The sequence below is a fragment of the Agrobacterium sp. genome, from assembly GCF_059499945.1.
Genome location: NZ_JCABZP010000015.1, coordinates 342141 through 399811 on the forward strand (window position 1 = coordinate 342141; position 57671 = coordinate 399811).

The 57671-nt window shown below is 59.0% G+C and carries 51 protein-coding genes and 1 tRNA gene (2 of these 52 cut by a window edge); 15 read left to right on the plus strand and 37 right to left on the minus strand.

The genetic code is table 11. From position 1 onward, the window contains the following. The 3 genes from AC5I5B_RS19110 to cpdR all read right to left on the minus strand — a co-directional run. Nucleotides 1-63: the beginning of a substrate-binding domain-containing protein gene (locus tag AC5I5B_RS19110; protein WP_111834787.1), read on the minus strand. Its footprint begins 951 nt before the window's first position; only the first 63 of its 1014 coding nucleotides appear in the window; the start codon lies at nucleotides 61-63; its stop codon lies off the left edge, out of view. A 315-nt stretch (nucleotides 64-378) separates the two neighbouring features. Further along, a tRNA-Val gene (locus tag AC5I5B_RS19115) sits at nucleotides 379-453 on the minus strand. Between the two features lie 81 nt (nucleotides 454-534). Then, a complete protein-coding gene (cpdR, locus tag AC5I5B_RS19120) occupies nucleotides 535-897 on the minus strand; it encodes a cell cycle two-component system response regulator CpdR (RefSeq protein ID WP_003497910.1) in 363 nt (120 codons plus the stop codon). A 181-nt stretch (nucleotides 898-1078) separates the two neighbouring features. Here cpdR and AC5I5B_RS19125 point away from each other — a divergent pair, with 181 nt between their 5' ends. Together AC5I5B_RS19125 and hisN are read left to right on the plus strand one after the other, a co-directional pair. After that, entirely contained in the window at nucleotides 1079-1963 is an 885-nt protein-coding gene (locus AC5I5B_RS19125) for an N-formylglutamate amidohydrolase (protein ID WP_003505913.1), read from the plus strand. A gap of 318 nt (nucleotides 1964-2281) precedes the next feature. Next, on the plus strand, nucleotides 2282-3058 hold the full coding sequence (gene hisN, locus AC5I5B_RS19130; RefSeq protein WP_003505911.1) for a histidinol-phosphatase: 777 nt from the start codon (nucleotides 2282-2284) through the stop codon (nucleotides 3056-3058). 20 nt (nucleotides 3059-3078) lie between these two features. Here hisN and AC5I5B_RS19135 read toward each other — a convergent pair whose 3' ends face one another. Both AC5I5B_RS19135 and AC5I5B_RS19140 read right to left on the minus strand, forming a co-directional pair. After that, complete coding sequence (locus tag AC5I5B_RS19135) at nucleotides 3079-4020, minus strand: alpha/beta fold hydrolase (RefSeq protein WP_087746187.1); 942 nt, start codon at nucleotides 4018-4020, stop codon at nucleotides 3079-3081. Then, nucleotides 3992-4237, minus strand: coding sequence for a hypothetical protein (locus AC5I5B_RS19140; RefSeq protein WP_020810333.1), 246 nt, complete (start codon nucleotides 4235-4237; stop codon nucleotides 3992-3994). The genes AC5I5B_RS19135 and AC5I5B_RS19140 overlap by 29 nt, the downstream gene beginning before the upstream one ends. A 161-nt stretch (nucleotides 4238-4398) precedes the next feature. On the opposite strand from AC5I5B_RS19140, the gene hspL reads away from it, so the two are divergent. After that, the gene (hspL, locus tag AC5I5B_RS19145; protein ID WP_003505905.1) at nucleotides 4399-4881 is read left to right on the plus strand and encodes a heat shock protein HspL; all 483 of its coding nucleotides are present in this window, start codon (nucleotides 4399-4401) and stop codon (nucleotides 4879-4881) included. A 63-nt stretch (nucleotides 4882-4944) separates the two neighbouring features. Here the strand turns inward: hspL and AC5I5B_RS19150 are convergent, their stop codons facing one another. Continuing rightward, nucleotides 4945-5964, minus strand: coding sequence for a bile acid:sodium symporter family protein (locus AC5I5B_RS19150; RefSeq protein ID WP_107676700.1), 1020 nt, complete (start codon nucleotides 5962-5964; stop codon nucleotides 4945-4947). A 97-nt stretch (nucleotides 5965-6061) separates the two neighbouring features. Between AC5I5B_RS19150 and AC5I5B_RS19155 the strand changes: the two genes are divergently transcribed. Continuing rightward, the gene (locus tag AC5I5B_RS19155) at nucleotides 6062-6922 is read left to right on the plus strand and encodes a LysR family transcriptional regulator (RefSeq protein WP_003505897.1); all 861 of its coding nucleotides are present in this window, start codon (nucleotides 6062-6064) and stop codon (nucleotides 6920-6922) included. A 55-nt stretch (nucleotides 6923-6977) separates the two neighbouring features. Here the strand turns inward: AC5I5B_RS19155 and glpK are convergent, their stop codons facing one another. From glpK to AC5I5B_RS19250, 19 genes are all read right to left on the minus strand, one after another. Further along, the gene (gene glpK, locus AC5I5B_RS19160; RefSeq protein WP_020810335.1) at nucleotides 6978-8477 is read right to left on the minus strand and encodes a glycerol kinase GlpK; all 1500 of its coding nucleotides are present in this window, start codon (nucleotides 8475-8477) and stop codon (nucleotides 6978-6980) included. A 69-nt stretch (nucleotides 8478-8546) separates the two neighbouring features. After that, nucleotides 8547-10268: an ABC transporter substrate-binding protein gene (locus AC5I5B_RS19165; protein WP_003505894.1), complete on the minus strand. Its 1722-nt coding sequence runs from the start codon at nucleotides 10266-10268 to the stop codon at nucleotides 8547-8549. Nucleotides 10269-10343: 75 nt separating this feature from the next. Continuing rightward, nucleotides 10344-10637, minus strand: a complete 294-nt coding sequence (locus AC5I5B_RS19170; protein ID WP_003505892.1) for a DUF2160 domain-containing protein — start codon at nucleotides 10635-10637, stop codon at nucleotides 10344-10346. A 2-nt stretch (nucleotides 10638-10639) separates the two neighbouring features. Next, nucleotides 10640-11563 (minus strand): carbohydrate ABC transporter permease, encoded by a 924-nt coding sequence (locus AC5I5B_RS19175; protein WP_003505890.1) that lies wholly within the window; start codon nucleotides 11561-11563, stop codon nucleotides 10640-10642. Nucleotides 11564-11566: 3 nt separating this feature from the next. Continuing rightward, the gene (locus AC5I5B_RS19180; protein ID WP_003505888.1) at nucleotides 11567-12433 is read right to left on the minus strand and encodes a carbohydrate ABC transporter permease; all 867 of its coding nucleotides are present in this window, start codon (nucleotides 12431-12433) and stop codon (nucleotides 11567-11569) included. Between the two features lie 2 nt (nucleotides 12434-12435). Beyond that, nucleotides 12436-13506: an ABC transporter ATP-binding protein gene (locus tag AC5I5B_RS19185; RefSeq protein WP_003505886.1), complete on the minus strand. Its 1071-nt coding sequence runs from the start codon at nucleotides 13504-13506 to the stop codon at nucleotides 12436-12438. Between the two features lie 12 nt (nucleotides 13507-13518). After that, on the minus strand, nucleotides 13519-14589 hold the full coding sequence (locus AC5I5B_RS19190) for an ABC transporter ATP-binding protein (RefSeq protein WP_060723061.1): 1071 nt from the start codon (nucleotides 14587-14589) through the stop codon (nucleotides 13519-13521). 37 nt (nucleotides 14590-14626) lie between these two features. Then, the gene (locus AC5I5B_RS19195) at nucleotides 14627-16150 is read right to left on the minus strand and encodes a glycerol-3-phosphate dehydrogenase (RefSeq protein WP_003505883.1); all 1524 of its coding nucleotides are present in this window, start codon (nucleotides 16148-16150) and stop codon (nucleotides 14627-14629) included. 108 nt (nucleotides 16151-16258) lie between these two features. Further along, complete coding sequence (locus AC5I5B_RS19200; protein ID WP_003505873.1) at nucleotides 16259-17032, minus strand: DeoR/GlpR family DNA-binding transcription regulator; 774 nt, start codon at nucleotides 17030-17032, stop codon at nucleotides 16259-16261. 119 nt (nucleotides 17033-17151) lie between these two features. Beyond that, complete coding sequence (cysG, locus tag AC5I5B_RS19205) at nucleotides 17152-18630, minus strand: siroheme synthase CysG (protein ID WP_020812586.1); 1479 nt, start codon at nucleotides 18628-18630, stop codon at nucleotides 17152-17154. After that, nucleotides 18602-21250, minus strand: a complete 2649-nt coding sequence (locus tag AC5I5B_RS19210) for a nitrate reductase (RefSeq protein WP_111834788.1) — start codon at nucleotides 21248-21250, stop codon at nucleotides 18602-18604. The genes cysG and AC5I5B_RS19210 overlap by 29 nt, the downstream gene beginning before the upstream one ends. Before the next feature lie 214 nt (nucleotides 21251-21464). Beyond that, nucleotides 21465-21800, minus strand: coding sequence for a nitrite reductase small subunit NirD (gene nirD, locus AC5I5B_RS19215; protein WP_003505867.1), 336 nt, complete (start codon nucleotides 21798-21800; stop codon nucleotides 21465-21467). 5 nt (nucleotides 21801-21805) lie between these two features. Then, complete coding sequence (gene nirB, locus AC5I5B_RS19220; protein ID WP_111834789.1) at nucleotides 21806-24253, minus strand: nitrite reductase large subunit NirB; 2448 nt, start codon at nucleotides 24251-24253, stop codon at nucleotides 21806-21808. Between the two features lie 5 nt (nucleotides 24254-24258). Then, on the minus strand, nucleotides 24259-25056 hold the full coding sequence (locus tag AC5I5B_RS19225; protein ID WP_035225183.1) for an ABC transporter ATP-binding protein: 798 nt from the start codon (nucleotides 25054-25056) through the stop codon (nucleotides 24259-24261). A gap of 13 nt (nucleotides 25057-25069) precedes the next feature. Further along, nucleotides 25070-25963 (minus strand): nitrate ABC transporter permease, encoded by an 894-nt coding sequence (gene ntrB / locus AC5I5B_RS19230; protein WP_003505862.1) that lies wholly within the window; start codon nucleotides 25961-25963, stop codon nucleotides 25070-25072. 113 nt (nucleotides 25964-26076) lie between these two features. Next, on the minus strand, nucleotides 26077-27369 hold the full coding sequence (locus AC5I5B_RS19235; protein ID WP_003505860.1) for a CmpA/NrtA family ABC transporter substrate-binding protein: 1293 nt from the start codon (nucleotides 27367-27369) through the stop codon (nucleotides 26077-26079). 378 nt (nucleotides 27370-27747) lie between these two features. Beyond that, nucleotides 27748-29043: a CmpA/NrtA family ABC transporter substrate-binding protein gene (locus AC5I5B_RS19240; protein WP_111834790.1), complete on the minus strand. Its 1296-nt coding sequence runs from the start codon at nucleotides 29041-29043 to the stop codon at nucleotides 27748-27750. A gap of 35 nt (nucleotides 29044-29078) precedes the next feature. Further along, entirely contained in the window at nucleotides 29079-29666 is a 588-nt protein-coding gene (locus tag AC5I5B_RS19245; protein WP_034500932.1) for an ANTAR domain-containing response regulator, read from the minus strand. 101 nt (nucleotides 29667-29767) lie between these two features. Next, a complete protein-coding gene (locus AC5I5B_RS19250; RefSeq protein WP_099086293.1) occupies nucleotides 29768-30433 on the minus strand; it encodes a GntR family transcriptional regulator in 666 nt (221 codons plus the stop codon). A gap of 266 nt (nucleotides 30434-30699) precedes the next feature. Here AC5I5B_RS19250 and AC5I5B_RS19255 point away from each other — a divergent pair, with 266 nt between their 5' ends. From AC5I5B_RS19255 to amyA, 6 genes are all read left to right on the plus strand, one after another. Continuing rightward, a complete protein-coding gene (locus tag AC5I5B_RS19255) occupies nucleotides 30700-31956 on the plus strand; it encodes an NRAMP family divalent metal transporter (RefSeq protein ID WP_003505852.1) in 1257 nt (418 codons plus the stop codon). A 20-nt stretch (nucleotides 31957-31976) separates the two neighbouring features. Continuing rightward, entirely contained in the window at nucleotides 31977-32744 is a 768-nt protein-coding gene (locus AC5I5B_RS19260) for a LamB/YcsF family protein (RefSeq protein WP_111834791.1), read from the plus strand. 11 nt (nucleotides 32745-32755) lie between these two features. After that, a complete protein-coding gene (locus AC5I5B_RS19265) occupies nucleotides 32756-33565 on the plus strand; it encodes a putative hydro-lyase (protein ID WP_003505842.1) in 810 nt (269 codons plus the stop codon). A 7-nt stretch (nucleotides 33566-33572) separates the two neighbouring features. Then, on the plus strand, nucleotides 33573-35189 hold the full coding sequence (locus AC5I5B_RS19270) for a 5-oxoprolinase subunit B/C family protein (RefSeq protein ID WP_111834798.1): 1617 nt from the start codon (nucleotides 33573-33575) through the stop codon (nucleotides 35187-35189). Then, nucleotides 35186-36919, plus strand: coding sequence for an ATP-binding protein (locus AC5I5B_RS19275; RefSeq protein WP_111834792.1), 1734 nt, complete (start codon nucleotides 35186-35188; stop codon nucleotides 36917-36919). Before AC5I5B_RS19270 ends, AC5I5B_RS19275 begins: the two co-directional genes overlap by 4 nt. Nucleotides 36920-37031: 112 nt before the next feature. After that, nucleotides 37032-38519, plus strand: a complete 1488-nt coding sequence (gene amyA, locus AC5I5B_RS19280; protein WP_111834793.1) for an alpha-amylase — start codon at nucleotides 37032-37034, stop codon at nucleotides 38517-38519. A 30-nt stretch (nucleotides 38520-38549) separates the two neighbouring features. Here amyA and soxR read toward each other — a convergent pair whose 3' ends face one another. Beyond that, the gene (gene soxR / locus AC5I5B_RS19285; protein ID WP_003505833.1) at nucleotides 38550-39005 is read right to left on the minus strand and encodes a redox-sensitive transcriptional activator SoxR; all 456 of its coding nucleotides are present in this window, start codon (nucleotides 39003-39005) and stop codon (nucleotides 38550-38552) included. Nucleotides 39006-39161: 156 nt separating this feature from the next. Further along, on the minus strand, nucleotides 39162-41270 hold the full coding sequence (locus AC5I5B_RS19290) for a TonB-dependent receptor plug domain-containing protein (RefSeq protein ID WP_035212943.1): 2109 nt from the start codon (nucleotides 41268-41270) through the stop codon (nucleotides 39162-39164). Between the two features lie 147 nt (nucleotides 41271-41417). Here AC5I5B_RS19290 and AC5I5B_RS19295 point away from each other — a divergent pair, with 147 nt between their 5' ends. Further along, nucleotides 41418-42887, plus strand: a complete 1470-nt coding sequence (locus AC5I5B_RS19295) for a glycosyl transferase family protein (protein WP_495752781.1) — start codon at nucleotides 41418-41420, stop codon at nucleotides 42885-42887. Between the two features lie 7 nt (nucleotides 42888-42894). Here AC5I5B_RS19295 and AC5I5B_RS19300 read toward each other — a convergent pair whose 3' ends face one another. The 6 genes from AC5I5B_RS19300 to repA form a co-directional block, all read right to left on the minus strand. Further along, the gene (locus AC5I5B_RS19300) at nucleotides 42895-44094 is read right to left on the minus strand and encodes a low temperature requirement protein A (protein ID WP_129565468.1); all 1200 of its coding nucleotides are present in this window, start codon (nucleotides 44092-44094) and stop codon (nucleotides 42895-42897) included. A gap of 53 nt (nucleotides 44095-44147) precedes the next feature. Next, complete coding sequence (locus tag AC5I5B_RS19305) at nucleotides 44148-44432, minus strand: hypothetical protein (RefSeq protein WP_107676730.1); 285 nt, start codon at nucleotides 44430-44432, stop codon at nucleotides 44148-44150. 65 nt (nucleotides 44433-44497) lie between these two features. Further along, a complete protein-coding gene (locus AC5I5B_RS19310) occupies nucleotides 44498-44710 on the minus strand; it encodes a hypothetical protein (RefSeq protein WP_003505824.1) in 213 nt (70 codons plus the stop codon). A gap of 457 nt (nucleotides 44711-45167) precedes the next feature. Next, nucleotides 45168-46445: a plasmid replication protein RepC gene (gene repC, locus AC5I5B_RS19315; protein WP_112295344.1), complete on the minus strand. Its 1278-nt coding sequence runs from the start codon at nucleotides 46443-46445 to the stop codon at nucleotides 45168-45170. Between the two features lie 185 nt (nucleotides 46446-46630). Beyond that, nucleotides 46631-47644 carry a plasmid partitioning protein RepB gene (gene repB, locus AC5I5B_RS19320; protein ID WP_003505821.1) on the minus strand — a complete coding sequence of 338 codons (1014 nt, stop codon included), beginning with the start codon at nucleotides 47642-47644 and terminating at the stop codon, nucleotides 46631-46633. After that, nucleotides 47641-48855: a plasmid partitioning protein RepA gene (repA, locus tag AC5I5B_RS19325; protein ID WP_026363408.1), complete on the minus strand. Its 1215-nt coding sequence runs from the start codon at nucleotides 48853-48855 to the stop codon at nucleotides 47641-47643. Before repA ends, repB begins: the two co-directional genes overlap by 4 nt. Before the next feature lie 434 nt (nucleotides 48856-49289). On the opposite strand from repA, the gene AC5I5B_RS19330 reads away from it, so the two are divergent. The 4 genes from AC5I5B_RS19330 (at nucleotide 49290) to AC5I5B_RS19345 (ending at nucleotide 54126) form a co-directional block, all read left to right on the plus strand. Next, on the plus strand, nucleotides 49290-50675 hold the full coding sequence (locus tag AC5I5B_RS19330) for an FAD/NAD(P)-binding protein (RefSeq protein ID WP_035212939.1): 1386 nt from the start codon (nucleotides 49290-49292) through the stop codon (nucleotides 50673-50675). 385 nt (nucleotides 50676-51060) lie between these two features. Beyond that, nucleotides 51061-51456 (plus strand): RidA family protein, encoded by a 396-nt coding sequence (locus tag AC5I5B_RS19335; RefSeq protein WP_003505815.1) that lies wholly within the window; start codon nucleotides 51061-51063, stop codon nucleotides 51454-51456. A 31-nt stretch (nucleotides 51457-51487) separates the two neighbouring features. Beyond that, a complete protein-coding gene (locus AC5I5B_RS19340; protein ID WP_003505813.1) occupies nucleotides 51488-52576 on the plus strand; it encodes a D-TA family PLP-dependent enzyme in 1089 nt (362 codons plus the stop codon). A gap of 71 nt (nucleotides 52577-52647) precedes the next feature. Beyond that, nucleotides 52648-54126 carry a M81 family metallopeptidase gene (locus tag AC5I5B_RS19345; protein WP_003505812.1) on the plus strand — a complete coding sequence of 493 codons (1479 nt, stop codon included), beginning with the start codon at nucleotides 52648-52650 and terminating at the stop codon, nucleotides 54124-54126. 58 nt (nucleotides 54127-54184) lie between these two features. On the opposite strand, the gene AC5I5B_RS19350 is transcribed toward AC5I5B_RS19345, so the two are convergent. The 4 genes from AC5I5B_RS19350 to hutH all read right to left on the minus strand — a co-directional run. After that, on the minus strand, nucleotides 54185-54754 hold the full coding sequence (locus AC5I5B_RS19350; RefSeq protein ID WP_003505810.1) for a HutD/Ves family protein: 570 nt from the start codon (nucleotides 54752-54754) through the stop codon (nucleotides 54185-54187). A 61-nt stretch (nucleotides 54755-54815) separates the two neighbouring features. Further along, nucleotides 54816-56489, minus strand: a complete 1674-nt coding sequence (gene hutU, locus AC5I5B_RS19355; protein ID WP_003505808.1) for a urocanate hydratase — start codon at nucleotides 56487-56489, stop codon at nucleotides 54816-54818. An 11-nt stretch (nucleotides 56490-56500) separates the two neighbouring features. Further along, nucleotides 56501-57301 carry an N-formylglutamate deformylase gene (gene hutG, locus AC5I5B_RS19360; RefSeq protein ID WP_003505805.1) on the minus strand — a complete coding sequence of 267 codons (801 nt, stop codon included), beginning with the start codon at nucleotides 57299-57301 and terminating at the stop codon, nucleotides 56501-56503. A gap of 1 nt (nucleotide 57302) precedes the next feature. Continuing rightward, nucleotides 57303-57671: the final stretch of a histidine ammonia-lyase gene (gene hutH / locus AC5I5B_RS19365; RefSeq protein WP_003505803.1), read on the minus strand. Its footprint extends 1176 nt past the window's final position; the window shows 369 of its 1545 coding nt (coding positions 1177-1545); its start codon lies off the right edge, out of view; the stop codon is at nucleotides 57303-57305.

The following is a 57671-nucleotide window of genomic DNA, read 5'->3' on the forward strand; positions in this document are numbered from 1 at the left end:
ACCAGCGGAAATCGCCACGGCTACAACACCCGCGGCAGCGGTCGATTTCAGAAAAGCCAACATATTCCCCTCCCAAGGACAATGACTTAGTCCGCAATAAATTTTATATGATGTAATTTATTGCATGTCACTTGAGATATCCGGAAACCGAGGTCACGTCAACGTGGTTTGAATTTTATTTTGTATCGTGAAATTTATTGCGAGACACGATTGCGGCCAAGATTGAAACCAGCGCAAACGATTCCCGCCTTGTCGATTTCCTGATGTCGACCAGGTCCCGAAGAATTCTTAAGCTTGAGAAAGGAGGTTGCGGTAAGCGCAGGCCAGAAACGAAAAAAGGGTTTCTGATTGCTCAGAAACCCTTTTCATGAATTCGGATGGTGGGCGTGACAGGGATTGAACCTGTGACCCCTACGATGTCAACGTAGTGCTCTCCCGCTGAGCTACACGCCCTCCGTGGCGGCGGATAGACCACAAAACCGGTTGATGCGTCAACTGCTTTTTTTCGGTTTTGTGAAGGTTTTTTGAGAGGCCTTACGCCACAAGGAGTTTGTTGACCTCATCCACCAGATCGCGCAGATGGAACGGCTTGGAAAGCACCTTGGCGTCCTTCGGAGCCTTCGAATCGGCGTTCAGTGCAACGGCTGCAAAGCCGGTGATGAACATGACTTTGAGGTCCGGGTCGAGTTCGGTCGCGCGCCGCGCAAGCTCGATGCCGTCCATTTCGGGCATGACGATATCGGTCAGCAGGAGCGAAAAGGGCTCTTCGCGAAGCCGGTCATAGGCGCTGGCGCCGTTGTCGAAGGAAGAAACCTTGTAACCGGCTTTTTCCAGCGCCTTGACGAGAAAGCGGCGCATATCGTTGTCGTCTTCAGCGAGAAGAATTTTCTGATTCATCATAAGTGACCGTAACTACTCAATGTTTGAAATACCCTAGCCCGATTATAGGATTTTCACGGTAAATATCCTGTGAACACGTGAATCGGTATAGCGCTGCTTAGGCGATAGTATGGACTTGCCGCACCGTAACTGGCAACATGAACATCCCGATTGTTTGCGACATGGTAAATGGCACTGAATGGACTGGGTAACGGGTGAATATGAGCTTTTTGAGGTAACGGAACCTGCCGTTCAAACCCTGCCATTTGTCTATAATTCCCCCCATAGCGGCCGCTGCTACCCCATTTCCTTCCTGGAATCGGCACGGCTCGATTCGCACGAGATCCGCCGCTCCGAAGATCACTTCGTCGACGAGCTGTTCGCGGCGGCACCGGAGATCGGCGCACCGCTTCTGAAGGCGAATTTCCCGCGCGCCTACCTGGACGTCAATCGCGAACCCTACGAACTCGATCCTCGCATGTTCGAAGGCACGTTGCCGCCTTATGCCAATATCGGCTCCATGCGGGTCGCCGGCGGTCTGGGAACGGTGCCGCGCATCGTCGCCGAGAATATGGATATCTACGCCCACCGCCTGCCGGTCGACGAGGCGCTTTCGCGGATCGAGACGATCTACAAGCCCTACCATGCCTGCCTGCGCCGCCTGCTGTCACGCACCCACGCCAATTTCGGAATGGCGGTGCTGATCGATTGCCATTCCATGCCGGGCAATATCCGTGTCGCCGGTTCAAATCTCAGGCCGGATGTGATCATCGGCGATCGCTACGGCACCAGCGCATCCCAGGAAGTCTCCCGCGCCGCCCTGCATTTTCTCGAGGAACTGGGTTTTGTCGCGGTCTGTAACAAACCCTATGCCGGCGGCTTCATCACCGAACATTATGGCCGGCCGATCCGCTCGCTGCATGCGCTGCAGATAGAGGTCAATCGCGCACTTTATGTCGATGAAAAGACGCTTCTTAAAAAAGCCGATTTTCCGGCCATTCAGGCATCGCTTGAAATCTTCATGCGCCAGCTCGGCGTCTTCGTTTCCGAATACGCGATAGAAACGTCGCTCGCTGCCGAGTAGCAGCTCGAATCACCCACAAATTCAATCTTTATCCCGGATCACCTGGCGGCTTGCGGGGCAAAAAAAACCGCGCCTTGGCGCGGTCAAGTCTAGGGAGGAAACACCCAAGGAGGGTATTTACAGTCAAAGACTGCAGGGTCACGCTACGCAGTATCTGCACAATTGTCAATCATTTTATTCTATGCATATTTTTTAGGCTTATGCTGAAAATATGGAAACACCGGCACCGTCATCCGTATGAGTGGACGGCGGATGTGATTCCGGTCTATGCATTGCGCCACAGAATTCAGACCCAATATTCAGGCGATGAGGTTTCGCATGCTGCCCGACCGGGATTTCTTCTTCAAACTTGCCGATGCCGCCAGCGCCGAGACGCTTCCCCGCTTCCGCACGGGCATTGCCGTCACCAATAAGCAGGATGGTGGCTACGACCCGGTGACGGAAGGCGATCAGGCAGCAGAAACCGCCATTCGCACCCTGATTGAAGCACATTTTCCGCAGCATGGTATTCTCGGCGAAGAACACGGCAATGTCGGCCTCGACCGCGAGCATATCTGGGTCATCGACCCGATCGACGGCACCCGCGCCTTCATTTCCGGCGTGCCCGTGTGGGGCACGCTGATCGGCTTCCAGTCGGCCGGCCGCGCCACGATGGGCATCATGGACCAGCCCTTCACCAAAGAGCGTTATTTCGCCGATGGCGAAGCGGCGTGGTATTTCGGGCCGGATGGCGAGCGGAAGATCCGCACGCGCAATTGCGCTTCGCTATCGGACGCCGTTTTGTTCACCACGACTCCCCACATCTTCACTGCGGAAGAAAAGCCCCTTTACGAAGAAGTGCAGGATCAGGTCCGCCTTTTCCGCTACGGCGTGGATTGTTACGCCTATTGCCTGCTGGCGGCCGGCCATGTCGATCTGGTGATCGAATCCGGGCTGAAGCCCTATGATGTCGGCGCTTTGATCCCTGTGATCGAACAGGCCGGCGGCATCATGACCACCTGGGATGGCGGGCGCCCGGAAAATGGTGGTCGCATTCTCGCAGCCGGCTCAAAAGCGGTGCACGAACAGGCGCTCGCCATTCTGTCCAAACTCTAGGCAACCCGCTTGAGCGGCCATCACTCCGGCGCGAAAAACGCGTCGACGGCCGCCAGCGCCTGTTTGCGGAAAACATCGCGCTCATGCAGCAATTCGTGGCGCGCGCCGGTTATCGGGAGAAGCTGCGCCGCCCGGAAATTGCGTGAGAGTTCTTCCTGCGCCTTATAGGGCGTGATCGTATCCAGCATCGGCGCCAGAATAAGCGTCGGTACGGCAATATTCGTCAGGTGATCCTGGCGTTTCACCCGGCCCATGGTCTTCAGCGCTTCATAGACCCAGCGCGCCGTCGGCGCGCCGATGAACAATTCCGAAAACTGCCGGTGCAGGGTCAGATTTCTGGCAAAACGCCTGGCGTCCGAGGTCAGCGGATTGCCGTCGAAATCCCGCTCGCGCTGGTCTCTTCCGAGCTGAACCCTGCCGAGACCGACAAGACTCAAGACCGTAGCAACAATCCGGATCACGGGTGAGGGAACCGATTGCTGGCTATCCAGCTCGATGAAGGGCGAACAAAGGGCCAGACGGTCAATGCGGTTCGACAGGCCGGGAGCAGCTGCAAGTGCTGCAAGCGCGCCGGTGGAATGCGCGATCATGAAGAATGGCAGCCGCGTATCCGGCAGCACCACCTGCTCAAGAAAAAGGCTGATGTCATGCTGGTAGTCGGAGAACCGCCGCACATGCCCGGCACCCGGCTTCTTGAGCAACCTCTCGGAACCGCCCTGCCCGCGTGTATCGAAGGTCGCAACCCAGAAACCCATGGCGGTAAGATCGCCAACCGTTTCGAAATATTTCTCGATACATTCGTTCCTGCCATGCAGCAGAACCACGGTTCCGCGGGCAATATGGCGGCTGGTGCGGAAGATCGCATATCGAAGCTGTTTGCCGCCATGGCCGGTAAAATATCCGACGGTATGGTTGCCGGGAACCGGGTTGTCTTCACTGGCGCGCAATGTGGCTTCGATCATCGGTCTTTTCCGGCTTTTGTGCCTTTTCGGGATAGGTCGGCGGCGCGGGAAGGTCAAAGAAAAAATTGCCGGAACCGTCGGTTAAAGCAGTCGCGGTTCCGGCGAATAAGACAGAAGAAGAAGGGACGTTATTGCTTCTGTCCACGGAGAATGTCTCCGATGACCGATGTTTTATGGCTCTCAAACTGAACGATGCCGGAACCTGACGTTCAGCCATGGTTCATATTGCTTTCACCTTTTCACGCCCCTTGACGCGGCGGCAAGCCATTCCCATCTCATTCATGCGGTCGCCAGAACGGGACCGCGCCATATGTCCGGCCGTAGCCAGAACGGGACGCCGGACTTAACCGCAAACAGTCGCTTCTTAAGGAGGACACCATGCGTCACGTTGATTTTTCCCCCCTCTATCGTTCCACCGTCGGCTTCGACCGTCTTTTTTCGATGCTTGACGGCCTCGGCCAGCCCGAACAGGCCCAGTCCTATCCGCCCTACAATATCGAGCGGACCGGCGAAAACACCTATCGCATCACCATGGCCGTTGCCGGTTTCGATGAGAACGAACTCAGCATCGAATCCCGCGCCAATGCGCTGACGGTGAAGGCCGAGAAGGCCACGGATGAAAAAACCACCGAGGGAGAATTCCTGTATCGCGGCATCGCCACGCGCGCTTTCGAACGCCGCTTCCAGCTTGCCGACCACGTCGAAGTCCAGACCGCTTCCTTGAAGAACGGCCTGCTTCATATCGACCTTGTCCGCAATATTCCGGAAGCGATGAAGCCGCGCCGCATCGCGATCTCGTCCGACAGCGCCGATGCGCCGAAGACGATCGAAGCCCAGATTTCCCCGGCTCAGGTCAACTAAGCTTTTCTGACATGCAAAACGAACGGCCCCTTTACGGGGCCGTTTTTGTTTGCGGAAATCCTGTCAGCGAGCGGATGCCGCCGCACCCTCTGCGGCAGCCGTTTCCGCGATCGCTGCCTTTTCATGCGCCTTGCGGGCATAACGCTGGGCGAGAACCGCGCAGACCATCAGCTGTATCTGATGGAAGAGCATGATCGGCAGAACGATCGCGCCAATGCTCTGGCCGGCGAAAATCGCGCCCGCCATGGGAACACCGCTTGCGAGGCTCTTCTTCGATCCGCAGAAGGTGATGGTGATTTCATCGGCCTTTTTGAAACCGAGCAGACGACTGCCGAACATGGTTACGCACAGAACAAGCGCCAGAAGCACGATGTTGATGAGGATGACAACGCCGATATCCCTGAGCGAAAACGTGTGCCAGATGCCCTCGATGACAGCGTCGGAGAATGCGAGATAGACCACCATCAGGATCGAACCGCGATCGACCGGGGACAGCAGCTTCTTGCGCGCCCGGATCCAGTCGCCGATCCAGGGCTGCAGAGCCTGCCCGACGATGAACGGCAACAGAAGCTGCAGGAAGATTTGCAGGAACGCGTCCAGCGAAAAGCCGCCGCCATGGCCGCCCACCGTAAACAGCAGGCCAACCAGCAATGGCGTGAGGAACATGCCGAAGATATTCGAGGCCGAGGCCGAACAGATCGCCGCTGGCACGTTTCCGCCCGCCATGGAGGTGAAGGCGATGGAAGACTGTACGGTGGATGGCAGCACGCAGAGAAACAGCACACCCATATAAAGCGGCGCCGGCAGGATGCTTTCGGGAATGAAACCGATCGCCACGCCGAGAAGCGGGAAAAGGCCGAAGGTGACGAGCAGGATCGCCAGATGCAGGCGCCAGTGCAGGATGCCCGCAATCACCACATCCCGCGAAAGCCGCGCACCATGCAGAAAGAAGAGAAGCGCGATCGCCAGTTTCGTCGCAAGGCCGAAATACTCCGCCGGCTCGCCGCTAATCGGCAAGATGGAGGCCAAAATCACGGTGGCCACCAGCATCATGGTGAAACGATCGGGCAGGAAGCGGGTCATGGGAGTCTTTCCGGCATCGGTTTTGCTTGAAACGGGCGTCACTATCGCTCATCATGATTTCGGATGCAAAGATTAACAGTTATCACGATTTGAGATAATGCTGAACCTTCAACATCTTGCCAGCTTCGTCATGCTTCAGCAAACCGGCAGTTTCACGCTTGCTGCCGATCGGCTGGGTATTGGCCAATCCACCGTCAGCCAGCATATTCAAAGGCTTGAGGCAGCCCTTGGCCGCCGGCTGATCGCCCGTAGCACCCATCAGGTGAAACTGACTGGCGAGGGCGAGGCGCTGCTTGGTTATGCCCGCAACATGCTGGAGATCGACAGCAAGGTCTCATCGCTCTTCAGCGAAAACCGTCTGCGCGGGCGGCTGCGGCTCGGCGTCTCGGAGGATTTCGTCGCCAGCCGGCTGACGGCCATTCTGGAGGAATTCATCCGCCTTTATCCGTTGGTGGATCTCGAATTGACGGTCTCGCTGAGCGGCGTGCTTTACCAGATGCAGGATAATGGTGAGCTGGATGTGGTGCTCGCCAAACGCCGCCTCGGCGACAAGCTGGGTCACTTCCTTTACCGCGAACCGCTGGTCTGGCTGGCGCGCGACCCGGAACGCATGCTGAACCAGCCGGACGCCCTGCCGCTGATCGCCTTTCCGCCGCCCAGCATCACCCGAAAGGCGGCGCAGGAAGCATTGGACCGGGCCGGCCTCTCCTGGCGGATCGTCTGCACCTGCGGCAGCCTCAGCGGACTTACCGCTGCCGCAAGAGCGGGCATGGGCATTCTGGTGCAGCCACGCAGCATGGCGCCGGCAGGCCTCAAGGAGATTGCGGCGGGTGTGCTGCCGGCTCTGGAGGATGTGGAATTCGTGCTTCAGCCCAGCAAGGGCGCGGATACGAAGCTGGTGCGCGCCCTTTCCGATCTCGTGTCGAGCAAGAGCATCGCACCTGGCAGCTTCGTATAGATTTCCTGGCGCATTTCCGAAAGCAAAACCGCTTCACACTTTTGCTGGAAATACTCTAGTTTTCCCGTTTCGAGAGGCAGCGGCCGACGCTGTCGCGCCAGCCGGCAATAGCGTTTTTCCGCTCGCCCTCTTCCATATCCGGGCTGAAACGGCGATCACGCCGCCAATGGTCGGCAAAGGCCTTGCGGTCCGGCCAGATACCAGCGCGCGATGCTGCGAGCCATGCGGCACCGAGAATGGTCGTCTCGAGAAAGACAGGACGATCGACGGGTGCTGCAAGAATATCCGCCAGCCGCTGCATGGTCCAATCGGAAGCGACCATGCCGCCATCGACCCTCAGCACCGTCTTGCCATTATCACCCGCCCAGTCCTTGCGCATGGCGTCCAGCAGATCGAAGGTCTGGTAGGCCACGCTTTCCAGCGCCGCGCGCGCAAATTCCGCCGGGCCGGTGCCGCGTGTCAGGCCAAAGATCGCACCCCGCGCCTCGGCGTCCCAGTAAGGCGCGCCAAGACCGGTAAAGGCCGGTACGAGATAAACACGCTGCCTTGGATCGGCCTTTTCGGCAAGCGCACTGACTTCTGATGCAACCGAGATGAAGCCAAGCTCGTCACGCAGCCATTGCACGGCGGCACCTGCGATGAAGATCGAGCCTTCGAGCGCATAGGTCGTGACGCCATCGAGGCGGTAAGCGATCGTCGTCAGCAGGCGATTGGTGGAGGCGACGCGATCAGTGCCGGTGTTGAGAAGCGCAAAGCAGCCGGTGCCATAGGTGGATTTCATCATGCCCGGCTCGAAGCAGGCGTTGCCGATCACGGCCGCCTGCTGATCGCCGGCGACGCCAAGGATCGGGATTTCCGCACCCAGCAGCGACCTGTCCGTCACGCCGAAATCGGCGGCGCAATCCAGCACTTCCGGCAGCATGGCGCGCGGAATATCGAGGATCGACAGGAGTTCATCATCCCAGGCGTTGTCTTCGATATTGTAGATCAGCGTTCGCGAGGCATTGGTGGCGTCGGTCACATGGCGGCGGCCACCGGTGAGACGGTAGATCAGGAAACTGTCGACCGTGCCGAAGCAGATTTCCCCCTTCACGGCTTTTTCGCGAAGGCCGCTGACGCTGTCGAGAAGCCATTTCAACTTCGTGCCGGAAAAATAGGGATCGAGCAGCAGCCCGGTCTTTTTCGAAAAAAGCGGCTCGAGTCCCCGGCGTTTCAGATCCTCGCAGACAGGCGCGGCGCGCCGATCCTGCCAGACGACGGCGCGATGCACGGCCTCACCGGTATTACGGTCCCAAAGCACGGTCGTTTCGCGCTGGTTGGTGATGCCGATCGCCGCGATATCGGATGCGGCGATGCCGGCATCGGCAAGCGCCAACCGGATGGTTTCCAGCACACTTTTCCAGATATCCTCTGCATCGTGTTCGACCCAGCCGGAGGCCGGGAAATGTTGCGGAAATTCTCGCTGCCCGACACCGATGACCCGCATGTCGCGATCAAAGACCATCGACCTTGTCGATGTCGTTCCCTGATCGATCGCCAGAATATAACCGCCCATTATGCTACTCCCTTTCAGACGCAATGACGGGGCGGCAAAGCCGCCCCGGTTTAAGATTTCATGCAGAAATTACTTCTGCCAGCTTTTGACCAGTTCGTCGTAATTGACGGTGACCGGCTTTTCCTTTTCGTTGGCGATCTTCAACTGCGGCGCCAGATTGCCCTTCGAAACGGCATCCTTGTTCCAGTATTCGATATCGTGCTCTTCCGCCAGTTTCGGACCGATATCGCCCTGCACGCCGGCACGTTCCAGACGGCTCATGACTTTTTCTTGCTCGGCGCAGAGAGAGTCCATTGCCGCCTGAGCCGTCTTTGCGCCCGAAGACGCATCGCCGATCGCCTGCCACCACAGCTGTGCCAGCTTCGGATAGTCAGGAACGTTGGTGCCGGTTGGCGACCACTGCACGCGGGCCGGTGAACGATAGAACTCGATGAGACCACCGAGCTTGGTGGCCCGGTCCGTGAAGCTCTTGTGGTGGATGGTGGTGTCGCGAATGAAGGTCAGACCCACATGGCTCTTTTTCACATCCACGGTCTTGGAGGTCACGAACTGCGCGTAAAGCCAGGCGGCCTTGGCGCGGTCGTCGGGGGTGGATTTCATCAGCGTCCACGAACCCACATCCTGATAACCGAGTTTCATGCCGTCCTTCCAGTAGACGCCATGCGGCGAAGGTGCGACGCGCCATTTCGGCGAACCGTCCTCGTTCACCACAGGCAGGCCGGGCTTGGCCATATCTGCCGTGAAGGCCGTGTACCAGAAGATCTGCTGGGCGATGTTGCCCTGCGCCGGCACCGGGCCGGATTCGGAGAAGGTCATGCCCTGCGCTTCGGGCGGCGCATATTTCTTCAGCCATTCGAGATATTTCTCGATGGAATAGACGGAAGCCGGACCATTGGTATCGCCGCCGCGCGCCACGCAGGAACCGACCGGCTGCGACTTGTCGTTGACCTTGATGCCCCATTCATCGACCGGCAGACCGTTTGGCAGGCCCTTGTCGCCGTTACCGGCCATGGAAAGCCAGGCATCGGTGAAGCGCCAGCCGAGCGACGGGTCCTTCTTGCCATAGTCCATATGGCCAAAGACCTTCTTGCCATCGACATCGCGGCCGGTGAAGAATTCGGCGATGTCCTCATAGGCCGACCAGTTGACGGGCACGCCGAGGTCATAACCATATTTGGCCTTGAAATCGGCCTTGTTCTTTTCGTTGTTGAACCAGTCATAACGGAACCAGTAGAGGTTCGCGAATTGCTGGTCGGGAAGCTGGTAGAGCTTCTTGTCCGGCGCCGTCGTAAAGGCGCTGCCGATGAAATCCTTGAGGTCGAGACCGGGATTGGTGACGTCCTTGCCTTCATTGGCCATGAAGTCCGTCAGGTTGCGCACCTGCTGGTAACGCCAATGGGTGCCGATGAGGTCACTGTCATTGACCCAACCGTCATAGAGGTTCTGGCCGGTCTGCATCTGGGTCTGGATCTTTTCGACCACATCGCCTTCCTGGATCAGGTCGTGCGTGACCTTGATACCGGTAATGGCAGTGAAGGCCGGAGCCAGAACCTTGGATTCATATTCATGGGTCGTGAGCGATTCGGAAACGACCTTGATCTCCATGCCCGCGAAAGGTTTCGCGGCATCGACAAACCATTGCAGCTCCTTTTCCTGATCGCCACGCGAAAGCGACGAGAGATCGCCGATTTCCTTGTCCAGAAACTGCTTTGCTTCCTCCATTCCGGCGAAAGCGGAACCCGTCATTGCCAGCAGCATGGCCGCCGTCGTCGTCATCAGATGCCGTCGCATATCAGTCCTCCCAAGGGTTTGCGATTGCATGAAGTCTGCTGGTGCGGTTTTCCTTCGCCGCACCTTTTTCCTGCTCTAGACAAAACGGAAAACGCCGATGGCGTAGACCGCAGACAGAGCGAGAGCCCACCACAGGTTCGGGCCGACCAGCCCGAGCCATGCGAGATGAATGAAGGCGCTGCCGAGCAGCGAGATGAACAACCGGTCGCCGCGCGTGGTCTCGAAGCGCAAGATGCCGAAGCGGGGATTGCCGCCGGGCGAGAGATATTCCCAGAACCACATGCCGACGAGCAGCACGGCAATGGCGCCGAAAAACGCAGCCGTCTGCCAGGTCCAGGCCATCCAGGTAAAATCGGGCATCTTCGTCATGGTCAAACCCTCCCCAGCGCAAAGCCCTTGGCGATGTAATTACGCACGAACCAGATCACCAGCGCGCCGGGGATCAGTGTCAACACGCCGGCGGCGGCAAGCAGGCCCCAGTCCATGCCGGCGGCGGAAACGGTTCGCGTCATGGTCGCGGCAATCGGCTTGGCGTCCGTCGTCGTCAGCGTGCGGGCGATCAGAAGCTCGACCCACGAGAACATGAAGCTGAAGAAGCAGGCGACACCGATGCCGGAAGCGATGAGCGGCATGAAGATCTTCACGAAGAATTTCGGGAAGGAATAGCCGTCAATATAGGCGGTCTCGTCGATTTCCTTCGGCACACCGGACATGAAACCTTCGAGAATCCACACCGCCAGCGGCACGTTGAACAGGCAGTGCGCCAGCGCCACCGCGATATGTGTGTCGATCAGACCGAATGCCGAATAAAGCTGGAAGAAAGGCAGCGCGAAGACGGCGGGCGGCGCCATACGGTTTGTCAGCAGCCAGAAGAACAGGTGCTTGTCGCCCAGAAAACGGTAACGTGAGAAGGCATAAGCCGCTGGAAGCGCCGCCGCGACCGAAATCACCATATTCATCACGACGTAAGTAATCGAATTGATGTAACCCGAATACCAGGATGAATCCGTGAAGATCGTCCTGTAGTTCTGCAACGTTGGCTGGTGCGGATAAAGCGTCATGGACGACACGATTTCCGAATTCGTCTTGAAGCTCATATTGATGAGCCAGTAGATTGGCACGAGCAACAGCACGATATAGATCGTCGGCACCAGCCAGGAAAACCTGGACGGCCCATGGTGACGGCGTGACCTTGCCGTTGCGGCAAAACCAGGCCGTACCGAGGCAGCAACTGCCGCAGAACCAGTACCCATGCCATTACGTTCCACACCGGTCGTGACGTTCGAAGCACTCATGTCTCAAGTCTCCGCGTCGTGGCTGGTCATGACGGTGTAGAACACCCAGGACAGCAGCAGGATGATGAGGAAGTAGATCAGCGACATGGCTGCCGCAGGCCCGAGGTCAAACTGGCCGAGCGCGACCTTCACGAGATCGATGGACAGGAAGGTCGTGGAATTGCCGGGGCCGCCGCCGGTGACGACGAAAGGCTCGGTATAGATCATGAAACTGTCCATGAAGCGTAGCAGGAAGGCGATCAGCAGCACCCGCTTCATCTTCGGCAGCTGGATGTACCGGAACACCGCAAAACGTGACGCGCCATCGATCCTTGCCGCCTGATAATAGGCGTCCGGAATGGAGACAAGGCTGGCGTAGCACAACAGCACGACAAGGCTTGTCCAGTGCCACACATCCATGATGATGACCGTAATCCATGCGTCAACCGGATCGTTGACGTAGTTATAGTCAAGACCAAGCTGATTGGCGTAATAACCGAGCAGTCCGATATCGCTGCGGCCGAACACCTGCCAGATCGTGCCGACAACATTCCAAGGCACCAGCAGCGGCAGCGCCATCGTCACGAGGCAGACCGGCACGCCGATGCCGGATTTGGGCATCTTGAGCGCGATGAATATGCCGAGCGGAATTTCGATCGCCAATATGATGCCGGAAAACACCAGGTTGCGTCCGAGAGCGTTCCAGAAGCGATCGGAACTGAGGATTTCCTCGAACCATTGCGTTCCCGCCCAGAAGAACTGGTTATTGCCGAACGTATCCTGCACCGAATAGTTCACGACTGTCATCAGCGGAATGACGGCAGAAAAGGCGACCAGCACCAGCACCGGCAGCACCATGAACCACGCCTTGTTGTTCCAGCTCTTTTCCATGGTCAGGCTCCCATCTTCACGCGCCAGGAATCGGCAAAGACACCGATCGCGGCCGGATCGAAGCGAACACCCGCTTCCGCCGGAATTTCCTCGTCTTCCGCAACGACGATCGCGAGCTTCTGGCCGGCAAACCGGGCGCGCACGATCTTCTGCCGGCCGATATCCTCGACCTTGTCAACAGTGATGGGCATACCGCCCCGTTCCAGCCGGACGAATTCCGGGCGGATGCCGATCTCGATCCGCTGCTTTCCATCAACCTTCGGCGCACCTGCCAGCGGCACGCCGAGGCCGCCGACAACCGCCGTCGCCCCTTCGATGCTGGCGGGCAGCACGTTCATGCCCGGTGAGCCGATGAAATAACCGACGAAAGTGTGTCCCGGCCGTTCGAAAAGCTCGGCGGGCGTGCCGATCTGGACGATCTGCCCGTCATACATGACGACCACCTTGTCCGCGAAGGTCAAAGCCTCGGTCTGGTCATGGGTCACATAGACCATGGTGAAACCGGACTGGCGATGCAGGCGCTTCAGCTGCGAGCGCAGCACCCACTTCATATGCGGATCGATCACCGTCAGCGGTTCGTCGAAAAGAATGGCATTGACGTCGGAACGTACCAGGCCGCGCGCCAGCGAAATCTTCTGCTTCTGGTCTGCCGTCAATCCGCGCGCATGGCGTTTGGCCATGCCGGAAAGATCGGTCATTTCGAGAATTTCCCGCACCCGGCGGTCCACCTCGGCCTCCGGCACATGCCGGTTGCGCAGCGGAAAGGCGAGATTGTCGTAGACCGTCATCGTGTCGTAGACGACCGGGAACTGGAACACCTGCGCAATATTGCGGTCTTCGGTGGCAAAATCGGTCACGTCAGTTCCGTCAAAGGCGATGCGGCCTTCCGACGGACGCAGCAGGCCGGAAATGATGTTGAGCAGCGTGGTCTTGCCGCAGCCGGAAGGCCCAAGCAGCGCATAGGCGCCGCCGTCCTCCCATTCGTGATGAACTTCCTTCAGGGCATATTCGCCGGCAGCCTGCGCCTTGGCATTATAGGCGTGGCGGATATGATCGAGCGTGATGCGTGCCATGACCGATCTCCCTTACGCCGCTTCGCCGATGGCGCGGCCATTCGCGTCAAAGGCCATCAGGTGTTTTGTATCGAGAAAGAGCTCGATATCTCTGTCCGGTTCGATGTCGTGGATGCCATGCGCCAGCATGACCCAGCGCCTGCCGGAAAATTCCACATGCACGAAGCTCTCCGATCCGGCGATTTCCGAAATCAGCGTCCGCGCCCGGATGGATTGCCGCGCCTCACCCTTCGCATGCGGGAAAAGATGATGCGGCTGGAAAGCAATGGTCAAAGGTCCGTCCGGCACGGCCGCAAGATGCGCCGGCACCGTGACAACGGCCTGATTGGCACGGGTGAAAGCCCCACCCGTCTTGATGACCTCGATGGTGTTGAGAGGCGGGTCGGCGAAGATTTCCGCAGTCACGATATCCACCGGACGCCGGTAGACCTCGATCGTGCGGCTGAACTGCGTCACTCTGCCCTCGTTAAGCGTCGCGGTATTGCCGCCCAGCAGCAGCGCTTCTGACGGTTCGGTCGTGGCATAAACGAAGATCGCACCGGATTCCGCAAAAATGCGCGGCAGTTCCTCGCGCAATTCTTCGCGCAGCTTGTAATCGAGATTGGCCAGCGGCTCGTCGAGCAGCACCAGATTGGCGTTCTTGACGATGGCTCTTGCAAGCGCGGTGCGCTGCTGCTGGCCGCCGGAAAGATTGAGGGGCGTGCGGTCGAGATAGGGCGTCAGCTTCAGAAGCTCAGCGGCCTTCCTGACTTCCCTGTCGATGGTCGCCTGATCCTTGCCGGCAACCCGCATCGGCGAAGCGATATTTTCATAAACCGAGAGCGCCGGATAGTTGATGAACTGCTGATAGACCATGGCGACGTTACGCTTCTGCACCGGAAAGCCCGTCACATCCTCGCCATTAAAAAAGATCGAGCCGGCGCTCGGCTTGTCCAGCCCGGCCATCAGCCGCATCAGCGTCGTTTTGCCCGAAAGTGTCGGTCCAAGCAGGACGTTCAGGCTTCCGCGCTGCAACGTCAGATCGATCGGGTGAATATGATACTCACCGCCAACCATCTTCGAGACGTTTCGCAATTCAAGCATGGTGATCCAAAGCCTCCTCCGCTTTTCGATCGGATCGTCAGATTGCCTTCAAGCGTTCACCCGCAATGTCTTCGATATAATCCTCCAGCCCACGCACCTCTTCGGGGGTTAAAAACAGCCCCTGCTTGGTGCGGCGCCACAGAATATCCTCCGCCGTCAGCGCCCATTCCCTCGCCATCAGCCAGCGAACCTCAGCCTCGTAGAGCGTGCCGCCGAAAAACCGCCCCATCGCCGCCGTCTCAGTCGCATTGCCGATCAGCGCCGTCGCATCCGTTCCGTAGCAGCGCACAAGCCGCTTTGCATGACGCTCTTCGAGAAAGGGGTAACGTGAACGCAGCGCCGAAACTTCCGCGACGTAGGCTTCGGCACCGAAATCTCCACCCGGCAAATGCGAGCCCGCGGTCCATGGCGCACCCTTTTCACCCAGCGCATCGCCGATTTTTTCAAGAGCATGTTCGGCAAGCCGCCGATAGGTGGTGAGCTTGCCGCCGAAAATATTGAGAAGCGGCGCTTCGCCTTCCGCCCCTTCGGTTTTCAGCACATAATCGCGGGTCGCTTCCTGCGCTTTTGACGCGCCGTCATCGAACAAGGGCCGCACGCCGGAATAGGTCCAGACGATATCCGCCGGCCCCACCGGTTCAGCGAAATATTCGCTCGCCGCATTGCAAAGATAGCTGATCTCCTCGTCGCTGATCTTAACAGCACGGGGGTCGGCGGTATAGTCGCGATCCGTCGTGCCGATCAGCGTAAAGTCCTGTTCGTAAGGGATGGCGAAGATAATGCGGCCATCAGGATTCTGGAAAAAATAGGCGCGCGGATCGGAAAACTTCTTGCGCACGATGATGTGGCTGCCTTGCACGAGGCGGACATTGTGGACATTGTTTTTACCGAATGTCGAAGACAGCACCTTGTCCACCCAGGGGCCGGCGGCATTCACCAGCATGCGCGCCCGGTGGGTCTTGGCTTCTCCGGCGACATTTTTCGTTTCAATCCGCCAGAAGGCGCCTTCGCGCCGGGCCGAAACCACCTGCGTACGATTGAGGATCAAAGCACCGCGATTAGCGGCATCGCGGGCATTCAGCACCACAAGACGGGCATCGTCCACCCAGCCATCCGAATATTCAAAGGCGCGGGCGAAAATCGGCTTCAGCGGCTTTCCGGCGGGATCACGGCGCAGATCAAGCGAGCGTGTGGCGGGCAAAAGCTTGCGGCCGCCGAGATGGTCGTAAAGAAATAACCCGAGACGCACGAGCCAGGCCGGGCGCACGCCACCCTTCTGGAACGGTAGTACGAAGCGCATCGGCCAGATGATGTGCGGCGCCATGGCCCACAGCACCTCACGCTCCATAAGCGCTTCGCGCACCAGACGAAATTCGTAATGTTCGAGATAACGCAAACCGCCATGGATGAGTTTGGTCGCGGCGGACGAGGTGCCGGAGGCAAAATCGTTCATTTCCGCAAGCGCCACGGAATAGCCCCTGCCAACGGCGTCACGCGCGATGCCGCAGCCATTGATACCGCCGCCGATCACGAAAATATCGTGAATTGCCTCGTCAGACATGGACCCTCCCGTGCTTTCATCGACGCTCTCCTCATCGATATATTGAAAGCACAGCCATCTAATTCGAAGACAAAACGAATGTCAAACGAAATCAAAAAGCCCCTTGAATCAGGCGTCGCGACCCTCGGTTTCGATCAGCCGGACATCGTGATCGGCACAGATGGTACGGATGGAATCAACAGGACAATGATCGGTAATGAAGGTGTGCACCTGGGAAAGATGACCGATACGCACGGGGGCCGTGCGCTCGAATTTAAGCGAATCCGACACCAGAATGACATGGCGCGCATTGGAGATGATCGCCTGCGCCACCTTGACCTCACGGAAGTCAAAGTCGAGCAAAGCCCCGTCTTCATCGATGGCCGAAACGCCGATGACGGCAAAATCAACCTTGAACTGGCGGATGAAATCCACAGCCGCCTCGCCGACGATACCACCATCGGAACCGCGCACGACACCGCCGGCAATCACCACTTCGATGCCGGGGAAAACCCTCAACCTGTTGGCAACATTGATGTTGTTGGTAATAACCATCAACTCGTGATGATCCGCGAGCGCTTCACCAACTGCCTCGGTCGTGGTGCCTATATTGATGAAAAGCGACGAGTTATTGGGGATGAGGGCCGCGGCAGCGGCGCCGATCGCCTGTTTTTCGGACGATGCGATGGCGCGGCGCGCCTCGTATTTGACGTTTTCATTGCCGCTTGGAAAGAGCGCGCCGCCGTGGATGCGGGTCAGCACCCGCGTATCGCAGAGATCGTTCAGATCCTTGCGGATCGTCTGGGGGGTCACCGAAAACCGCGCCGCCAGTTCATCGACCAGCACCCGGCCGTTCGCTTTCGCCAGCGCAACGATTTCATCCTGACGCGGTGTGAGCAGCATTTCACCCTCCCTCCTCTTTCAATTTTTTCGTTTTATTGAAGAGCGAACGAAAAACCAATGTCAAGGGAGGGTTTACGGTGAGAAGGATCGCCGGTTAGCGGAAACCATCAAAAATCTTGTTAGCCGGCTTTTTGAACAGGCCCAGCATCGGCTTCCTCGTTGCGGGTAACGGAAAATGCCGCGGAGGCGTTATGGAACGTATCACCGATGCCAATCAGCACAGGTTCGTTCACGCCCAGTCTCTCGACCGCGGCAGCCAGTTGCGCAAGCGAACCGCACCATCGTCGCTCATTGGCGCGGCTGACGGAAATCATCACCACCACGGGTGTCGATGCGGGCATTCCCTGGGCAAGCAGGCAGGACTGAATATCGCCGGCGGTTCGTCCGCCCATATAAAAGACAGTGGTGACGGAGGGGTTCGACAGGGACTGCCAGTCGATATTCTCCGGCAGCTTCCCCTGCCGGGAATGACCAGTGATGAAGCGTACCGACTGGGCATGGTCGCGATGGGTCAAGGACACGCCTAGGCGCGAGGCCATGGCGCTTGCGGCAGTGATGCCGGGCACGACTTCGACCGGGATATTTTCGGCCTCCAGCGCGGCGATCTCCTCGCCGGCGCGCCCGAAAATCATCGGATCGCCGGATTTCAGCCGCACCACCCGTTTTCCGGCCTTGGCGAGGCGGATCATCATCTCGTTGATGTCTTCCTGCCTGCAGCTTTCCCGGCCACCACGTTTGCCAACCAGCATGCGCTTCGCCTCCCGCCGCGCCAGTTCCAGCACTTCGGCTGAAACAAGATCGTCGAACAGGATGACATCGGCCGCCTGCAAAGCGCGCACCGCTTTCAGAGTCAGCAGTTCGGCATCGCCCGGTCCGGCGCCTACAAGCGTCACCAGCCCGGCGCGCGAACCCACCCGACCGGCCTGCGTTCCGATATCCGCAAGCAGCCGTTCTTCGCTGCCTTCATCCAGCCTTTCGGTGAACGCCCGATCGACGAATTTTTCCCAGAAAGAGCGTCGCGCCGGACCCGGCACGAGTCGCAGATTGACGCGCTCGCGAATTGTCTGGGCAAGCGCGCCCCAGTCCTTGAGGGCCAGCGGCAGCAAGGTTTCGATGCGCCGGCGGATGGCCTGCGCCAGGATGGGTGCGGCGCCATCGGTGGAAATCGACACCACCACCGGCGAGCGATTGACGATGGAGCCGAACTGGAACTGGCAGAACTCCGGCTTGTCGATGACATTGACGGGAATGCCAGCCGCTCGTGCGGCATGGTAAAATCTTTCCGCCTCTTCATCGGTCTCGCAATCCGCCAGCGCTAGTTCCGCGCCCTTGAAAATATCCGCACCCCATGAACGGTCATGCCATATCAGCATCGGGCTTTTTGCGACGAGCGTCGCGAAGCTTTCCGAAAGCTCGCTTTCCTCACAATAAAGATGAAGTTCCGCCCCGCAGGCCAGCAGCAGTTCCGCCTTCCAGGCCGCCCCATCCGATCCGCCCGCCAAAACCACGCGCTTGCCCTCAAGTCCCCAGAAGACAGGCAACTTAGCGAGCTTCTCCATACGAGCCGGTTCATTCCGCTGCGGTTTTAAGGCATCCATCGATGATCCCCCTGATTTCAGCGCGGCAGGAGCCGCAATTGGTTCCGGCATTCAACGCCTTGCCGATGGCTTCGACACTGTGGCAGCCATCACGGATAGCGGCCGTGATCTGGTTCACCCCGACATTGAAGCAGGAGCAGACCGTCGCACCCGGATCAGCCCGGCCCGCACCGGGACGCCCGGCGACCAGCGCAAAGCGCATGCGCAAATCCTCGTGGCGCTCAGTAAGTTGCGAGATCGCCCAGTTGCGGGCAACGGCCACCGGTTCATTGGCAATGAACAGTGCCGCAAGCAGTGTTTCGCCGTCGAAAAAGGCGAGACGCAGATCGCCCGTCTGCCGGTCGCTGTAACCCAGCGGCTCGATCCTGGCATCGATGCCGAAAACCTGTCGCGCCCAGAGCGTCCAGTCCTGCGGCTCTTCGGCAAAGGCAAGCTCCATGCGATAGCCGCCATCGGCTTTGGCGATGGCCCAGTAGGCGCAATCCGGCGCATCGGGCCGGGTGCGGGAAATGGCAAAACCATAGGCCTTCGCCGCAAAACGCCTTGCCTTCACCGCCACGTTTTTCGAAGCGGGCTGGCCGGAATGCGGATCCGTAACAGGTGCCACAACCATATCGATGCGCGCCCGCGAGGCAAACTGATCGTTCCAGTGCATCGGTACGAAGACCGAACCGCGCGCCTGCCTTTCGCTGACCAGCGCCCGCAGCAGAACCTTGCCATGCGGGCTCTCCAGCTCCACCAGATCGGCGCTTTCAATTCCCAGCGCCTGCGCATCGCGCGGGTGAAGTTCGGCGAAAGGTTCGGCAATATGGGCGGTGAGCCGCGCGCTTTTGCCGGTGCGGGTCATGGTATGCCATTGATCGCGGATGCGGCCGGTATTCAGTGTCAGCGGATAATCGGGCGATGTCCTGCCGGTTTTCGGCAAGGCGGTGGCGATGAATCGCGCCTTTCCATCGGCATGGTAAAAACGGCCGTCTGCGAAAAAGCGGGTAACGGCGGTCTCGCCAAGCCGGGCTTTCGGCCATTGAAAGGGCGGCATCGTTTCGTAGGAGAGCCGTTCGATCCCGCTAATATCGAAATCGCGGCTTCCGGCATTCTCGAAGCCGGAAAGCGCTGCATGTTCGGCGAAAATCTCCGATGCCTGGCCATAATCGAAGGCGGCGTCGAAACCCATGCGCCTGCCCACCTCCGCCATCTGCCACCAGTCGGCCCTTGCTTCGCCGGGCGCATCGAGGAAACCGCGCTGGCGGGAAATGCGCCGCTCTGAGTTGGTTACCGTGCCGTCCTTTTCTCCCCAGCCGAGCGATGGCAGAAGGATATCGGCGTGGCGGGCCGTGTCGGTACTGGCCATGACCTCGGAGACCACAACGAAAGGACAAGCCTTGATGGCCGCCTCGACGGCACCGGCATCCGGCATGGAAACCACCGGATTGGTCGCCATGATCCACAGCGCCTTGATGCGGCCGTCGGCCACCGCCCTGAACATATCCACCGCTTTGAGGCCGGGCTTTTGCGCAATGGCGGGTGAGGTCCAGAAGCGCTGCACGCGATCACGGTCGTCAGCATTTTCGATAACCATATGGGCGGCCAGCATATTGGCCAGTCCGCCGACCTCGCGTCCGCCCATGGCGTTCGGCTGCCCGGTCAGCGAAAACGGGCCCATACCCGGCCGGCCGATGCGGCCGGTGGCAAGGTGGCAATTGATGATGGCGTTGACCTTGTCCGTGCCGCTCTGCGACTGGTTGACGCCCTGGCTGTAACAGGTGACGGTTTTTTCCGTGCGTTCGAACAATTCGTAAAAGGAAATCAGTTCGGCGATTGTCAGGCCGGTGGTCTCGGCGATATCGGGCAAGCTGTATTCGGTTGCTGCCTGCATCGCAGCGCCAAAGCTGACCGTATGGTTTTCCACATAGCCGTGATCGATTGCAGAACTATCGGCAAGATGCGCCAGCAAGCCGACAAACAGCGCCACATCTCCATCCGGGCGGATGGCGAGATGCATATCGGCAATATCGGCACTCATCGTCCGGCGCGGATCGATGACGACGACCTTCATCTCCGGCCGCGCCGATTTTGCGGCGGCAAGGCGCTGATAGAGAACCGGGTGGCACCAGGCGAGATTGGAACCGGTGAGAATCACCAGATCGGCGAGCTCCATATCCTCATAGGTGCCGGGCACCGTGTCAGCCCCGAAAGCGCGGCGATGGCCGGCGACCGAAGACGACATGCAAAGTCTTGAATTCGTATCGATATTGGCCGAGCCGATGAAACCTTTCATCAGCTTGTTAGCGAGGTAATAATCCTCCGTCAGCAATTGGCCGGAGACGTAAAAGGCCACCGAATCCGGGCCATGCTCGGCTATGGCTTCAGAAAAGCGGGTGGCGACGAGATCAAGGGCTTCGTCCCACGTCGCCCGTCTGCCGTCAATTTCGGGATGGAGAAGGCGGCCATCGAGATCGATGGTTTCGGCCAGAGCCGAACCCTTGGAACACAGCCGGCCGAAATTGGCGGGGTGGTCCTGATCGCCTTTGACGGAAACGGCGCCATTGTCGTTGACGGTGGCGATGACACCGCAGCCGACGCCGCAATAGGGACAGGTGGTTTTTGTTTCAACGGGCATGGGTTTGCCCTCTCAGTGCGTGGCGCTTCCCCCCCTCTGTCCTGCCGGACATCTCCCCCTCAAGGGGGGAGGTCGACAAGCGTAAGGCTCCCCGCTCTATATCGACGGGCGGCGCGGCCAGCTGGGAACGGAAGCGCGTGCCGCAATTGATCTCCCCCCTTGAGAGGGAGATGTCCGGCAGGACAGAGGGGGGTAAAATCGCCGCCATCGCAATTCACTCCGCCGCAATCATCAGAGTTTCAAGCGCGATGGAAAGCCGGCCGTCGAGATTGCGGACGGGGATAGTCTTCACCTCCCCCTCATCCGCCCCCAAAGCCTTGCCGGTTTCCAGCGAAATGACCCAATTGTGCAGGGGACACGTCACCGAAGCCCCATGCACGATGCCCTGAGACAACGGGCCGCCCTTATGCGGGCAATGATCCTCAATCGCGAAGACCTGATTTTCCGCCGTGCGGAATACGGCGATCTTGCCCATCGGCGTTTTCACGCAACGCGCACCACGCAGCGGGATGTCGGAGATGTCGCCAATATCAATCCAGTTGCTGTCCATCGTTCTCACTCCGCCGCTTCACTGAAACCGATTGCCGCCATGGGCCTGAACTCATGCTTGTCGTGGCCGGATACACGTTCGGACCATGGATCAACCTGCGCGAATTTCTGGCTGAAGACGAAGCGGTCGAAATAGCCCTTGCGCTTTTCAGCATCGTCCATGATCTGGCGACGAACCTCGTCGTAGCCGATACGCTTGGCCCATTTGTAGATGCGCTCGAGGTAACGCGCCTGTTCGCGGTACATCTGGGTCAGCGCCACGATATGCTCCAGCGCCTCATCCTCGGTCCTCACGAGACCGAGCACTTCCGTGCCCTTGATATCGAGACCGGCGGCACCGGCGAAATGGATTTCAAAACCGGAATCGACGCAGATGACGCCGATATCCTTGCAGGTGGCCTCCGCACAGTTGCGCGGACAGCCCGAGACGGCGAGCTTAAGCTTGGCGGGTGTCCATGAGCCCCACATGAATTTTTCGATGCGGATGCCGAGACCGGTGGAATCCTGCGTGCCGAAACGGCACCATTGCTGGCCGACGCAGGTCTTCACTGTGCGCAGGCCTTTGGCATAGGCCTGACCGGAGATAAAACCGGCCTTGCCGAGATCGGCCCAGACCGCCGGCAAATCCTCCTTCTCGATACCGAGAAGATCGATGCGCTGGCCGCCGGTCACCTTCACCATCGGGATTTCGAACTTGTCGACCACATCCGCAATTGCCCGGAGCTCAGAGGAAGAGGTGACGCCGCCCCACATGCGCGGGACGACGGAATAGGTGCCGTCCTTCTGGATATTGGCGTGAACGCGCTCATTGATATAACGCGACTGATAATCGTCGGCATATTCATCCGGAAAGTCGCAGACGAGGTAATAATTGAGCGCCGGCCGGCACTTGGCGCAGCCGCAGGAGGTTTTCCATTCCAGCTCCTGCATCACGGCAGGAATGGTCTTCAGACCCTTGGCCTTGATCAGGCGGCGCACATCGTCATGGCCGAGATCGGTGCATTTGCACATGGGCTGCACGGCGGCGGGATTGTAGCTGTCGCCCAGCGTTATCGTCATCAACTGCTCGACAAGACCGGTGCAATTACCGCAGGAGGCGGACGCCTTGGTGTGGGCACGCACATCGTCCAGCGAGGTCAGCCCTTTGGAAGTTATAACCGAAGTGATCTTGCCCTTGCAGACGCCGTTGCAGCCGCAGATTTCCGCATCATCCGGCAAGGCTGCAACGGCCGCCATAGGGTCCAGCGGAGACCCTCCCTGATAGGCCTGGCCGAAGATAAGGGTTTCGCGCATGGTCGAGATATCGGTCGATTTCTTCATCAGGTCGAAGAACCACGACCCATCCGCCGTCTCGCCGTAAAGAACCGCGCCAATGATGCGGTTTTCCTTGAGAATGAGACGCTTGTAGACGCCGGCGGTGGCATCGCGCAGCACGATTTCCTCGCGGTCATCGCCTTCGGCGAAGTCGCCGGCGGAAAACAGGTTGATGCCTGTCACCTTCAGCTTCGTATTGGTGACAGAGCCGTGATATTCGGCCGAACCGCCGCAAAGCCGGTCAGCCAGCACGCGGGCCGATTCATAAAGCGGCGCAACGAGGCCATAGCACATGCCGCGATGCTCGGCGCATTCGCCGAGCGCGTAGATCGAGGCGTCCGACGTCATCATGCCGTCATCCACCACGATGCCGCGATTGACGGCGATGCCGGCTTCCTTGGCGAGACCCGAGGCCGGGCGGATACCGACCGCCATCACCACCATATCGCCCTTGATGATCCGGCCGTCCTCGAGCTCGATGCCCTCGACCTTGTCCTCACCGAGAATGCACTTGGTGTTGGCCTTGGTGATGATGTCGATGCCGCGCTCGTTCAGCGCCTTTTCTAAGAGATAGGCCGCTGCCGGATCGAGCTGACGCTCCATGATGGTCGGCATCAGATGGATGACGGTGACATCCATGCCCTGACGCTTCAGGCCGTAAGCCGCCTCCAGTCCGAGAAGACCCGCACCGATGACGATGGCGCGGCCTTTGCCTTCAGTGATTTCCAGCATCTTCGTCACGTCGTCGAGATCGCGATAGGCGAGCACGCCGGGTAATTGATGACCGGGAACGGGAATGATGAAGGGCAGGGAACCGGTGGCGATCACCAGCCTGTCGTAAGAGGCCGTGATGCCGTTTTCGCTGGTCACGGTTTTCTTGTCACGGTCGATGCCGGTGACTTTCGCGCCCTTGTGCAGCGTCACATTATTAGCCGCATACCATTCGTCATTATGAATGACGATGTCCTCATAGCTCTTTTCGCCTGAGAGCACAGGCGAGAGCATGATGCGGTCGTAATTGACGCGCGGTTCGGCGTTGAAAATCGTGACGTCGTAAAGGCCGGGGGCGGTTTCGAACAGGTTTTCCAGCATGCGCCCCGGCGCCATGCCATTGCCGATGATGACGAGTTTTTGCGCCATAGTCGTTACTCCGCGGCTTCGACGAAGCGGTGACGTTCGTAAAGGAACTTCAGCACGGCTTCGCGGCATTTGAGGTAGGTCTTGTCGGAGGCAAGCTCGATGCGGTTGCGCGGGCGTGCCAGCGGCACGTCAAGCACCTCGCCGATATGGGCGGCGGGCCCGTTGGTCATCATCACGATGCGGTCGGAAAGCAGCACCGCCTCGTCCACATCATGGGTGATCATGACCATGGTGTTGCCGAGACGGGCGTGAATTTCCATCACCGCGTCCTGAAGATGAGCGCGGGTCAGCGCGTCCAGCGCGCCGAAGGGCTCATCCAGCAGCAGGATTTTCGGCTCCATGGCGAGCGCGCGGGCAATGCCGACGCGCTGTTTCATGCCGCCGGAAATTTCCGAAGGTTTCTTGTCCTTGGCATGGGCCATCTGCACGAGATCGAGATTGCGCATGACCCAGTCATGCCGCTCGGCGCGGGTCTTGGTGTTGCGGAAGACCTTTTCCACGGCAAGATTGACGTTTTCATAGACCGAAAGCCAGGGCAGCAGGCTGTGGTTCTGGAACACGACGGCGCGTTCAGGCCCGGGTTCATTGACCTCCCGGTTTTCGAGAAGCACCGCACCGGCGGAGACTTTCGTCAGCCCGGCGATGAGGTTGAGCATGGTGGACTTGCCGCAGCCAGAATGGCCGATGACCGAGACGAATTCACCTTTTTCGATGGTGAGGTTGATGCCTTTCAGCACCTCGGCGCGCGAGCCGCCCTTGTCGAAATATTTGTCGATATGATCGAGCTTCAGATAAGCGTTCATAATATTGGCCCTCTCAATTCGCCGCAGCGCCGCGGGTGATGACCTTGCCAAGCGCCGCCACGAGCTTGTCGAGCATGAAGCCGACAACGCCGATGTAGGCGAGCGCCACGATAATGTCGGGCAGGCGCGAGGAATTCCACGCATCCCAGATGAAGAAGCCGATGCCGACGCCGCCGGTCAGCATTTCCGCAGCCACGATGGCGAGCCACGAAAGACCGATGCCGATGCGCAGGCCGGTGAAGATGTAAGGAGCGGCCGACGGCAGCATGATTTTGAAGAAGAATTCGAGCTGGTTGAGCCGCAGCACCTGCGCGACATTGCGGTAATCCTGCGGAATATTGCGTACGCCAACCGCCGTATTGATGATGACCGGCCAGATGGAGGTGATGAAAATCACGAAAATGGCCGATGGATTGCTGTCCTGAAAGGCAGCCAGCGAAAGCGGCAGCCAGGCGAGCGGCGGCACGGTGCGCAGCACCTGAAAGATCGGATCAAGGCCGCGCATGGCCCAGACCGACTGGCCGATCACCGCACCGAGGATGATGCCGGCAATGGCGGCGAGGCCGAAACCATAGGCCACACGCTCAAGCGAGACCAGAACGCGCAGCCCAAGGCCGATATCCTGCGAACCATTCTGGAAAAACGGCGATACGATGAGATCGTAGCTTTCCTCGAAGACCTGGCTAGGCGGCGGCAGCGAGGAGCCGGGCGCGGAACAGAGCAGCTGCCAGACGCCGAGCAGCATGGCGAGAACGACAAGCGGCGGTATGATGTTACGAGCCGCCGCAGCACCCCATTTGCGCAGATCGATCCGCGGCGACTGTTTCGGTGCAAGCGCCACGACGTTTGCCTTCTGCGCCACCGGCTGCTGCGGCTCTTCGTTGAATTTTCGGGCCAATGCGGACATGGGCATTTCCTCTTGATTTCGGTTGCGGTCTGGGCTCGCCCCTCATCCGGTCTTCAGCAGCGCCGGTTGGGCAGAGCTGCTGGCGGATGAGGAGCGACGCCCGGGTCTCCTCCTCAGGAGGCCGCCTTGATGGACAGACTTTCGAGATAGGCAGATGGATTTTCAGGATCGAACACCTTGCCATCGAAGAAGGTTTCCTTACCGCGCGAAGTGGAAGCGGGAAGATCCGCAACGCCGAGATCCTTGGCCGCCGCGCGCCAGATATCCTCGCGGTTTACCTTCTCCACCAGCGCTTTCACGTCCGTATCCGGCGCGAATTTGCCCCAGCGGATGTTTTCCGCGATGAACCAGCTGTCATGGCTGCGGAAGGGATAGGACGCATGGTCCTGCCAGAACTTCATCTGCAGACCGGTATTTTCGAGCGCGCGACCGTTGCCGTAATTGATATTGCCCTTGAGGCGTCCAAGAACGTCCTTCGGCGGCACGTTGAACCATTGGCGCTTGCCGAGGATGGTGGACATTTCCTCCTTGTTCGCCATCTCATCGCACCATTGCTGCGCCTCCATCACGGCCATCAGCAGCGCCTTGGTGGCGTTGGGGTTCTTTTCCACCCAGTCGGCGCGCATGCCGAGCGCCTTTTCCGGATGGCCCTTCCAGAGCTCTCCGGTGGTACAGGCAGTAAAGCCGATGCCCTGATTGACGAGCTGTTCATTCCACGGCTCGCCCACACAGAAGACGTCCATATTGCCGACCTTCATGTTGGCAACCATCTGCGGCGGCGGAACGACGATGGTGGAGACGTCCTTGTCCGGATCGATGCCGCCAGCGGCGAGCCAGTAGCGGATCCAGAGATCATGGGTGCCGCCGGGAAAGGTCATCGCGGCCTTGATTTCCTTGCCTTCGGCCTTCTTCTTCTCGAAAGCAGCCTTCAATTTGGAAGCATCGAGCTGAACGCCGGTTTCGGCATATTCCTTGGCGACGGAAATGCCCTGGCTGTCGAGGTTGAGGCGGGCGAGGATGGTCATCGGCACCGGCACATTGTTCTGGGTCACCTTGCCGGTATGCATGAGATAGGGCATCGGCGTCAGAATATGCGCGCCATCAATGCCGTTGGATGCGCCACCAAGCACGAGATTGTCGCGAGTCGCGCCCCAGGAGGCCTGCTTCAGAACCTCGACATCAGGCATGCCATGCTTGGCGAACAGCCCCTTTTCCGCCGCGATGATGAGCGGGGCGGCATCGGTCAGCGCGATAAAGCCGATTTTCGCACCTTTTACTTCCGGCTCGGCGGTGGCTGCGAAAGCACCCGATGGAAAGGCCACGCGCACAGCGCTGACAAGGGCTGCGGTGGCGGTCGTCTTCAGTATCGTGCGGCGGCTGACAGCGCCGGAGAATATCTTTTTCATTCGCATGTTCCCCTTATTGGGCCACCTCTGCGGGTGACGTTTTCGCTTGCGAAAAAACCTGAAAATAAAAAACGCCGCTCGGTGTTTGCACCGGCGGAACGGGAGGTGTTCCGGGCAGCAAAACCTTGCGACGTCTGTGTCTTTGAAAGCGCCTATGCCGCGCCCTGCTCGCCCCGATCGCCGTTGACCGGTGCAAACAAGGAGACGCAAGAGGCGTGCCAGTTTTCTAGATGGAAGCTATATTATTGTAAATAAAACAGAATTTCAGAAATTCTGTCAGGCGATTAAATTTTAACCAGCCGCAATTTTGTCTATCGTTTACGCAACTGGAAAAATTCCGCGCTTGAAATTTGCGCAGCTAGCCCGGCTGAACTGCTCTCAGGCTTCGCCTTGGGAGGTAGAAACAGGGGCAGAACTGCGCACGGCAAAACCATTCACATACCCTGTAATGTCAGCGGGATCGAAGACGAAGCCGTCCACAAAACGGTCGCCAGCCTCCTGTCCTTCGATACGAATATCGGCATCATCAGGCGCATTGGCATCGCCCAGCGCCGCCCGATAAATATCCGGCCGATAAGCGGACAGGGCAGCTTCTACGCCACCTTGCGAAAACTCCGCCTGCCCCCAGCGGATCATCTGGCTGTAAATCCACAATGCCTGGCTCCGGCGCGGATAATTGGCATGACCACCGTGGAACAGGAAATATTTGTCGATAACCCGGCGGTTGCCCTGGCTGTCAATATTGAATTCACCGGCAAGAACGTGGCGGATGATGCTTTCCGGCGCGCCGATATAGCGGGGATCAGCAAGCACCCGGCTTAGATCGTCGTGATTTCCCGCAACATCACACCAGCGCGCGGCAGCATCGAGCGCCGTCAACAGCCGGCCGACCGTTTCCTGCTGGTTTTCCGCCCATTCCGGCCGCATGCCGATGACCTTTTCCGGCGCAGAAGGCCACAGGTCCTGCTTGGCGGCAACGATCCGCCCAACACCGCGCTCGGCGGCGACGATGTTCCAAGGCGCTCCGACGCAGAAACCGTCGATAGCCCCTGCGGCCAACGCGTCCGACGTCAATGGCGGCGGCACCACCACAAGCTTGACGTCGTGATCGGGGTGAATGCCACCGGCGGCGAGCCAATAGCGGAATTCGTAATTATGCGATGAAAACGGATAGGTCATGCCGAGTGTCGGCGGCGGTTCGCCGCGCGCCCGCATATCATCGAGTACCCGCTTCAACGCTTCGGCATTTTCGAGTGCGCCCGCCATTTCGGAAAGCCCTGTCAAAGCCTTCATCCGGGCAAACAGGCGGGTCGAAAGCGTGATCGCATTGCCGCCGCGTCCGAGCGAAAAAGGCGTAATCGTCGGCGACGGGTTGGAACCGAGCCCGAGCATGGAGGCGACGGGCATCGGCGACAGCATATGCGCGATATCGAATTGCCGGAACGCCAGCCGGTCGCGCACATTCGCCCAAGAGACATCTTTGACGAGATCGAGCGAAAGGCCTTCGCGTTCGGCAAAACCGAATTCGGCAGCGGCGATCAGGACGGATGCATCGACAAGCGGGATAAAGCCGGCACGCAGGATTTTCTGCCGGTCGCCGCCGACGATTGCCGGCGCGCCCGGGGCTTTCGTTACTCCGCCGTCTGATCCGGCCGTTTTTTCCGGTGCCGCCATATCATGCACTCCTTGACTGTCCGACCGGCGGTTCGTCACATCAACAAACCGGCCGCGGTGACCACGCTTTGCGCGATCTCGGAAATCTTCTTTTTCTCATTCATCGCCGTCTGGCGCAGAAGCGCGAAGGCCTCCTCTTCGGAAAGGCCGCGCATCTTCATCAGGATGCCCTTGGCGCGCTCGATGACCTTGCGTTCCTCAAGCGCCGACTTGGCGTCGGCAAGTTCCCGTTGCAGGCGGCTGAAAGCATTAAAGCGGCTGACCGCCATATCGAGAATGGGTTTGACCCGCTCTTTCTTCAACCCGTCGACGACATAGGCGGAAACACCCGCCTCGACGGCAGCCTCGATGGAGGCGGTGTCCGAACGATCGACAAACATGGCGATGGGGCGACCGACCGTGCGGGTGAGCTGGAACAGATGCTCCATCATGTCACGATTGGGATTTTCCAGATCGATGAAGATGACATCGGGCTGCAGCGTCTCGATGGTGCGCGCCACCCCGTTCACCTCGTGGATGACCGTGACGCGGTGATATCCGGCCTCGCGCAGCCCCTCCTCGATGATGGAGGCGCGGATCGCGTTTTCGTCTATAACGAGAATGGTCAGGTCGCGAAGCGTCATGTCAGCATTGATGACGCAGCGCAGCAAACTTGGCAATCGGCTGCGGATGCAAAAAATGGATGGAGCGGCAAGGGCCGTTTTTTCCCCTGCCGCCCATCATGTCACGATGCGTGTTCTACGGCGCGTTCAAGCGCCTTCAAAACCGTTCGCTCGGAAAGATTGAGATAAATTTCCATCTCGTCGCCAGCCTCTCCAGCTTTTCCCTCTTCCATCAGCGAAAGTATCTTGCTGTTCATGTCCACAAAGGGGGAATGAAGCTGTTCGGGATCTTTCAAAAGCCCGAAACAAAGCCTGAGTTCAGCGGCGATGCGCTCGTAAAAATCGCTGAGACGGGCGCTGTCGAGGAGATCGACGACGGCGGCATGAAACGTCATGTTGGCGCTGCCCACGCCCAGCCAGTCGGCCTCGTCACGCTTGACCTTGGCATCTTCGACCGCTGCCCGCATCGCTTTGATCGCGGGGTGCTTGTGCCAGGCCTGGCGCAGCGCGCCACATTCCACCATGCGCCGCACCCGATAGATATCGATGACCGAAGACATGGTGGGAACGGCGACAAACACGCCGCGATTGGCCTCGTGGCGCAACAGGCCGTCCTTGGTCAGCAGCCGGAAAGCTTCGCGCAGCGAATTGCGGGAGACGTCGAAACGTTCACTGAAGGCTGCCTCTGAAAGGCGCTGCCCCGGCATCAGCTCGCCTGATATCAGCAGGGTGCGGATACCCTTGGCCAATCGATCCGCAAGCGGCAGACCCTCTATCGTTTCCGTCATGACGCTCCTTTCCGTAAGAGCAATGCAGCATCGGGAATTCCGTGACAGGCATGTTCGGACACGGCATGATTGCCCATAGCACAAAGCATTAGCAAAGCACGAAAAAAACGTGATGAATTCCTGCGCATAACGTCCAACAAATGAACAGAATAAGAGAACGATTATTATTTATTGTTGAACAATATTGACAATTTCGCGGAACACGACAAGATCGGCCGCATAAAGCATCCGCGAGGGGCGGATTGCGATTGGAGCGGAGAAAATCCATGGAGCAGAACAAGCTCTCGCCCGCCGACCCTAACGAGGTTGCGCGCAAGGCGAAGAATCAGCGTTATGCCTTGCTTTCGGCAATGTTCCTGATGTCGATGTCGGCCGTCGGACCGGGCTTCATCACGCAGACGGCGAATTTCACGGTGAAACTGGGCGCCGCATTCGCATTCGCCATCATTATTTCCATACTGATCGACTTCGTCGTGCAGGCCAATATCTGGCGCATCGTCACCATCACCCGCATGCGCGCGCCGGCGATCGCCAATGCCGCCATTCCGGGCTCGGGTTATCTGCTCGCCATTCTCGTCATCATCGGCGGCCTGTTCTTCAACATCGGCAATATCGGCGGCGCAGGCCTCGGCTTCAACGCCATGATCGATCTCGACCCGAAGATCGGTGGCGCGATTGGCGCGCTGGCGGCCATCGGCATCTTCCTGTCGCGCCGGGCGGGCATCGCCATGGACCGCGTCGTTTTCGTGGCCGCCTTCGTCAAACTCGCGCTGATCGTTTATGCGGCTTACGTCTCCGGCCCGCCCGTGGCGGAAGCCTTCCGCCAGACCTTCCTGCCCGATACCATCGATTTCGTCACCATCACCACCATCGTCGGCGGCACGGTCGGCGGTTATATCACCTATGCTGGCGCACATCGCCTGCTGGACAAGGGCATGGTGGGCGTTGAAAATATCAACGCGGTCAATCGTGCGGCCCTGAGCGGCATCGCGATTACCGGCGTGCTGCGCTACATCCTGTTCCTTGCCATCCTCGGTGTCGTCGCCAGCGGCGTGGTCATCGATCTCTCCGGCAAGGCGGCAAACCCCGCCGGCCAGGCTTTCCATGCCGCCGCCGGCGATATCGGCTTCCGCCTGTTCGGCGCGGTCTTCCTCGCCTCGGCCATGACCAGCATCATTGGTGCGGCCTATACCTCCGTGTCGTTCCTGACGGCTTTCAAGCCTGACATAACGGAGCGCCAGCGAAACCTGGCAACCGTCGGCTTCATCGCCATTTCGCTGATCGCCTATGTCATCATCACCACACCGCCTGCAGCCATGCTCGTCTTCGTCGGCGGCCTCAACGGTCTCGTTCTGCCGATCGGCCTTTCGATCTTCATGTATGCAGCCTGGAAACGCGCCGATCTGATGCACGGTTATCACTACCCGCGCTGGTTGCTGGTGCTTGGCGTGCTGACCTGCGCACTCACCTGGTATATGGCCTATAAGTCGGCGGGCGCGATCTTCGCCCTGCTCGGCTACTGATAAATTCAAGGGAGGCAAACATGGCCGCTATCGATCTCAACAGCGATCTTGGCGAAAGTTACGGCGCGTGGCGCATGGGTGACGACGAGGCGATGCTCGCCATCGTCTCCAGCGCCAACATCGCCTGCGGATTTCACGCAGGTGATCCGGCCGGCATCTACCGCACCGTCAAGGCCGCTGCCGAAAAAGGCGTGGTTGTCGGCGCCCATGTCTCCTATCCGGACCGCGTCGGCTTCGGCCGCCGCGATCTGGACACGACCTCGGAAGAGCTGATTGCCGATGTCATCTATCAGATCGGCGCGCTGAAAGGCGTCGCCGCCGCTGCCGGCACCACGGTGCGTTACGTCAAACCGCATGGCGCGCTCTACAACCGCATCGCCAATGACGCGAAACAGGGGCAGGCCGTTATCGACGGCATCAAGGCGATAGACTCGTCGCTGGTATTGATGGGCCTTGCAAATGCCCCCATCCTCGATCTCGCCCGCAAGTCCGGTCTTGCCGTCGTTGCCGAAGCCTTTGCGGATCGTGCCTATACGCCTCAGGGCCAGCTCGTTTCCCGCCGGGAAGCCGGTGCCGTCCTGCATGATGCGGCAAAGATCGCCGACCGTATGGTGCAGCTCGCCCGCGAAGGCACGCTGGAGGCAATCGATGGCAGCATCATAAAAATCGAGGCGCAATCCATCTGCGTGCATGGCGACAGCCCCGGCGCGGTTGCCATCGCCCAGGAAATCCGCCGCCGTTTCGAGGCTGATGGCATCGACATCCGCTCCTTCGCATTCAATCGCTGAAAGGGTAGCCGATGACGATACCGACATCCTATCTCAACCACACGGACGCGGACGCCGCGCGAAAGGCCCGCGCCATCTATCGCGACGGCCTCGTCGCCCCAACCTCTGGCATCGCACCCGGCTTCACGCAGGCGAACATGATCGTGCTGCCGCGCGACTGGGCTTTCGATTTCCTGCTTTATGCGCAGCGCAATCCCAAACCCTGCCCGGTGCTTGATGTCTCCGATCCCGGCTCGCCCACCACGCTTCTCGCGCCCGGTGCCGATCTCAGAACTGATCTACCGCTCTACCGCATCTGGCGGGACGGCAAGCTTGCCGAGGAAACGGCTGATGCCACCGCTGCGTGGGCTGAGCGTGACGATCTCGTCGCTTTCCTGATCGGCTGCAGCTTCACCTTCGAAACGCCGATGGTGGAAGCGGGCATCGAAATCCGCCACATGACCGACAAGAGCAATGTGCCAATGTATCTCACCAACCGGCCCTGCCGTCCGGCGGGTCGGCTGAAGGGCAATATGGTCGTTTCCATGCGGCCGATCCCGGCGTCGCGTGTTGCCGATGCGGCAACCATTTCGGGACGTTTTCCGGCGGTGCATGGCGCGCCCGTGCATGTCGGCGCGCCGGAAGAAATCGGCATCATCGATCTTGCCAAACCCGACTTCGGTGATGCGGTGCGGATCGAGCCGGGTGAGGTTCCGGTCTTCTGGGCCTGCGGTGTGACCCCTCAGGCCGCGGTCATGGCATCCGGCGTGCCTTTTGCGATCACCCATGCGCCGGGCCACATGTTCATCACCGATATTCCCGATTCCGCCTATCACGCGTGAGGATATGATGCGTTTTCTCCCCGTCAGCCTCACCACCATTCTTGTCGAACTTGCCGATCTCGATGAAACGCTGGCGCTTTTCGCCTCGCTTCAGAGTGATCCGGTCGAGGGCATCGAAGAGACGGTGCCGGCGGCCCGCACGTTGATGATCCGCTTTCGCCCCGAAAAGATCGGTGCGGAGATGCTGGCCGCGCAGCTCGCAAGCCGCGATCTCTCGGCGAAAATTGCACCTTCGGACAATCTCGTCGAAATCCCCGTCCATTATAATGGCGAGGACCTCGCCGATGTTGCCGAACTGACCGGCATGAGCATCGAAGAGGTCATCCGTCGCCACACCGAAAGCGAATTCACCGTGGCCTTTTGCGGCTTCGCTCCCGGTTTCGGTTATCTGGTCGGCGGCGATCCGGGCCTGCATGTGCCGCGCCGGCAAAGCCCGCGCACCCGCATTCCCGCCGGCTCAGTGGCATTGGCTGGTGCCTTCAGCGGCGTCTATCCGCAAAACAGCCCCGGCGGCTGGCAGATCATCGGCACGACGCCGGTGAAAATGTGGGATATTGACCGCGATCCCGGCGCACTTTTCCAGCCGGGTTACCGGGTGCGTTTCTTCGACATGAACAAGGCCGGCAAGACGGTCGATATTCCCGTCTCGGCACCGCGTAGTTCGCAAAAAGAACCGACAAAGGACGGCCCACATTTCGAGGTGCTCGCCGCACCCATGCCCGCCATCTTTCAGGATCTCGGCCGCTTCGGCCAGACCGGGCAGGGTGTATCGGCTTCAGGCGCCTTGGATCGCGGTGCGTTCAACGCCGCAAACCGCATCGTCGGCAATCCGGTTAATACGCCGTGCCTTGAACTGACGCTCGGCGGTTTTTCCTTCAGGAGCACAAGCCGCACTGTCATCGGCATTGCCGGTGCGCCCTGCCCCGTCACCATTACCACGGCGGATGGCAGCTTCGCGGCAAAGACCGATGGCCCGGTATCCCTCGAACCCGGCGATGTCGTGACTTTCGGCCAGCCGCCGAAGGGCATGCGCTGTTATCTTGCGGTACGCGGCGGCTTTGATGTTGAGCCGGTACTCGGCAGTTTCGCAACCGATACGCTCGCTGTTGTCGGTCCCGAACCGGTGGGCGCTGGCGCCGTCCTTTCGCTCAAGGGTGAGAAGTCCGGCCTCTCCAGCGTATCGATCAACGAAGTTCCGGCCTTCGAACCTCCGGCAACCGGTGAGGTCGTGACACTGGACGTCGTTCTCGGCCCCCGCACCGACTGGTTCACGCAGAAGGGTATCGAGACGCTGACCGGCCAGTTCTGGCAGGTCACGCCGCAATCGAACCGCGTCGGCATCCGCCTTGCCGGCGACGTGCCGGTGGAACGCAAGGACAGCGCCGAACTGCCGAGTGAAGGCACGGCGACAGGGGCGATCCAGATACCGCATAGCGGCCAGCCGGTTCTCTTCCTTGCCGATCACCCGCTGACCGGCGGTTATCCCGTCATCGGCGCGGTGGCGGAATATCATCTCGATCTTGCCGGGCAGATCCCCGTCAACGCCAAAATCAAATTCCGCCCGATCGGCCTATTCGCCGAAATCGCGGCCAAGAACATAGAATTCCGAGGAGAAGAGCGATGAAAAAAGTGCTGATTGCCAATCGCGGCGAGATCGCGGTGCGCATCATCCGCGCATGTCGCGATTATGGCCTGCAATCGGTCGCCGTTTATGCCGATCCCGATCAGGATGCGCTTTTCGTCCGGCTGGCGGATGAAGCCTATGCGCTGGAAGGCGTGCGCCCGGCCGAGACCTATCTCGATATCACCAAGCTGATCGCGATTGCCAAACGTGCCGGCGCGGATGCCGTGCATCCCGGCTACGGCTTCCTGTCCGAGCGTGCTGAATTCGCGCAGGCCGTGCTTGATGCCGGCTTGATCTGGATCGGCCCGGACCCGCAGGTTATCGAAGCATTGGGCGACAAGGTCGAGGCGCGGCGCATCGCCACCGGCGTCGGCGCACCGCTGGTCGCCGGCAGCGACGGCCCGGTCTCTTCCGCCGCCGAAGTCACCGCCTTTGCCGAAGAACACGGCCTGCCCGTCGCCATCAAGGCAGCGCATGGCGGCGGTGGTCGCGGTCTGAAGGTTGCGTGGAAGATGGAAGAGATCGCCGATCTCTACGAATCCGCCGTGCGCGAGGCGACGGCCGCCTTCGGCCGCGGCGAGTGCTTCCTCGAACGTTTCCTTGACCGGCCGCGCCATATCGAGGCGCAGGTTCTCGCCGACAAGCACGGCAATGTGCTGGTACTCGGCACCCGCGACTGCTCGCTGCAGCGCCGGAACCAGAAACTGATCGAAGAAGCCCCTGCCCCCTTCCTGTCCGCCGAACAGCGTCAGAAAATCCACGCGGCCGCCAAGGCGATCTGCGCCGCTGCAGGTTATTCCGGCGCCGGCACCGTCGAATTCCTTCTCGGCGTCGACGGCACGATTTCTTTCCTTGAGGTCAATACGCGCCTGCAGGTGGAACATCCGGTTACCGAGGAAACCACAGGCATCGATCTCGTCATCGAACAGTTCCGCATTGCCGAAGGCCACAAGCTACGGGTGCTCGAAACGCCGGAGCCGCGTGGCCACTCCATGGAGTTCCGCATCAATGCCGAAGATCCCGGCCGGGGTTTCCTGCCCACACCCGGCTCGATCTCGGTTTTCGACGCACCTTCAGGTCCCGGGATTCGCGTGGATAGCGGTGTCGTCAGCGGCTCCAGCGTGCCTGGCGTATTCGACTCGCTGATGGCGAAGCTGATCGTCACCGGTGCCGACCGCGATCAGGTCCTGCGTCGCGCCCGCCGCGCGCTGAAGGAGTTCCGCATCGAAGGCATCGCCACGGTGCTGCCATTTCATCGCGCCGCGATCGAAACCGAAGACTTCATCGGCACGGACGGTTTAAAGGTTCATACCCGCTGGATCGAGACCGATTTCGCCGCCATGCCGGATGCGATGGAACGACCGGCACCGGCCGACGACCCTTCCGTTACTCGCACTTTTCTGGAAATCGACGGCAAGCGCGTATCGGTTGGCCTGCCCAGCCTGCTGCTCTCCAGTCTCGGTGCGGTTAGCGGCAGCAGCGCGGCTGTTCCGGGCGCCGCCGCCACCAAGGAAAAGGAAGGTGAAATCCTCGCCCCGGTTTCCGGCACCTTGCAGTCCTTCAAGGTGGAAGACGGCGACACGGTTTCGCAAGGCGATCTTTTGGCCGTCATGGAAGCCATGAAGATGGAGACGCAGATTGTCGCCCCCAAGGCCGGCAAAGTCCGTCTGATCGTCAAGGAAGGCGACTATCTGCAGGCGGGCGCTGCTCTTCTCGACATAGCCGGCTAATATACGGGCGGGCCATCGGGCCTCACAATTGCAGATCGCGCATCCCCGGCGGCGGAACCCTTTTGCCGCCGGGCCGTTTATGGCGCGACCTGCTAACTACTGTGAGGGAAATATGGCCGGACGCACCTTGCTTCAGTTCTTCCATTGGTATTATCCAGACGGAGGGAAATTATGGAGCGAGGTGGCCGAAAAGGCCGAAAGCCTTGCGAAAATGGGTATCACCGATGTTTGGCTGCCGCCCGCCTACAAGGGCGCCGCCGGTGGTTATTCGGTGGGTTATGACACCTACGATCTCTTCGACCTCGGCGAATTCGACCAGAAGGGCACCGTCGCCACCAAATATGGTGATCGCGCCGCGCTCGAACATGCCGGACGAACGCTGAAGGAAAACGGCATCCGCGTCATTCACGATGTTGTTCTCAATCACAAGATGGGTGCCGACGAGAAGGAAAAGGTGCGGGTTCGCCGCGTCAATCCTGAGGACCGTACCGAGATCGATGATGAAGACTTTCCGGCGCTTGCCTATACACGCTTCACCTTTCCCGGTCGCAACGGCAAACATTCCAAATTCATATGGGACCTGAAGTGCTTCAGCGGTGTCGACCATATCGAGGAACCGACCGAAGACGGCATTTTCCGCCTCGTCAACGAATATGGCGATGGGGAATGGAATGAGGAAGTCGATCAGGAAAACGGCAATTTCGACTATCTGATGGGTGCGGATGTCGAGTTCAGGAACCGGGCGGTTTACGAGGAACTCAAATATTGGGGCCGCTGGCTCTCCGAGCAGGTGCAGGTTGATGGCTTCCGCCTGGACGCCGCAAAACATATCCCGGCCTGGTTCTTCCGTGACTGGGTCGGCCATATGCGCGAAACGGTCGATCCGGATCTCTTCGTCGTGGCGGAATATTGGCACCCCGATCTCGAGGCGCTGAAAAGCTATCTCGAACTGGTCGACAAGCAGCTCATGCTTTTTGACGTCGCCCTTCACCACAGCTTTCATGACGCCTCGAAACAGGGCGGTGATTTCGACATGCGCAACATCTTCGATGGCTCGCTTGTCTCCGCCGTTCCCGACCACGCCGTCACGCTGGTCGATAATCACGACACCCAGCCGCTGCAATCGCTGGAAGCGCCGGTGGAACCCTGGTTCAAGCCTCTTGCCTACGCTATCATTCTGCTGCGCGAAGATGGCGTGCCCTGCGTCTTTTATCCCGATCTGTTCGGCACTGGTTATACCGACACTGGCAATGACGGCAACGAACACGAGATCATCATTCCGGCCATCGAATGCCTGCCGAAACTCATCGAGGCCCGCAGCCTTTTCGCCAACGGAGCCCAGACGGATATTTTCGACGACCCGAGCTGCATTGCCTTTATTCGCCACGGCACTGCCGACGCGCCGGGCTGCGTGGTGGTGATGTCGAATGGCGAGCCGGCGGAAAAGCAGATCGATCTCGGTCCCGATCACGCCGGAGCGGTCTGGCGCGACTTTCTCGGGCACCGTGAAGAACGGATTACCCTTGATGAGAGCGGCAAGGGCGTCTTTCCCACCAATGGCGGCAGCGTCAGCGTTTGGGTTCCAGCCGAATCCGAGTGAGGAATAACCGCCCCGGTCCGGAAATTCTGCTCACTCTGCGGATACGAGACGGCGCGGACCCGCGCCGTCATCGGCCAGAACATCATTCGGATTGCGTAACGGACAATCATCCAGCGAAAGGCACCCGCAACCGATACAGCCGGTAAGCTGATCGCGCAGCATGATCAGGTTGTTGATGCGAAGCTGGAGCATTTCCCGCCAGGATTGGGAAAACCTGCGCCAATCGGCCGTCGTCGCTACCCTGTCTTGCGGCAGATCGGCCATCGCATCCCTGATGATGCTGAGCTGTATACCGGCCCGCTGCGCGATGCGGATGATGGCGATGCGCCTCAGAACGGCGCGATGATAACGACGTTGATTACCGGCGGTGCGCCAGCCCTCGATCAATCCTTTCGCCTCGTAAAAATGGATTGTGGAGACGGCAATACCGCTGCGACGGGCAACCTCCCCGACCGTCAGGCTGTGTTTAAATATGGTATTTTCCATTCTGGCTCCTGCTTCCGGACGATTTCCGCTCGGAAAACGCGGAAACACACTGAAGAGCAGCCGGTATAATTCCTCAACCATAGTTGAGGTCAATAGAAGAATGGTCAAAAAAAGAGGCGCCCGAAGGCGCCTCTGAATTTCGTGACTGTGTCCAGATCAGAACTTCGCTGTCATGCTGATCCAGAAACGACGGCCTTCCATGACAGTGTTAAAATCGTCGGTGCCGACATCCTTGTCGAAGACATTGTAGATGGCGGCATTGAGGTCGACATTTTCGGCGACCGCATATTTCGCCCCGATATCCAGCGTGGTGTAGGCGTCATATTTGCGACCGGCCTTGCCATTGATCGTCACCGGCGTGCCATTCGTGCCGATGCGTGGGCCGGCGTTGATTTCCGATCCGTGGTAGTTCAGCGAGGCCCAGGCTTCCAGACCATTGATTGGGGTCACCCAGTCGCCGCGCAGATTGGCCATATGCTCAGGTGTCCGCGCCAGCGGGAAACCTTCGTAGTCACCGGTTTTCTGTTCGGAATGCGTATAGGTATAGTTGCCGCGCAGCGTCAGTTCTGGCGTCGCATACCAGGTCGCCGTCAGTTCCACACCCTGAATGACCGCATCGTCGATGTTGTAGTTATACCAGAGACGATAGTTGCGGTCTTCGCTCCAGCGGGCCGGTGTTCCATCCGGATTGAGCACCAGCGCGTTGGAGATCTTGTCCTTGAAATCGGTATAGAAATAGGTAGCGCCGAGAGCGACGTCGCCATTGTCCCAGAGGGCGGCGACTTCGTAGCTCGTACTCTTTTCCGCTTCGAGGTTGGGATCACCGATGATCACGCCGCAGGTGCCGCTTGGGCCATAGCTGCAGCCGCCGCCACCCGTCGTATAGGCGTAACCCGGCGCGATCTGGCGGATTTCCGGGGCGCGGAAACCGGTGGAAATGCCGCCCTTGATGGTCAGCTCTTCGGTCGCACTCCAGACGCCATAAAGGCGCGGGCTGAAGTGATTGCCATACTTCTCGTGATTATCGAGACGAAGACCGCCCGTCAGCGCGAAATTATCGACAATGCGCCATTCATCCTCGAGGAAGAGCGCCCATTGCGTCGCCGAAAATGTCTCGTCGCGACCGGTGCGGCGTCCCGGGTTCTGGTCCGTCAGCCGCGCCTCGAAATATTGTCCGCCTGTGACCAGCATGTGGTTGCCGAACAATTCGAAGGGCGTGGTGAACTTGCCGTCGAGAACGGTATTGCGCACTTCCGGCGAGCGCGGGTTTTCGGTCACGCGGCCCGTGCGGATATTTCTGGTGAAGTTGGTGCGCTCCGCCCATTCCTGCTGGAACGAGAATTCGGATGTGGTCGGCCCCCAGCGGCCGGTATGCGACAGGGACCAATGGTCACGCGTATTGGTGTTGTAGGTGCCGTTGGCATCCGTCGCTGCCAGCGTCTCGCCGGGTTCGGCGTCGCGACGCAGCCGCGTCTTGCCGCCTTCGAGATAGATGTCATGATCTTCATTCGGCGTGAATGTCAGGCGACCGTTGAAATCATATTCCCTGGCGCCCGTGGTGCCGTTCAGAATACCGTCTTCGCCGCGCGTGAAGCCCCTGCCCCAGACCTGCAGGCCGAGCTGGTCCTTCAGGATCGGTCCGTTGGCATACCAGGAGACCTGACCGCTATTGCCGAATTTGGAATGTTGCTGAACCGTGCCTTCGGTCGTGACCGAGCCGGACCAGACATCGCCGACCTTGCGGGTGATGATGTTGATGACGCCGCCCATGGCATCCGAACCATAAAGCGAGGACATCGGCCCACGCACTACCTCGATGCGTTCGATCGCCGATACCGGCGGCACGAAACTCTGTTCGAAGCCGGAATTGCCGTTGGTGCGGGCATCGCGTGTGCTCTGCCGCTTGCCGTCAACCAGAACCAGCGTGTAGGCGCCGGGCAATCCGCGAATGAAAATATCCTTTTCATTGGCAATGCCGGTGACGGACACGCCTTGAACTTCGCGCAGGGCATCGGTCAGATCGCGGTAGGAGCCCTTTTCCAGATCTTCCCGCGTGACAACTGTGATGCTGGCCGGAGCGTCTTTCACATTCTGCTCGAAGCCGGATGCGGTGACCACAATCTGCTGAAGAACCGTGGTTCCCTCGGACGCCTGCTGCGCAAATGCCGGCAGAGCAAGGCCCAAAGCCGTGCCAGCCATTGCTGCAGAAACACCGGTCTTTATTATTGTCGCAGCCCTGTTCTGACCGCGGTACTTCAATTCCATGTTACGCCCCCGCATTTAACTTGAGAATTTAACCCCACTTATTTAGGAGGGGATGCGGGCGCAACGCGTTTGTTTTCGAACAGTTCTAAATTCCAGAAATTGCAAAAAGGGCTCCCCGAATAAGCGGCGGAGTAAAAAAATCGCAAGATGACAACCGGCAAGAGAAAAGAAGAACCAGCCTCCACGACAAAACCCGACAGGCTCGGACAGCTGAAATTACTTGTCGCTTTTGATGCGTTGTTGCGGGAAGGCAGTGTAAGCCGGGCTGCGGCGGGCATGGGACTGCCGACATCTTCGATGAGCCGCATTCTGCAACAGCTCCGGGAAAGATACGGAGACCAGCTTTTTTTGCGTACTGGCCAGGGCCTGCGCCCTACCCCCTTTGCGGAGAATATGCGGCTGCGCATTCGATCGCTGGCGGCGGAGGCCGAAAACCTGATCGACTATTCGCAGGACAGACCGGAGGCGCCGGCCGCCCTCGATAAAAGCGGTTGGGAACAGCCGGTATTGATGAAGGCGCCGCCGCTTTCCCTTCGCCCCAGCGTTCTTCTGGAAGGCCAGCCGACACCGGAAAATATTGCCGACCGTCTCGCCCGCATCGGGCACAATGCCGATCCGCAGCACCGGCTTGCCAAATATATCGCGACCTCGGCAATGGGCATCGGCAACAGCCGTCCGCTCGCCCAAGACGAGGCAATGGATGCGCTGTCGATCATTCTCGAGGGCGATGCCGATCCCATACAGATCGGCGCACTGCTCGCCACCATGCATTATCGCGGCGTGACCGCGGCCGAACTTGCCGGCTTCATCGAGGCCATGTGGCAACATATCGAAAGAGATCGGCAGCAGCCGGCGGCGGCGGATCTTGACTGGCCGGCCTACATGTCGCCGAAACATCGCGATGCGCCATGGTTCCTGCATTCAGCCCGCCTGGTTTCCATGGCGGGATACAGCGTTCTCTTGCACGGCCATGTGGGTCAGGGCGAAAACGGCGGCAAGCTTGAACTTGCCGCACAGGCCTGCGGCATTCCCCTTTGCCATTCGCTTTCACAGGCGGCCGAAGCCACATCCTCAGAACGTATCGCCTATCTGCCGATCGGTGGCCTGTCCCTGCAATTTCAGAGCCTGCTCGGCCTGCATGGCATTCTGGAGATGCGACTGCCGCTCAACACGGTCGTCCATCTTCTCAACCCGCTTCGCGCCCGAAGCACTATCATCGGCGTGGCCCGGCCATCCTATCAGGAACTTCACCGGGACACGGCGCGGCTGCTTTCGGTGGAAAACCTCGCCATTCTCGGCAATACGCGGGATTTTGCGCAATTTACCCCTTTTCGCACCACCCGGATTTTTGGCCTTGCAAAGGGCAGGGATGTGGAATTCCTCATTCCCGCCCGCGAGGCGCCGCCCGCCGAAATGCCGACCATGTTCACCACTTTCGAATATTGGCGGGCGGTCTGGACGGGGGCGGCGAGGGACGAAAGAGCCGAAACCATCATCATTTCCACCGCCGCCATCGCGCTGATGCTGGTCAATGATATGACTCTGCCCTTTGAGGAAGCCTATGCGCGCAGCCTTCGGCTCTGGAACGACAGGGCGCGTAATCTGGCCAATGCGTGATTAGTCGTCAGGCATTGGTGCCTGCTTTTTTCAGCGCCAGATATTCCCAGAGGGCGACGAGCAGGAGAATTCCCGTGCTTGCCAGTTGCAGCACAAAAAGCGGAATACCCGGCGCCGGCAAAAGCAGGCAGAGCGCCACCACGCCGGCAAGATGCGAAACCGGCCGCTGATAGGCGGCGGCAATCTTGACGCCGATATTGCCGGCCAGAAACAGGACGGGACCGCCGAGAATGGCGATCGCCTCCCGCATGGTCGCGCCTTCGCGCGCGTGGGAGAGGCTGAAATCCTCACCTACCGCCGTCAGGATAATGCCGGCTACAATGGGCAAATGCCCGTAGTTAAAAAGATTATGGGCAATCTTCGCTTTTTCTTCGGCGTTCTCGGCTTTTCTCGAGGCCTCCTCCTGCCCGTGATGAAAATAGATCCACCACATCGCCACGGTGCTGACGAAAGCCGAGCAGAAGACGATGAATGTCAGACCCGAATTCATATATTCCGTGGCCGTGCGCCCCGTGGTGAGGATCGTTTCCCCAAGGCAGATGATGACGAAAAGCGCACATCGCTCCGCCAGATGCTCGCCGGAAAGATGCAGCCGGTCCTCGTCGCTTGAGGCCACGCCCGGCACGACATAACGGCAGGCGGGACCGGCATATTCGATTGCAAGCGCGATGCCCCACAGAAGAATGCGATCCGCCAGATCGACCAGTCCACCGGCCAGCCAGAACAGGCTTGATACCGCGAGCCAGATCGTCACGCGCACAAAGACCAGAAAAGACTGCCGGTCTTCATCCTTGAAAGCATACAGCGCAAAGAGGCTTCGCCCCACCTGCATCGCGCTGTAGATCAGGGCGAAGACAAGGCCCTGTTCCGCAAAAGCCTCCGGCAGCGCGATGGCGAGCAAAACGCCACCGAACATCAGGACAAACAGCAAAATCCTGACCGGTTCCTTTTCCGTGTTCAACAGGTTTGTGATCCAGGTGGTATGTATCCATAACCACCAAAGCGATAATATCAGGATGCCCGCTTCAAGCGCTGCCGTCGGCCCAAAATCTTTGGCGAGGGCGTGGGAGAGCTGGATCAGCGCGAAAACGAAGACCAGATCGAAGAACAATTCGGGGAAACTGGCCTTTCCGGCATCCTGCCCCTCCTGCCTTATCCAGCGTTCCCCATCCGCCTTGCGTGAATAAGTCTCGCCCTTGGCTCTCATGCCACCCCCGTCAGATGTTGGTCGTCGCGATACGTCCGCTCACCAATGGCCTCTCACCGTTGGGAAAAAATCTCTTCGCTGCCCGCTTCGACCGGGTTCAATTTTTGACCGGGAAACTCCAGCGCCCGCGCACTGTCGGGATAAAAACGCGGCCCGACCAGACGAACCTTTTTTCCCGACACGTCGGTGATGTAGTTCGGGACCAAGACCTTTGGCGGAAGTGGGGTGCTATCTGCCCTGGAAACCTCGAGCGTGCTGACCTCGATAGGTTGGGCAAATACCGGCAAGCCCGTCATAGTGGCGAGCGCGGCTGCGAGAAAAAATGATCTTGGAAACATGGGACGCATCCTGGCACAATTGTTTGCGCCATAAACCGCCCTCGCCCGCTTTGGTTCCGCCCCTTTCAGATGTCCTCATCGAGGTAGGAGCTATATTGGACATAGTCCGCGCTCGGTTGCCCATCGATGATTTCGGGCGGCCTACCTTGACCGCCGGGAAGATGGCCGGCGTTTTCGAGCTCCGCCCTCAGAAGCTTTTCAATGGCCCTGTCCCGGGGCAAAGCGTTGTCCGCCATATAGAGAGCGACGGAGAGTTCCATATCATCCGGAAAATTCATCGGCTCAGCCATCCGTTTAAGCAATGAAGCGCAAACGCGGGACCTTGCCGAAAGTTCAACATCGCCCGCCTCCACCCGAGGCCCGTCGTCTTTCAAATGTGCGTTCCCGTGGAACTCATCCCGGGTTTTACAGCGGCCGGACATGCCTTTTATCCGGTGCTACACGCCCACTTTGACAGGTGATCGGTGTATACAGATTGCACTGTTCTGCCCTTGCCAGCGCTTTTCCGACGAAAAGTATGCCCGACTCAAGCGTTTGAAAGCAATCACGGAAAAACGCAAACGAAAGCTAATTCGGACTTAGTTTTCATTACCCTGCATTAACCATAGAAACCCCTTGGCTGCACTGTTGATATCAGCAGCCTCATGCGAATCTCTTTTTCTTGCGGAAACGGCGTCAATGTAACTTCGGTCTGCTTTTTCCGCAAGCAGAGACCGTTTTCCACGCTCCGTTAACTCAGCAGGGCATGCTGGCCTCCATAGTGTCCTTACGCCCTCTCAACTGCGCCAGAAGCATTGTCTGCAGGTCGAAGCCGCCTTCCTGCGCCTTACGGGTCAGATTGCGCAGATACCCGCCAAGCGAACTTATCTGGTCTGCTTTCTGCAGAAGGCAGGCGAGAATGGCTGCGGTTCCCTGTCGGCCAAATGTGGCAAGCGCATCCTGATAGGCGGACTGGCTGATGTTGAACATGGTTTTGATCACCGATGTCGCCACTTCCAGATCGCGCCAGCCTGTAACCGCTCCGCCTGGGGCATAGAGCGCGATGTCAGGGCAAGCCTTCAAAACCAAAACAATATCAGGAACAAAAAATTGCTTATGAAGAACAGGCTTTGGCGATGGCGGTGAAGGTTTTGCACTGATGGGTGCCGCATATGCCGGCTGGGCGCTTACCGTGCTGGCAGGTGCAGTGGTTACCGGTTCGTGCAAATCCTGCCGTTTAGATATGGATTCGGATTCTGAATTCTTTATGAGGCGCTCATTTTGGCAGTCATTGCCGCCCAAATTTTCCGATTTTTCAATATTTTCCAGATAGTTGGTTACTTCAGCACGCAAAGAGGCCAAAAAACCGCCGATTTCTTTGAGTTCCGCGGGCTTGGAATTGCGACCGAGAGAGCGGGCAATGGCGTTGTAACGTGTCTGAAACCCTTCGAAGGCTTCGACCTGACCGCTCGCAGCAATCATGTCGCAGAGTTTCTGGATATCGCGGCGGCAAAGGCTGATACTTTCACGAAGCCGCTGAAGATCGAGTCGCTCGCTGACGATGCGTTCGGCGAGTTCCTCAATTTCCGCTTTGCGGGCAAGAAGCGGTGCCAGCGAAAAACCGTAAGCCTCGCTGATTTCCCCTCCCCGGTGTTTGCGGGCGTATCGTTTTCCGTTCGGGCTGTCCTTGCGAATGATGAGGCCGGCTTCGACAAGAGCCGAAAGATGCCGGCGCAATGTCTGTTCGGCCATGCCATGGGCACGGAGTGACAATTGCGCATTCGACGGGAAGACGACCAAACCGGCTTCGCTGGAAAGTTCGTTCTTGGGATAAAAACTCAGAAGCGCGTTCAGGACCGCAAGCGAGCGATCGGTCACGCCAACCAAAGGCCGGGCTTCACAGACCGAACGATAGAGTTTCCATTTATCGACCGCTTCGATCTTCTTGTTTTTCTGCGCGGCAAACTGGGTCGCGAGGACGCCAAACGACATCGCTCGCCGCCCAAAGGGCGTCGTTACACATGTGCTGTCCATGTCTTTCACCTTTCACAAGGCAAAAGAAAATCGCTCACCGAAAAATTCGATGCCAAGACTCTTGACTATGATTCGCGGAAATGAGATTCTTCGGGTGCTTAAATCAAAGAAAGGCTTCCGCGCGGCAACGTTCGGGGGCTTTTTTCTTTTGTGATGCGTCTCCTGTTAGTCGTTCGAGTTAAAATTCACTGCTTGGACCGGTATTCGGCAAACAGCGTTTGAAGATGTTCCAGAACGAACTCGGCAAATTCCGGTGCTTCGTTCTTGTCGATAGAGATATCCAGCTTGCGGTCGCTTTCGACGACCTTTGCCAGCCGGCCGCCGGTTTCGGATGACCAGACACCGGTTTTTTTTGCCTGCGCCTTGGGCTTCAGAAAATCCAGAAGCGACTTGAAACGGTCTTCCGATGGCAGGGCAGCAACCGAGGCATCCCTCACATAGGCACGGGCCGCTTCCTTGACCTGAGAAGAGGAAAGCTGATCGGCAAGGTCCATCCAGTTACGACGGCCGACAGTTGGGGCGGGGCCAATAAGATCGACCAGATCCTCCGGAATGCGGCCGACAACCGACAGCATGTTGGAGAGATCGCCCTTGTGCAGCGACATGGCGGCCATGATCGTATCTCGCGGAAACCGTATCTGCAGTTTCTGGGCAAAGCGTGCCTTTTCGATATAGGTGAGATCGCGACGTTCGTTGTTTTCCTGTCCCTGGGCAACGACGAGCTGCTCATCGCTGAGATCACGTACGACCGCCTTGACCGGAATACCGAGGCTGGAGACTGCACGCAGGCGACGATGACCAAAGGCGACCTGATAACGGCCGGGGAACTCGGGATGCGGGCGCACCAGAATGGGAACCTGCTGGCCCTGTTCACGAATGGCTTCAACCAGACCTGCATCCGCCTCTTCGGAGGCTGGCATGCGATCAGGTATGAAAGAGGGATCTATATCGGCAGGATTGAGCGAAACGATCGTGAGACCTTCTGCGAGCTGCCTTTCGATTTCTTCCGCACGCTTGGCGCGTTCCGATACCTCGCTGAGCGACTGGCCGATCATTCCCACCGGGGAATTCAGAACATCGGTCACGAGTTCCGGAGAGCCAAGGATGGGCCTGATACGCGGACGCGACCGCTCGGATGCGGTCTCATTGCTGTCGGCGGCCGGAGTACCAAGATTGGCGAATATCTGTTTTCTGCTCATGCTGCCCTACCCCACGCTTTTTTAATCAGTCCTTCGATTTCAGCGTTTACGTTGTTCATGGCTTCCAGCGCACGGTCATAGGTGGACCGGGTGAACTGGGTTCTTTCCACTTCGAAAAGTGTCTGGTTGGTCAGTCCGGCATCCGAGACGGCCGTGCTCTTCAGCATCGGGTGGATGAGGACGTTTTCACCGAAAATCGAGCGCAGGAAGGCGACCATCTGGTTCTGCGGTCCGTCGCTCGGTTCAAAACGGGTGATCAGATAACGCATCCAGTTATAGTCGGAACGTGCGCCCGCCCTGCCGATTTCGGCGAGAAGGTCGCCGGTCATGGCAAGGAACTGGTTCATCGACATCACATCCAGCATTTGCGGATGAACGGTGACGAGGACGGATGTGGCGGCGGTCAGCGCCGAAAGCGTCAGATAACCAAGCTGCGGCGGGCAATCGATGACCACGACATCATAGAAGTTCTGCGCCTGGGCAATTGCTTGGCCAATGCGGGCGAAAAACAGTGTATCGCCGGGCGCGCGGCGCATCAGAGCGCGGGGCGTGTCATGTTCGAATTCCATGAGTTCCAGATTGCCCGGAACGATATGGAGATTAGGAATATAGGTGCCGCGAACGATTTCAGCGATCGGCCTGCGTTCGTCATCGTAACGGATGGCGCCATAAAGCGTTTCATTCGGACCGACATCAATCTCCGGCTGATGACCGAAGAGCGCCGACAGGCTGGCCTGCGGATCGAGATCGATGGCGAGCACCCGGTAACCGCGCAGCGCCAGATATTGCGCCAGATGTGCAGATGTCGTGGTTTTTCCAGAACCGCCCTTGAAGTTCATGACGGCGATGACCTGCAACTCTTCGCCATCACGGCGGTGTGGCAGATAACGGCGGGTGCCGCGCGCGCCCTGATCAAGGAATTTTCTGATCTCGTCCATATCCTCAACCGAATAGGAACGGCGGCCGGAGGCTTGGGCCGCATCGAGCTCCGGGCGTTCGGCGGCGATCTGACGAAGATAGGCCTCGCCGATACCGATCAGCCGCGCGGTTTCTGCCGGTGAGAAATGGCGCATGCTCTTTTCGGTGTGTGGTGAAAATGTATTTGCATTATGAGCCTGCAATTGGGCTGACAACGCAGCCGAATGCTGTTGTATAAGACTCGTCAGGTCGGGTGCTCCTGCGGCACGTCTTAAATCGGCACTCTGTGTCATCGGTCTTCTTTCGCTCGAAATTGCAGTAGCGGTTTTTTTCGAAAAAGGCGGTTTTTTCCGCAACTGAGATATAAGCGCCGATTCTCTTTTTGGCGCAATAGGCTTTTTTCTCAGGTGCGAAAGTGGCGCTAAGGCATTGTGGAAGAATCACTTTTGTTTTTTGTGACAGTTTGACGGTTAGCCGCGGCTAACTTCGCCCTGACGATCAGACAGACGGGCGCGGATCGCGTCTTTTCACACAAGGAATGCATGCCCGCGCAGAAGTTTGCCGCGGCTAACTTTTTGGTTTTGACCCACTGCACATCCGATCATCCCGCGGCAAAAAGTGAAGGGTGGACATTCGCGGATGTTTAATCTCTACTCATTGACTAGAGTATCGTTGGGTTCGACGCCCGTCGTCTGGCTGTTCAAGCTGTCGCAGGTTGGAGGAATGAATGTCCTATGATGTCGCTCTCGTCGGGTCGGGTTTCTCGGCCATTTGTACTGCCGCTCATCTTTTATCGTCCCTGCCGGCGGAAGCCTCGATCGCTATCGTGGGCGATGAATCGGATTTCGGGCGCGGCACCGCCTATCGTACCGAACTTCCCTATCATCGGCTGAATGTGCCAGCCGGGCGAATGAGTGTCTTCCCTGACCGCCCCGGTGATTTTGTCGACTGGTTGGCGGAAAATGGGATAGCGGAGGATCCTCTGCTGTTCGCCTCGCGTGGAGACTATGGTCTTTATCTTCGCGACAGGCTGGCGGGTTTGCTTAGAAGCAGGGAGCAACGGGCGCGGGTGGATTTCGTTCGGGCCAAGGCTTCGGCCTGTCGCCCGGATGGCAAGGGTGGATTTTCTTTCGCTCTGGAGAATGGCGAGCAGCTGCGCGCGCAGAATGTCGTTTTGTGTCTCGGTGTCGGCGCGGCGAGTTTGCCGGTGCAAACTGTCGCGAGGGAAGAAGAGGGGCCACAACGTATCATCGGTCACTGCTGGCAGCCGGGATGGCTGTCCAAAGTCAAGGCCGGAGATCGCATCTGTATTCTGGGTTCGGGTCTGACGATGATCGATCAGGTTCTGACCCTGCGGGGAAAAGGGCATCAAGGCCCGATCCATGTTCTCTCCCGACGCGGCCTGGTGCCGCATCCGCATGTCAGCCCGCCTGCTCCCCCCACGGAGCCTGAGCTGCCTGATGGCTCGACGGAGATCAGCCTATTGCTGCAGTCTTTACGCAAACAGGTCAGCGATGGCGCACCGTGGCGCACCGTTATGGATGGTTTGCGGCCGAAAACACAATTGCTGTGGCAACGCCTTACACCTGCGCAGCGCAGCCGGTTTCTTCGGCATGCCTTGCCTTGGTGGAATATCCATCGGCACCGCATCGCGCCTGAGGTCTCTGGTGCTTTCGAGAAGTTGCTCTCGGACGGCATTCTGGAAATTCATGCGGGTTACCTCCGGTCCATAGACGAAGGGGAGGAGGGGATTGCCGTGCGCTACCGCCGCAGACATACACAAGTGGTGAGGGAACTTCAGGTCGATTGGGTCGTCAATTGCACGGGCATGGAGCGGGCCGGCATCGGTCATTCGCGGCTTCTTGAAGCCATGTGCGGCGAGGGTGTTATTTCACTGGACCCTTTCGGGCTCGGGGTCGAGGTTGACGACCACTCCCATTTGCTGCGGACGGACGGACGAAGCTGGCCCGGTCTTTTCGCCGCGGGTGCGCTGACGGCAGGCCGGTTCTGGGAGATAACCGCTGTTCCGGATATTCGTGTGCAGGCACAGAAGATCGCGCGGGAGATTACGCGGAGAGTGACCGCGAATGATCGGGTTGCTGCACAGGGCTGATCCGGCCGAAGAATCGACCATAGCGAGAGGTGCCGTCATAACAGACATTCTCGGCGCCTCTTGATTTTGATGTTAGCCGCGGCAAACTTTTTCTTTGAATGAATGTGCTGACTATTTATTGGAGGCCGAATTCGCGGATTCGAGGCGGCTGATGAATGTCGCGTGGGCTTTCCGCACGATAGCAACGAACGTTCTTTGGTGAAGTACCGCTTTTTGCCTTCAAAGCGCGCATTCCCGCAATCAACTGGGGTAAAAGACCGAGACCGTCTTTGCGGGGTAATGTCCGCGATTGCTAAATAATTTACATAGCTTATGGAAGTTCGTCATAAAAGAGGCTATAAACCCCGTAAATTTCTGAAATTATGAAAATAATTTGCGAGGACCAATGCAGAAACAGAAACTGGTAAGATACGAGACCGCGGACAGTCAGGCCGGCGGACAGCGTCGGCCATTTGCCAAGGCCGTTCGCGCCGGTGATTTCGTTTATGTTTCGGGGCAGGTGCCGACTGTTGATGGCGAGGTCGTGACCGGCGGCATCGTGGCGCAGACCGAGCAGGTGGTCGCGAATATCAGGGATGTTCTGGCGCTGGCGGATTGTACGCTTGCCGATGTGGTCAAGATCAATGTCTGGCTGGATGATGCGCGGGATTTTTCGAGCTTCAACGCCGTTTTCCAGAAATATTTCATCGATCATCCACCCGCGCGCTCGACCGTGCAATCACCGCTGATGGTCGATGCCAAGGTGGAAATGGACGTTATCGCTTATAAGCCGCTGGCTTGAAGCCCAATTTGCCTATTTTTGAGAGTAAATGATGACCTATCCCTGGCCTGATGTGGGCACACCCCTCAATGCGATTTCAACGCCAATGCCCGTCATTGACGAGGATAGGCTCAGTGCCAATATCCTCAGGGCGCAATCCTATCTGGATGAACACGGTAAGGCTTTCCGGCCGCATATCAAGACGCACAAGATACCGGCTATCGCAAAACAGCAGCTGCAGGCTGGTGCGATCGGCATTAATTGCCAGAAAGTCAGTGAGGCGGAAGTTTTCGCGGATGCCGGTTTCGATGACATCCTGATCACCTACAATATTCTCGGTGCAGCAAAGCTTTCGCAGCTGAAGGCGTTGAATGCGCGCATCGGCGGGCTGAGCGTGGTTGCCGATAGCGCGGTCACGATTGCCGGTCTTGCCGATACATTCGAGGCAGTAATGCCGCTTGCCGTGCTTGTCGAATGCGATACGGGCGGCAAGCGCTGCGGCGTGCAGACGCCGGAAGCGGCATTGGCGCTTGCGGAAAAGATTGTTGCGGCCCCGGGCCTCAGATTCAAGGGCATTTTGACCTATCCGGCACCTGATGGGGCCGAGACGGTGGAAAACTTCCTTCGCAAAACCATGGCGTTGCTTGCGGCAAGGGGCATTGACTGCCCGGTCCGTTCCAGCGGCGGTTCGCCCGATTTTTATTCCGCCCATCTCGTTCCTTCCGCGACCGAACATCGGGCAGGCACCTATGTCTATAATGATCGCGCCATGCTGCGCGCGGGACATTGCACGACCGGCGATCTCGCCATGCATGTTCTCGCCACCGTCGTTTCGAGGCCTACGGCCGATCGGGCGGTGCTGGACAGCGGATCCAAGGCCTTGACCTCGGATCTCCTGGGTTTCAGCGATTATGGGCTGATCGAAGGTTATGAGGGCGCAAAAATCGTCTCGCTTTCGGAAGAACACGCCGTCGTTGATCTGTCCGGCTGCGCCTCCGGGCGGCCTGAAATCGGTGATGTGGTAAAGGTCGTGCCGAACCACACCTGCGTCGTCAGCAATCTTTTCGACAGGATGGTTTTCCATCGAAACGGTGTCGTAACACGCGTTGAGAAGGTCACAGCGCGCGGTACCGTCTGGTAAAGTTACCCGGCTAATTAAATTGGAATCGGAAGCTGCGAAAATGCAGATACCGGCAACGAGAATCTGGAAATATGCGCATCTTCACGGCGTCGCTCGCCACTGAAACCAACACGTTTTCCCCCGTGCCGACGGATATGGACGCTTTTCGTGCGGCTTTTTATGCCGGGCCGGGCGAGCATCCCGAAACGCCGACGCTCTGCTCGTCGCCCGTGCCGATCCTGCGTCGTCGCGGCAAGGCGGAAGGGTTCACGGTGATTGAGGGAACCTCCTGCTGGGCGGAACCGGCGGGACTTATCCAGCGCCAGACTTATGAAACGCTGCGGGACACGATTCTTGCCGAACTCGCCGCCGCCATGCCCGTCGATGCCGTGGTCTTTGGCCTGCATGGAGCCATGGTGGCGCAGGGTTATGACGATCCGGAAGGCGATTTCCTCTCCCGCATCCGCGCGATGGTTGGACCGGAAGTGCTGATCGCAGCGGAATTCGATCCCCACAGCCACCTGACGGCGCTCCGGGTCAAAAATCTCGACATCATGGCGACGTTTCTGGAGTTTCCGCACACGGATTTCGAAGAGCGCGGCGAACATGTAGTGCAGATGGCGCTGCGCACGCTTCGGGGAGAGATCAATCCGGTCATCTCGACTTTCGATTGTCGCATGATCACTATTTATCCCACCAGCCGCGAGCCGATGCGTTCTTATGTTGACCGGCTGAAGGCAATGGAGGGCAGGGACGGCATCCTGTCGATTTCGGTCATTCATGGTTTCATGGCCGGCGACGTACCGGATATGGGAACGCGCATCGTTGTCGTCACCGATAATAACAGGGCGAAGGGTGAGGCGCTGGCTGAAAAGCTCGGCCGCGAGCTCTATGCCATGCGCAAGCTGACCGCCATGCCGATGCTGGATACAGAAACGGGTCTCGATCGGGTTCTCGCCATTCGCAGTGGCAATCAGGAGAAGCCGGTCGTGGTATCGGACATCTGGGACAATCCGGGTGGCGGTGTCGCCGGTGATGCCACCCATATTCTGCGGCGCATGGTGGACCGCGGCATGGACAATTTCGCTGTCGCGACGATCTGGGACCCGATCGCCGTGTCTTTCTGTCACGCGGCGGGGGAGGGTGCCGAGATTGACCTGCGCATCGGCGGCAAATCCAGCCCGCAAGGCGGCGAACCGCTCGATTTCCGTATAAAGGTGATGCGCACGGCCGAGGCCGGCTGGCAGAGTTTCCGCAACAGCCGCGTAACACTCGGCCGCGCCGCTGTCGTGCGGCCGCTCGGCACGGAGATCGATATCATCCTCATCACCAGCCGGACGCAGACTTATGAGCCGGATATCTTTTCCAATCTCGGCATCGATTTCGCGAAAAAAGACGTGCTGCTGGTCAAGTCGACCAACCATTTTCATGCGGGGTTTGCGCCCGTCGCCTCCGAGATCGTTTATATAGCGGCCCCGACGTCCTATCCGACCGATCCGGCAAAAACGCCCTATCGCAAGGCGAGCCTCGAGCTTTGGCCACGGGTGGCTGATCCGCTGGGCCTGGATTGAGCGGCAGCCGTTCGAGCATTATCGGGACGGAACTCTGAAGCCTTTTTCTGGAAAGGCTTCAGAGGCGCTCAAGCGTGATCAGGAAAAACGCGCTTTCGTTTTGACCTGCTTCGACTGTGAACGGTAAGCCGCCTTCGATCAGCAGACCATCCAGCTTCCCCAGCTGCTCCTTGCCGTCACCGGTGGAAACCGTCAGCGGATCGAGTGCCAGGATAAGTGTCGTGTTGCCGCCTGTTTTTCCCGAAAACGGCCCGGAGTGCCTCCTGACGACATGGCGAAAGGTCGAACGGCGGGTCATGACGTTCAGATCGGTGATCGCGCCGTCGGATAAGATCGCATTGACGGGAACATCGGCCGGAAAGGGCAGGGGCTGGCTTTCCACGGTCAGCATCAGTGGATCGGCGGCCGCAATTGCCAGCGCCATGCCGTTTCCCTCAAGAATGGACAGGGTGCGGTCTATTCCGGGAAAGATCGAAAACGGCCCGTCGCTTGCGACCGTCGCCATGCTGATACGCCAGTCGAAATCATCGACGGAAGAGCCTGGCGGAAAGATGGCGATTTCCACGGTCTCGCCGCCGCCGTTTTTCCAGGGCATTCGCTTGTAGTCGCTTGCGCGCAGCAGGGTCATTGTTGTCCACTTTTGAAAGATCGGCCGGAAACGGTGTTCTCCATTTCCGGCCGTGGCAGGATCAATTGCCGAGGATGCCGGGCAGGCGCAGGCCCTGTTCCTTGGCGCATTCCACGGCGATGTCGTAACCGGCATCGGCATGGCGCATCACGCCGGTTGCCGGGTCGTTCCAGAGCACGCGCTCCAGCCGGCGAGCCGCATCGTCGGTGCCATCGGCGCAGATGACCATGCCGGAATGCTGCGAGAAGCCCATGCCGACGCCGCCGCCGTGATGCAGCGAAACCCAGGTCGCGCCGGATGCCGTGTTGAGCAGCGCATTGAGGAGCGGCCAGTCCGAAACGGCGTCCGAGCCGTCCTTCATGGCTTCGGTCTCGCGGTTGGGCGAGGCGACGGAGCCGCTGTCGAGATGGTCACGGCCGATGACAACAGGTGCTTTCAGCTCGCCGTTCTTGACCATTTCATTGAAGGCAAGCCCAAGACGATGGCGGTCGCCAAGGCCGACCCAGCAAATACGTGCCGGCAGGCCCTGGAATGCGATGCGCTCGCGCGCCATGTCGAGCCAATTGTGCAGATGCTTGTTGTCAGGCAGCAGTTCCTTCACCTTGGCGTCGGTCTTGTAGATGTCTTCCGGATCACCTGACAGGGCCGCCCAGCGGAACGGGCCGATGCCACGGCAAAACAGCGGGCGGATATAGGCCGGCACGAAGCCCGGGAAGGCAAAGGCGTTCTCCAGCCCCTCATCCTTGGCGACCTGGCGGATATTGTTGCCGTAATCAAGCGTCGGAACGCCGGCGTTCCAGAAATCGACCATGGCCTGCACATGCACCTTCATCGAGGCGCGCGCTGCGGCGGCAACGGCCTTCGGGTCGCTTTCCTGCTTGGCACGCCATTCGGCAACGGTCCATCCGGCCGGAAGATAACCATGGACGGGATCATGCGCCGAGGTCTGGTCGGTGACGATATCGGGACGAACGCCGCGACGGACGAGTTCCGGGAAGATTTCCGCCGCATTGCCGATCAGGCCGACGGATTTCGCCTCGCCCGCCTTGGTCCATTGGTCGATCAGCGCCAGCGCCTCATCGAGTGTATGCGCCTTCGCATCGACATAACGGGTACGCAGGCGGAAATCGACGCGGGTTTCATCACATTCGACGGCAAGGCAGCAGGCGCCGGCCATGACGGCGGCCAGCGGCTGTGCGCCGCCCATGCCGCCGAGACCGCCGGTCAGGATCCACTTGCCCTTCAGGTTGCCGTCATAATGCTGGCGGCCGGCCTCGATGAAGGTTTCATAGGTGCCCTGCACGATGCCCTGCGTACCGATGTAGATCCACGAACCGGCCGTCATCTGGCCGTACATGGCAAGACCCTTCTTATCCAGCTCGTTGAAGTGATCCCAGTTCGCCCAGTGTGGCACGAGGTTGGAGTTGGCGATCAGGACGCGCGGCGCATCCTTGTGGGTGCGGAATACACCGACCGGCTTGCCGGACTGGACGATGAGGGTTTCATCCTCGTTCAGATCTTTCAGCGTCGCGACGATGCGGTCGAAATCGTCCCAGGTGCGGGCGGCGCGGCCGATACCGCCATAAACCACCAGCTCATGCGGGCGCTCGGCGACATCGGGATCGAGATTGTTCATCAGCATGCGCAGCGGGGCTTCCGTCATCCAGCTCTTGGCATTGAGTTCAGTGCCCTGCGGCGCGCGGACATCGCGAATATTATGGCGTGGATTGTTCATGTGTTTTCCCCTTATCGTTTCGTGTCGAGCGCAAATTTTTCCATGCGCGTGAGAATGGTTTTGAGATGGGAGCGAAGCCGGTCGGCCTTGCCCGCGTCATAGGCGAAAGGCGGCGTCTCGCTTTGAAGATGGGTGGACTGCGCCAGCTCCATCTGGATGGAGTGCACGCTGCTCTGCGGTTTTCCGTAATGGCGCGTCGTCCAGCCGCCTTTGAAGCGACCGTTCAGGATGCTGTCGTAACCCTCTGCAGCGACGGTCGCTTCGACAGCGATTTTTTCGATCGCGGGGTCGCAAGTTGCGCCCATATCCGTGCCGATGTTGAAATCCGGCAGCTTGCCTTCGAACAGGAAGGGAATATGCGAACGGATCGAATGGCAATCATAGAGAATGGCGATGCCATGAATGGATTTGACCCGTTCGATTTCCGCCGCAAGCGCTGCGTGATAGGGCGCGTGAAAGGTTTCCAGACGGTATGCGATGTCGTCCTGAGTGGGCTCCTGCCCTTCATTCCAGATCGGCTTGCCGTCGAAATCGGTCTCCGGAACAAGCCCTGTTGTGTTCTGGCCCGGATAAAGGCTGACCCCGGCGGGGTCGCGGTTGGCGTCGATCACGTACCGATGAAAGGTGGCACGCACCGTCGTCGCTTCTGGGATCAGATCCGCATAGAGCTCGTGAATATGCCAGTCGGTATCGGCCAGCAATTTGCCGTTTTCGTTCAGGCGTTGCCAGATATCCGCCGGCACATCCGTGCCGGTGTGGGGTAGCCCGAGAATGATCGGCGAAGAACCTTCCTTGATGTCAAAGACACGCATCTCAAACCTCCAGCTTCGGCAGAATGCCGCCCGAAATTGCCGAGACCAGAGCGCCGGAAGCGATCAGCTCTGCCGCCGCCTTCAGGTCCGGCGCCATATAACGGTCTTCTTCCAGCGACGGGATCGTGGCGCGCAGCGCGGCAATCACCTTTTGCAATTCGGGGCTGGTTTTCAGCGGCCCGCGCAACTCTACACCCTGAATGGCCGAAAGCGCCTCGATGCCAAGGATGGCGAAGAGATTGTCCGTCATCGGCAGCAGACGTCGTGCACCGTGGCAGGCCATGGACACATGGTCTTCCTGATTGGCGGAGGTCGGCGTCGAATCGACCGAGGCCGGATGCGCCATCTGCTTGTTCTCACTCATCAGCGC

Bases quoted from the DNA above. Each gene is read 5' to 3' on its own strand.
- AC5I5B_RS19245 (WP_034500932.1), bottom strand. From the start codon at position 29,666: ATGACGCTTCGCGACCTGACCATTCTCGTTATAGACGAAAACGCGATC.
- AC5I5B_RS19300 (WP_129565468.1), bottom strand. From the start codon at position 44,094: ATGAGAGCCAAGGGCGAGACTTATTCACGCAAGGCGGATGGGGAACGC.
- glpK (WP_020810335.1), bottom strand. From the start codon at position 8,477: ATGGGCGGTTATATTCTGGCGATCGATCAGGGAACGACATCGACAAGG.
- AC5I5B_RS19250 (WP_099086293.1), bottom strand. From the start codon at position 30,433: ATGACGGAAACGATAGAGGGTCTGCCGCTTGCGGATCGATTGGCCAAG.
- AC5I5B_RS19175 (WP_003505890.1), bottom strand. From the start codon at position 11,563: ATGAGTGCTTCGAACGTCACGACCGGTGTGGAACGTAATGGCATGGGT.
- AC5I5B_RS19140 (WP_020810333.1), bottom strand. From the start codon at position 4,237: ATGGCTGAACGTCAGGTTCCGGCATCGTTCAGTTTGAGAGCCATAAAA.
- repC (WP_112295344.1), bottom strand. From the start codon at position 46,445: ATGGACAGCACATGTGTAACGACGCCCTTTGGGCGGCGAGCGATGTCG.
- AC5I5B_RS19150 (WP_107676700.1), bottom strand. From the start codon at position 5,964: ATGACCCGCTTCCTGCCCGATCGTTTCACCATGATGCTGGTGGCCACC.
- AC5I5B_RS19155 (WP_003505897.1), top strand. From the start codon at position 6,062: ATGCTGAACCTTCAACATCTTGCCAGCTTCGTCATGCTTCAGCAAACC.
- AC5I5B_RS19170 (WP_003505892.1), bottom strand. From the start codon at position 10,637: ATGACGAAGATGCCCGATTTTACCTGGATGGCCTGGACCTGGCAGACG.
- hutU (WP_003505808.1), bottom strand. From the start codon at position 56,489: ATGAACAATCCACGCCATAATATTCGCGATGTCCGCGCGCCGCAGGGC.
- AC5I5B_RS19265 (WP_003505842.1), top strand. From the start codon at position 32,756: ATGACGATACCGACATCCTATCTCAACCACACGGACGCGGACGCCGCG.
- hspL (WP_003505905.1), top strand. From the start codon at position 4,399: ATGCGTCACGTTGATTTTTCCCCCCTCTATCGTTCCACCGTCGGCTTC.
- cpdR (WP_003497910.1), bottom strand. From the start codon at position 897: ATGAATCAGAAAATTCTTCTCGCTGAAGACGACAACGATATGCGCCGC.
- AC5I5B_RS19165 (WP_003505894.1), bottom strand. From the start codon at position 10,268: ATGCGACGGCATCTGATGACGACGACGGCGGCCATGCTGCTGGCAATG.
- ntrB (WP_003505862.1), bottom strand. From the start codon at position 25,963: ATGTCCGCATTGGCCCGAAAATTCAACGAAGAGCCGCAGCAGCCGGTG.
- soxR (WP_003505833.1), bottom strand. From the start codon at position 39,005: ATGGAAAATACCATATTTAAACACAGCCTGACGGTCGGGGAGGTTGCC.
- AC5I5B_RS19195 (WP_003505883.1), bottom strand. From the start codon at position 16,150: ATGTCTGACGAGGCAATTCACGATATTTTCGTGATCGGCGGCGGTATC.
- cysG (WP_020812586.1), bottom strand. From the start codon at position 18,630: ATGGATGCCTTAAAACCGCAGCGGAATGAACCGGCTCGTATGGAGAAG.
- AC5I5B_RS19345 (WP_003505812.1), top strand. From the start codon at position 52,648: ATGCGCATCTTCACGGCGTCGCTCGCCACTGAAACCAACACGTTTTCC.
- AC5I5B_RS19240 (WP_111834790.1), bottom strand. From the start codon at position 29,043: ATGGCGGCACCGGAAAAAACGGCCGGATCAGACGGCGGAGTAACGAAA.
- repB (WP_003505821.1), bottom strand. From the start codon at position 47,644: ATGAGCAGAAAACAGATATTCGCCAATCTTGGTACTCCGGCCGCCGAC.
- nirB (WP_111834789.1), bottom strand. From the start codon at position 24,253: ATGGCGCAAAAACTCGTCATCATCGGCAATGGCATGGCGCCGGGGCGC.
- AC5I5B_RS19260 (WP_111834791.1), top strand. From the start codon at position 31,977: ATGGCCGCTATCGATCTCAACAGCGATCTTGGCGAAAGTTACGGCGCG.
- AC5I5B_RS19190 (WP_060723061.1), bottom strand. From the start codon at position 14,589: ATGCTTGAATTGCGAAACGTCTCGAAGATGGTTGGCGGTGAGTATCAT.
- AC5I5B_RS19275 (WP_111834792.1), top strand. From the start codon at position 35,186: ATGAAAAAAGTGCTGATTGCCAATCGCGGCGAGATCGCGGTGCGCATC.
- AC5I5B_RS19210 (WP_111834788.1), bottom strand. From the start codon at position 21,250: ATGCCCGTTGAAACAAAAACCACCTGTCCCTATTGCGGCGTCGGCTGC.
- amyA (WP_111834793.1), top strand. From the start codon at position 37,032: ATGGCCGGACGCACCTTGCTTCAGTTCTTCCATTGGTATTATCCAGAC.
- AC5I5B_RS19330 (WP_035212939.1), top strand. From the start codon at position 49,290: ATGTCCTATGATGTCGCTCTCGTCGGGTCGGGTTTCTCGGCCATTTGT.
- AC5I5B_RS19255 (WP_003505852.1), top strand. From the start codon at position 30,700: ATGGAGCAGAACAAGCTCTCGCCCGCCGACCCTAACGAGGTTGCGCGC.
- AC5I5B_RS19225 (WP_035225183.1), bottom strand. From the start codon at position 25,056: ATGAACGCTTATCTGAAGCTCGATCATATCGACAAATATTTCGACAAG.
- AC5I5B_RS19180 (WP_003505888.1), bottom strand. From the start codon at position 12,433: ATGGAAAAGAGCTGGAACAACAAGGCGTGGTTCATGGTGCTGCCGGTG.
- AC5I5B_RS19200 (WP_003505873.1), bottom strand. From the start codon at position 17,032: ATGCTGCTCACACCGCGTCAGGATGAAATCGTTGCGCTGGCGAAAGCG.
- AC5I5B_RS19235 (WP_003505860.1), bottom strand. From the start codon at position 27,369: ATGAAAAAGATATTCTCCGGCGCTGTCAGCCGCCGCACGATACTGAAG.
- AC5I5B_RS19310 (WP_003505824.1), bottom strand. From the start codon at position 44,710: ATGAATTTTCCGGATGATATGGAACTCTCCGTCGCTCTCTATATGGCG.
- nirD (WP_003505867.1), bottom strand. From the start codon at position 21,800: ATGGACAGCAACTGGATTGATATTGGCGACATCTCCGACATCCCGCTG.
- AC5I5B_RS19185 (WP_003505886.1), bottom strand. From the start codon at position 13,506: ATGGCACGCATCACGCTCGATCATATCCGCCACGCCTATAATGCCAAG.
- AC5I5B_RS19335 (WP_003505815.1), top strand. From the start codon at position 51,061: ATGCAGAAACAGAAACTGGTAAGATACGAGACCGCGGACAGTCAGGCC.
- AC5I5B_RS19270 (WP_111834798.1), top strand. From the start codon at position 33,573: ATGCGTTTTCTCCCCGTCAGCCTCACCACCATTCTTGTCGAACTTGCC.
- hutG (WP_003505805.1), bottom strand. From the start codon at position 57,301: ATGCGTGTCTTTGACATCAAGGAAGGTTCTTCGCCGATCATTCTCGGG.
- AC5I5B_RS19340 (WP_003505813.1), top strand. From the start codon at position 51,488: ATGACCTATCCCTGGCCTGATGTGGGCACACCCCTCAATGCGATTTCA.
- hisN (WP_003505911.1), top strand. From the start codon at position 2,282: ATGCTGCCCGACCGGGATTTCTTCTTCAAACTTGCCGATGCCGCCAGC.
- AC5I5B_RS19305 (WP_107676730.1), bottom strand. From the start codon at position 44,432: ATGTTTCCAAGATCATTTTTTCTCGCAGCCGCGCTCGCCACTATGACG.
- AC5I5B_RS19295 (WP_495752781.1), top strand. From the start codon at position 41,418: ATGACAACCGGCAAGAGAAAAGAAGAACCAGCCTCCACGACAAAACCC.
- AC5I5B_RS19135 (WP_087746187.1), bottom strand. From the start codon at position 4,020: ATGATCGAAGCCACATTGCGCGCCAGTGAAGACAACCCGGTTCCCGGC.
- repA (WP_026363408.1), bottom strand. From the start codon at position 48,855: ATGACACAGAGTGCCGATTTAAGACGTGCCGCAGGAGCACCCGACCTG.
- AC5I5B_RS19350 (WP_003505810.1), bottom strand. From the start codon at position 54,754: ATGACCCTGCTGCGCGCAAGCGACTACAAGCGAATGCCCTGGAAAAAC.
- AC5I5B_RS19125 (WP_003505913.1), top strand. From the start codon at position 1,079: ATGGACTGGGTAACGGGTGAATATGAGCTTTTTGAGGTAACGGAACCT.
- AC5I5B_RS19290 (WP_035212943.1), bottom strand. From the start codon at position 41,270: ATGGAATTGAAGTACCGCGGTCAGAACAGGGCTGCGACAATAATAAAG.